We start from the raw sequence: 57671 nt of genomic DNA, 5'->3' as shown, positions 1-57671 counted from the left end.
ACCCAAGTGGATAAGCCCGCATTCAAAAAGCCGGATGTACATGGGGGACCATGCGCATCGGGCTTTTTTGATATGTAACCAGCTTTTGTCTATGTTCTACGCCTTTCTTAATATAAACTTAAAAAGAAAAAGCGCTTTTTTATGCTTTCTTAAGGTTTGAGATGCGAATTTCTGCTAAAGTTGTATAAAGACAGGCATCACCTATATTGAAGGGAGTCAATTTTACTAATGGACAAAAAAGATTTTAATGAAAATGAACACGTAGAAAACGGCGGTATCGAGGAAGAGAACACTTCCGAAACCGTTAATGAAAGCCCTCTCTCAGAGGAATCTATCCCGGTAATTGATGATTCCGTTACGGAAGACAACAGCCCGGCGACTGAAGAAACTGTTATTTCGGAAGAAACCGTTTCTGAAGAGAGTATAGAAGAAGATGTACCTGTAATGAGTAAACTCGGAGAAATCCCTGCTGCTGCAGCTGTTTCCCCGAAATCCTCCAAAGGCTGGATGATTGCTTCCATCGTTCTGGCTGCAGCCCTAATTGTCGTGCTGATCAAACCGCCTTTCCAGAATTCTGACGGCGGTACCGCAGTAGCTACCGTGAATGGAACATCCATAACCAAAGACCAACTGTATGACAAGCTCGTTGAAGCTGGCGGCAAGACTACACTTCAGTCCATGATCACTACAGAATTAGTGGATCAAGAAGCCAAAAAAGCCAACATTGCTGAAATTACAGATGCTGATATCGATAAAGAGATTGAAGAACTCAAGACTCAATTCGGTGGTGAAGAAGGTCTAAACTCTGCACTGCAACAGAGCAACATGACTATTGATGATCTTAGAAAGCAAATGCCGATCCAAGTTCAACTGCGTAAAATCCTTGAACCTCAGGTGAAGGTTACTGATGAAGATATCAAAACCTACTACGATGCTAATAAAGCTAGTTATGATACAGAAGAGCAAGTGCGTGCGTCCCACATCCTTGTAGAAACTAAAGAACAAGCTGATGCTATTGAGAAACAACTTAAGGAAGGCGCAGACTTCGCAGCATTGGCTAAAGAGAAATCCGGTGACACGGGCTCCAAGGACAAAGGCGGTGACCTTGATTTCTTCAAACGTGGTGATATGGTTGCCGAATTCTCAGATGCTGCCTTTAAACTGAAGGTTGGCGAAACAAGTGAGCCAGTTAAAACTGAATATGGTTACCATATTATTAAGGTTACTGACCATAAGGATGCCCACACGTCAACTTTAGAAGAAAAGAAAGAGGAAATTCGGAAGCTTCTTGTTACTCAAAAAGTCTCTGAAATGTCCGAAACTTGGATGAATGACACAACTGCCAAAGCTAAAATCACAAACACACTAGAACCAGTAGAAGCTACTGCAACAGAAGCTCCGGCTGCTGAATAATCACTAATCTTAAACGGACCTGGTAAGGAGTAATCCTTGCCAGGTCCGTTTTTTTTTCGTGCTTAGTGACCTTTCTTTCTGATTTGCTTATCGTAAGAATAATTAAACATATCAAAAAGGGCTGCTCCTGCAGGTTATCACCTGGGATCAGCCCTTTCACATTAACTAAGTACTTTTACGCGCTCTTCAATAGGTTTGTATTCCTTTGGACCCGGAGCCGCTTCAATTGCACCAAACGGCATCTGAGCGATCAGCTTCCACTCTGCCGCAATTCCAAAACTTTGTTTCACTTCGTCATCGATTAGAGGATTATAGTGCTGCAGTGAAGCACCCAGACCGGCATCAGCAAATGCTGTCCAAACAATAAATTGCAGGATACCGGAAGACTGATTGGACCAGATCGGGAAATTGTCTGCATACAACGCGAAATTTTCCTGGAGCTGTTTCACACCCGCTTGATCTTCGAAGAACAATACGGTTCCATATCCGCTTTTGAAGGAATCTAGCTTCTGCGCAGTGCCTTCGAACTGATCGGCAGGTACAATTTTACGAAGGGTATCCTTAGTAATTTCCCATAGCTTATCGTGATTCTCTGCAAATAGGACAACTGCCCGGGAAGTTTGTGAGTTAAAGGAAGTCGGGCTGTGAAGCACCGCCTCTTCTACAATCTCCTGAATTTGGCTATCAGAAATCGGGGATTGCTTGCTTATCGCATAAATGGAACGCCGGGATTTTACCGCATCAAAGAAACTTTTCGCCATGAATAATAACCTCCGTTTAATTAGTTACTTTACTTTTTATATCTTAATACTTTTTATCCTTGAATGCAACTCTAAATACAACTTTTTTACTCGGATATAATTTGCACTCCAAGGATTATTGTTGCTCAATACACATGAATTATACCCGGTATACTTAATTCACCAGATACGCTACAATTAATCAGCAAATATATTATTGAAAGCAGGAATTAAGAATGGCAAAATCAACGACTTCCCTCCTGTCCTGTACAAGAAAAGCTGCTTCAGGTCTACTTCTGTTTGTAATCATAGGCGCCTTGGCTCTCTCCGGATGTGAAGATACTAACGATTCCAGCTCAACTGTTGCCATCCAAGCTAACAAACCAGTCTCTTTCTGGGTTGCAACTGACACACACTATTTGGCCCCGAGCCTGCATGATCATGGACAAGCCTTTCAAACCTATGTGTCCAGTGGTGACGGCAAACAGCTTCCTTATATCGATGAAATCACAGAAGCATTTGTATACGATATAGAGAGACTTAAGCCCTCTTTTATCATACTTAGCGGTGATTTAACCAACAATGGTGAACGTGCTAGTCACGAAGAACTTACCAAGAAATTGAAGCGGATTGAGAAATCAGGAACCTCTGTTTATGTCATTCCAGGAAATCACGATCTCTTTAACCCATGGGCAAGAGAACTCCGGGGTGATAAGCAGATTGTCACAGATAGTATCACTGACAAGGATTTTACAGAGATGTATCATTCATTTGGCTTTGAAGAAGCTTTATCCCGTGATGACAAAAGCCTCAGCTATGCCGTTCGAGCTGCCCCCGGCTTATGGCTGCTGATGATTGACAGCAGTCAGTATCATAATAATCAGAAATACGGCTTCCCTCAGACAGACGGACAGATTGGCGCTTCTACACTACAATGGATCGACGAGTGTGTGCAATCCGCAGCTGCAGAACATGCCTCTATCATCACTGTAATGCACCATAATCTGCTTAATCATACTAGTCTGCCTATTTCTGGCTTTAAGCTTAATAATAGCAAAGAAACTCTGAGCAACTTCCGGAGCAATGGGCTGAATCTGGTTCTTAGCGGTCATATTCATATGCAGGATATCCGCGTAAATCCCGAACCTGATTCAAACGCAACGACGGATTCGCAGATGCCAGTCTATGATATCGCCACCAGCGCGTTCGCCGTCAATCCTCACCAGTATGGGGCTATGACTTACGATCCTCGTACACATCAGTTAACCTACAACACGATGCCAATAGATGTGGAAGCCTGGGCAAAATCCGAACATATCTCTGACCCCAACCTTACCGGCTTTAAAGCTTATGCAGAGGCGAGTTTTGGTGAAGGTTCTTACAACAAGGCCTATAATAGCCTGAAGGACAGCAGCTTTACGGAAGAACAGAAGCAGTTGATGTCTCAGGCGATGTCCACGCTCAATGTCCGCTACTTTGCAGGGACTGCAGGGAACCGGGCAGCCGATCTGAAAGCTACTCCCGGCTATCAGCTATGGGCACAGGTAACCGATGGCTTCATACCCGGATATATGAAGACCATGACGGATCCCAAAGAACCGGATAACACCTCACTTCGGATGGTGTTGACTCCCCGATAAACCAGCTTAAACTTATTACACATAACAAAGAAGCCAGGCTCTTGCCGCTATCAGCGGTAGGAGCCTGGCTTCTTAAATAACATCCGATTTTATGGACGGGTGATATAAATCCAGCCGTCACTGTCTTTAGTTAAAGATCCGTGCAAAGATTGCACAAGAATTCGCAACGGTACATTGGCATCTCCGTATTCATCTACGAAGACGGCTTGATCCATCTTCTTCTTGACTCCGTCGACATAGACAATGTTGGAACCAATCTGGAATTGTACCTTTGTTCCATCTATATCATCCGTTACAATGATTGCACGCGCAGACTCATTCCACTCCACGGTTGCATCCAAATCCTCGGCTACATACCGAAGCGGAACCATTGTTGTATTTCCAACCGTAATCGGGTAGTAATATTCATCATCCGGTTCAATAACCAAAGTTCGTTTCGTGATGCCCAGCTCATCCTTTAACAGTTTAAAAGCAGCGGAATCCGCATTAAAGTTTCTGAGCAGCTCTCCTGGAGTCAGTTCGCGTGCCGAAACATCAAGTGCGTCATCCGTACTGATGGCATCAGCGGTAACAACGCCGTTCACATTCCAGGTTTCAGTTTGTACTGCAAGCGAAATACTTTGCAGAGGAAGATCCTCGGTGGCAGGCAGAGCCACATGAAGATCAAGATTCTGCTTACGGACATGAAGACCGCTATCGACGAAGATATCCATCTGTAGCTTGGTATCTTTACTTAACACTGTTTTAAGTTCCGGAGTGGATTCATACATGTCAGCAAGCTGTTTATCATACATGAGCAGTACAGCGTCTACAGCCAGCTTAGCCGCATCATGCATGACTGTAACAACGCCTTCTTTATCATCGAGCGGAAGTTCTCCAAGTCCCAGGCCAAGACTATCCGTATCGTTGATTCCCGAAGCCTCAATAATCGGCATTAAGTAATCGTATAATCCTTCGATCAGCTTCTTGAATCCCTCGGTGTCTTTAGATACCGATTGCAGGAATGATTTCAGCAGTGCCGGAAGCTCATCTCCGGTCACTTCCGTATGAAGCTTCGTCAGATTAAGTTGCTCCCCATACACGGATTCGGTAACGGAAGTAACATTAATATTCGCTGGATTCGGCAGGTTATTGACTACAAACCGGGTTATGATTCTAGTCAATTCTTGAGCCTTAGCCGTATTAAGTGTTTCTTCCCCAAGAATATCACTATACGCTGCAATCGGATAATAGAATGGCTGCTTCGCCCCTTCAACTGCAAATACCAGTTCTTCTTTATCCATGAACAGATTAAAAGGCACATTTAATTCTTTAAAGACGACTGCTCCCTGAGCGGAGATGTCACCATTCTCCTGAAGTTTCACACGATCAAGCTTTAATGAAAATGAATTAATAAGGTCGATTTTCTCCTGATCATCGGTACTGATATCAGCTGCCGGAACAGCTTTAATGGATACGGAAGTGCTGGATTCAGACGATTTCACGTCCAGATCGCCAAGCAGTGCCTTGTTCACATCCAAACCGCCAATGGATTGACAGCCCGCAAGTACCAGAAGTAAAGCAAGGATTGGAACGAACCATGTTGTCTTTGCTCTGAATTTTCTCATTGCTTATCTCCTTTTCGTGTGATTTATCACCTGACCATTATCTCAGCAGCGGAAAGATTTGTAAAAGGCCTGTAAACGGATTTAGATCAAAATAGTACATTTTTACTAATGCAAGTACCAAAAGATGCATAGGGTAAAAGAGCCTCCATACCCAGCGCGGGACACGAATATACTCCAGCTTATTCCATAACACCGGACTAAATGCAATGAACATCGTCGGCAGCAGACTAAACATTTGCACCACCCAATGGCTGTAAAACATATAAAACAGATTAAGTGCGAAATGTGCGATCACAAGCCAGTATGTTTTGGCATAACGGAAGATCAACACCAGAAACAGACCATACGCTCCGTAATCCACCGGAAAATAATCCATTAGTACTGCAAACAAAACGACAATCGGTATACCAAACCACATCTTAGGCAGTTTGTCTAAAATCACAAGCAGCAGAGCTGAAAGGAGCAACGTAAACACCACATTAAGCCCTTCGGCATCGATCGCCAGATTATAGGGAATCTGTGACAATAAAGCGATCAGAAGTAATCTAAGTAAATATTTGGGTTTTGAAGACGTATGGAGATGTCCCTGTAACACTCCGTAACAATAGATGGGAAAAGCGATTCTGCCAATATACCTCCAAACCATATCCTGCGGGAAAAAGATAAGCCCGATATGGTCGATCAGCATGGTTAGCATAGCGATAAGCTGCATATGGTCCTCCTTTATTGTGATAATTACCCTGATTATTGAATATTAACACATTCCGGAAGCACAACAATACCGCTCCCCGGTTATTATCCGAAGAGCGGCTGAATTGGAGTATAGTAATCTCTGATTAAGAAGTTTTGGATTTGTTGTAAATATCGAATCCAACTGCAAGCAGTAGAACCAGACCTTTAATCCCTTGTTGCCAGTCAACACCAAGTCCAACCAGCGACATCCCGTTATTCATAACTCCCATAACAAGACCACCGATAATGGCCCCGATTACCGTCCCGATTCCTCCGGATGCGGAAGCTCCACCGATAAAGCAAGCGGCAATGGCATCGAGTTCAAAGTTGGTTCCCGCTTTCGGAGTTGCTGAGTTCAAACGCGCCGCAAACACAAGTCCGGACAAAGCTGCAAGTACGCCCATGTTCACAAATACCCAGAAGGTTACACGTTTAGTTTTAACACCGGAGAGGCTGGCCGCCTTCTCATTGCCACCAAGTGCGTAGATATGCCGGCCCATAGTCATCCGGTTCATTACGAAGGAGTAAATGGCAATCAGTACGAGCAGGATCACAAGGATATTTGGAATCCCGTTGTACTGCGCGAGTACAAAAGTAAATGCATTTATGACAATAACCAGCGCCGCTGCTTTTGCTGCAGAGAACCACACGGAAACTTGCTCAAATCCATATTTACTCTGGATTTTGCGGGTTCTGAATTCCTGGTACACAATCAGAGCAGAAAGCACGACACCAATCACAATCGTTAACAGATGCAGTGAACTTCCGCTAAACCAATCCGGGATAAAGCCGGAACTGATCCTTTGAAAAGATTTCGGAAACGGTGCGATGGATTGTCCATTCAGTACAATCATCGTCAACCCGCGGAAGAGCAGCATACCGGCGAGTGTTACGATAAAGGCCGGGATTTTGATATATGCGACCCAGAAGCCCTGCCATGCACCAACCAATGCTCCCATCAGGAGGGAGATAATCACAGCCGCCACCGGGTTCATCTGCATATCAACCATCATGATTGCTGACAAAGCACCTATAAAGGCTGCGACCGAGCCTACAGAAAGATCGATGTGTCCGGTGATGATGACCAGCACCATCCCGATAGCGAGCACTAGGATATAGCTGTTCTGAAGAATCAAGTTGGTCACGTTAAGCGGCTTAAGCAAGATGCCGTCGGTAAGAATCTGAAAGAATATCGAAATAAAAATCAGTGCGATAATCATGCCATATTGGCGGATATTTTTCTTAAAAAGCTCAGAAATGGCTCCCATTGTGTATTTACCCCCTGCTCCGTGTCATGTATTTCATCAAGGTCTCCTGCGTTGCATCCTGCCGTTCGACTTCTCCACTGATCCGGCCTTCGTTCATGATGTAGATCCGGTCACACATCCCGATAATTTCCGGCAGCTCTGAGGAGATAACCAGTACGCCTTTTCCTTCTGAGGCTAGCTGATTGATGATCGAGTAAATCTCGTATTTAGCACCCACATCTATCCCCCGGGTCGGTTCATCCAGGATGAGAATATCCGGCTCGGTGTAGATCCACTTGCTGAGGACAACCTTTTGCTGGTTACCTCCGCTGAGATTGACCGTTTTCTGCAGAATGGACGGCGATTTGATATTCAGCTTCCGTCGATATTCCTCGGCTGCCAGCACCTCTTCATTCTCGTTGATTACTCCGTATTTAGATAATTTCTTCAGGCTGCTGAGCGTGATATTGCGTTTAATATCGTCTATCAGAATCAGCCCGTAGTGCTTCCGGTCCTCGGTTACATAAGCCAATCCGTGCTCCATGGCCTTATTGATGTCGGTTAAATGTACTTCCTTGCCATGCATGAACACTTGTCCGCTGATACGCTTGCCGTAAGACTTGCCAAAAATACTCATAGCCAGCTCTGTGCGACCCGCTCCCATGAGACCGGCGATCCCCACGACTTCACCCTTGCGGATATTCATGTTGATTTCATCCAGCATTTTACGGTCCTGCTGCGTCGGATGGTAGACATTCCAATTGCGGACTTCAAAGATCGTCTCACCAATTTGTGGGGTACGTTCCGGGTAACGGTTAGTCAAATCACGTCCGACCATGCCTTTGATAATAATATCCTCAGTGACTTGATCTTCCTTCATGTTCAATGTTTGGATCGTCTGTCCGTCACGCAGTATCGTCACCGAATCCGCTATCTTCTCGATTTCGTTCAATTTATGCGAAATGATAATGGAGGAGATCCCTTGCTTCTTCAGCTCCAGAATAAGCTCAAGCAGATTCTCACTATCATCCTCGTTGAGCGCCGCGGTCGGTTCGTCTAGGATAAGCAGCTTCACTTCCTTCGAGAGTGCTTTAGCGATCTCGACCAGCTGCTGTTTGCCAACACCAATGGTGGATACCTGCGTTAACGGCGATTCCTTAAGGCCGACGGTTTCCAGCAAACCTTTTGTCTTCACCGTCGTTTCGTTCCAGTTGATTACCCCGCGCGTTGCCTGCTCATTGCCGAGGAATATATTTTCCGAAATCGACAAATACGGAATCAGTGCCAGCTCCTGATGAATGATGACAATCCCCAGGCTTTCGCTATCCTTGATGTCCTTGAACTGACATACCTGCCCTTTAAACAAGATATCTCCTTCATAAGTACCGTGAGGATAAACCCCGCTAAGCACCTTCATCAAGGTGGATTTCCCGGCACCATTCTCACCACAAAGGGCGTGAATTTCGCCTTCTTTGACTTTCAGATTCACGTTGCTCAGTGCCTTGACCCCTGGGAACGTCTTGGTTATTGCCTTCATCTCCAAAATGTAATCCGTCAATGCCTCTCACCCAGCTTTCCTTGTGACTGTAATAACGGAAGACGGCTGGCAGCCTGTGCAGGCTGCCGCCGTATTCAACAACATCCGGTATTCATGAGCCGGAATTATTCTCCGAGCTGATCTTTCGTATAGTAGCCGCCATCTACCAGAACTTTGTCCACATTGGTTGCATCTACGGACACTGGCTCAAGCAGGTAGGAAGGAACGATTTTTACACCATTGTCATAGGTTTTAGTATCATTGACTTCAGCTTCTACGCCTTTCAGCACGCTTTCTGTCATTTCCACCGCTTTTTTAGCCAGTTCACGAGTATCTTTGAATACCGTTTGTGTCTGTTCGCCAGCTAGAATCGATTTCACCGAAGCAAGCTCAGCATCTTGACCGGTAACGACTGGCAGTTTCTTGTCTCCTGAGCCGTAACCAATACCTTTAAGGGAAGAAAGTATACCGATACTGATGCCATCGTAAGGAGATAATACAGCATCCAAATTCTCAGTAGCATAGTTAGCGCTAAGCAGGTTATCCATACGGGCTTGAGCAGTTGCACCATCCCAGCGAAGTGTAGCTACTTGATCCATAGTGGTCTGATTGCTGCGCACCACCAGCTTGCCGGAATCAATGTAAGGCTTCAGAATGGACATTGCGCCATCAAAGAAGAAGTAAGCATTGTTGTCATCCGGGGAGCCGCCGAACAATTCGATATTGAAAGGTCCTTTGCCGTCTTTCAGTCCAAGCTTCTCTTCAATGTATGAGCCCTGAAGGACGCCGACTTTGAAGTTATCGAAGGTTGCATAATAGTCTACATATTCACTCTTTTTGATCAGACGGTCGTAAGCGATGATTTTAACGTTAGCATCATGTGCTTTTTGTAGTACATCGGTTAGTGCCTCACCGTCAATTGAAGCGATTACAATTGCTTTTACGCCTTTAGTGATCATATTCTCGATCTGGGAAACTTGGTTCTCAACCACGTCCTCCGCATATTGCAAATCTGTGTCATAGCCGAGCTTCTCGAATTCCTTGACCATATTGTCGCCGTCATTTACCCAACGTTCCGAGGATTTCGTCGGCATCGCAATACCAACCTTGCCTTTACCGCCATCCGAACCGCTGTTACCCCCGTTTCCACCGTTATTGCCACATGCGGATAAAATAAGTACCAGCGCCAACAGTAACGTGATCCATGAATATTTTTTCATTCCGGCACTACCCCCTGTACTATTCTGTGTCTTAGCGAAGCCTTGCTCCGTTTGACAAGTTGAGTATAGCAAGGGGGACGGTCTATCGTATTTACAATGAATCTACTGTTTTTATAAAAATCGAACCTTTGTTAGCGTTTTCAAAAAAAGAGAGCAGTGATTTCGTCATCGCTTTAATGACGTATCCCTGCTCCGAGTTTGTGAATATACACGTATATGTGCTACATGCTAACTGCCGCCATCCTCTGGCGTTACACCTTTTCGGAACTGTAATGGAGAAACCCCGGTCTGTTTTTTAAAGGCGGTACTAAAATAGTGCTGGGTCTCGTATCCACTCTGCTCGGCCACCTCGTTCACACTCAGATCGGTAGAGTTCAACAGCTGCGCTGCTTTACGAATCCGGATCTGCGTCAGGTACGCACCAAAAGAAGTTCCCAGCTCCTGCTTGAACACCCTGCTGAGATAGACCGGTGAAGCCTGCAGATGACCTGCCATGAATTCCAGTGTTAAGCCATATTCGCTGAAATGTTCCAGCATATACTGTTTGGCACGACGGACCAGCGGTGAAAGCGGCACTTCTCTTGATAAGGTTACCCTGCATTTGCGATACGAAGTGGACAGCTCCGTGATCTCACCTTCAACAGGCTGGATACCCACCTCTACTGCAATCTTCAGGTTATTGCGCACCTCCTGCTCGACCCGGGCAAGAATGGCTTCCGCGGAATGATCCCATAACAGGACAATAATAAGACCGGTGATATCACGGAAAATAACCTTCGGATATTCACTCAACAGTTCCATCGTAATATTCTCGATGGCAAACATAAAAAGCTGGCGTTCGTTCTCCTTCATCGCTGCGTTCTGGACCTCCCAACGCCAGCGTACAATGCCAAGAAGATCGGGAGGAGCCTGGGGCAGTTGGAGAAACTGAAGCTGTTCCTGAATCTCGTGTCTGCTGAGATTGCCGTCCAGCCATTCCTGACAGAAGCGTTCACGCAACAGGGGGAAGTTCTTTAATATCTGCCTGGACGCCTGTTCCAGATGCAGACTCTTCTGTCTCTCCTTCTCAAGTTCATCCCGGACTCCCCGCAGCACCTGCATGAGCTGCTCCGGATCGGCAGGCTTCAGGATATAATCGTTGACCTGCAGGCGGATGGATTCCTGGGCATAGGTGAACTCATCGTGTCCGGTAATGACAATAATTTTACAGAAAGGAAGTTGTTCGCGAAGTTTCTTCATCAGTTCAATCCCATGCATGATAGGCATATTCAGATCCACAAGAGCAATATGAATTTCGTGATGGAGAGCATTCTCCAGTGCTTCTTCCCCATCCTCCGCTTCAGTAACCACTTCAAGTCCAAGACTGTCCCAATCGACGGATTGCTTAATGCCTTCGCGAATAATGAATTCATCATCCGCGATCATTACCTTCCAGCGTTCCATATTCATGTACCTCCATGTACATTACTCAAATGTCTTGTAATTCGTGTTATAGCTATCACGGATGAGCGGATGGCGAGCCGTCACCGTTGTACCAACTCCTGGCTCACTCTCAATGTGGAGTCCATAGTCCATTCCATAGGTTAGACGAATACGTGCCTGTACATTCAATATTCCATAGCCGCTACCCGTCCCCTCTACAGGGATAGGTTCGTGTTCATCGGAATCATGACTCTGTCCCACCATAGCCAGCTTACGCGTTAATACAGCCAGCCTTTCAGGCGACATACCAGCCCCGTTATCTTGAACGATTAGATATAAGTCACCTTGTTTCTCGGTAACATCGATAGAAATGTGCCCTGGTCCCCTGCGCTCTTTGATCCCGTGATAGATCGCATTTTCAACAATCGGCTGCAGCAAAAGCTTAAGGACATACGATTCCTGCAGCTCAGCATCCGCGCTGATAGAGTAAGCCAGCTTGCTGCTGTAACGGATCTGCTGGATTCTCAAATAACTCTTAATATGCTCAAGTTCATCTGCCAGAGGTACAATATCACTGCCTTTACTCAGGCCAAGCCGGAACAGCTTGGAAAGAGACTGCACAACTTCCGCAATATCCTCCGCGCCCTTACTCCGGGCCATCCAATGTATTGTATCCAGTGTATTGTAGAGGAAGTGTGGCTTGATATGTGCCTGCAAGCTGCGTAGTTCCGCCTCCCGCTTCTGCCTTTCCTGAAGCTCTGTTAAAGACAGGAGCCGTGAAATTTGCGCCAGCATGGTGTTAAAGCTGCGTCCGAGCATCCCGATTTCATCGGAGCGATCCCCCCAATATCGAATCGCCAGGTCACCGGACTCTGCCTTGCTCATGAACGACATCAGTTGGCCAATCGGCCGTGAGATGGAATAAGCTAAATAAAAAGATGCCGTCATACCCAGCATGCAGACTACAAACACGAATGTAACCACATTGAATGTGATTTCCCTGACTCCATAGGCAGATTCCTCCATCGGGAATACACCCAGCGTGGTCCACCCGGTAAAAGGGGATGTGCGATAAATCAGCTGCAGATCCCGTCCGTTCACCCTATCGGAGGTGATTCCTGAAGTCTCCGTCAACAGTTTCATAGGGATGGTGTCCATAAAAGGATGCTGCGGTGAATAAATCGTATCCCCTCCGCTATCGACTACCGTCAGGTAGCCTGTTTTTCCCAGCGTTACGTCCCTAGCCGTCTCTGCGATAACCCGCAGCTTCAAGTCCACGAGGACTACGCCTTGGACTACCTGAGTCTCCGGGTCAATGATCGCCCTAACCGCCGATACGACTTCGCTCTCTTTATAATCTGCATGCGACATTACGGAGCGTCCGTAAGGGTGACCGATGACTTTGAATATCCCCTTATTCTCCACGGCATCTTTGTACCACGCCTCCTCTGTTACTCTGGTACCGGAACGCGTATACATCTCATTACTGATATAATCTCCTTGGCTGTTCACAAGCATTATGCCGGCTATCTCTGAACTGAGTGTAGTGAAACCTTGCATAAATTTGAGAATGTTATATTCTTCTGATTCTCCGGTAGAACCATCGCCTTGGACTGAAGGTTTCTCACTCAACTGTCCTTTTAGAAATCGCTGAACTCCGGGATCAAAGGATAATAAATAGGTGATTTTTTGCAGGTTCTCAACGTCATTCTCTAGTGTCGTATTGACTTTACCAATAAGCTGCATCGTGTTCTCATTACTCTGTTCCTCGACGATGCGGTCGACCGTCCACCCAATAAGGAGCCCCAGCCCGATAGAAGGCAATATGCTGATAAGCAGAAAATGAATGATAAGCTTGTAGCGAATCGGCAGATTATTTAGTCTCAGCTTGTCCATGGTCATTCTATCCTTCCGCTTCATCGTTCTTCTCCCCACACCCAGTAATTACTTAGCATAGTAGTTGTCCACATTGTCCTGGGTCACCACATCTATGCCGGTATCCACAGTATCAGGAACAGGTACGGGTTCATTATGCTTGTAGGCCTCTGGATCGTCTGCGAGGTCGCGGTGCAGTTGGAACAGCTCCATCAGCGACCAGTACCCCATATTTCTGGTCCCTTGTGCCATCGTGGCAGCAATGGTTCCATCCTTTACGAGGTCCAGTGTACCCTTGTCCGTATCAAAGCTGATGATTTGCGGAGTTGTTCCGTTGTCAGCATGTGCTTTCACAGCATCGGCAACACCAATTCCCCCTCGTGATTCTGTGGCGAAAATTCCTGCAAGCTGCGGGTACTGGGACAATATCTCTTCAGCGGCCTGTCTGGAAAATACCTGATCGCCTCTTCCGTCTGCTATGTCGACGATTTTCATGTCCGGATATTGACTTTCTATCGTTCTGCGAAAGCCTTCGGTGCGCTCTTGGTGATTGTGCTGGTCAAGCGTCGTTACAATGGCAATTTGTCCTCTTCCACCTGTCAGATCAGCCATTGTACGGGCAGCTTCAACTCCGGCATTATAATTGTCAGTTCCGAGAAAGGAATAAGCTTTGCTGTCTGGAGCTCCAGAGTCGAACAGGACCACCGGGATGCCGTTCTCAACCGCCTTGTTTATTGTTGCCGTAAGGAGCTTGGAATTGACGGCTGAAATAGCAATGCCTGCAGGCTTCTTAGCAATGACTTGTTCCAGCACCGTCATCTGCTCATTCGCATCATGCTGAGTGGAGCCATGGTATTCTACGGATACATTGAGTTCTTCTGCAGCGTCTTCAAATCCCTTGAGTACGCTTTTCCAGTAATCTATACCGATTTGAAATGTGACCATCACATAGGTATCTTCTATATTGCCCCGGAGTCCAACGGTTTCCCACGGATCGGCAGTTTTAGCCTGTAGCTTGTAATTCATGACATACACAATAAATATTCCGATTAGCAACACATAGACAAGCCACAACTTTTTCATTGTGAAACCCCTTTCAGGAATAGAGCGAAGTATGTCTTTCTTTGACTAATGCCCATCATACTCTTTTTGATTTATAAAATAAACCTCTTATCAGCACAATAAAAAGTCCTGCGGATTTCTCCGCAAGACCATTTTTTACACCAGTATTAACGTTTACACGTACTGGTTTAGGGGGTTATTTTACTTTTTTACGTAAAAACGTGCACGCTCTTCCCAGTACTCGCCCGGCTGCAGACTGAATAATCCGATCTCTTCCGCGGGAAGGTCAACATTAGGCGCATTCACGAGATTAATCTGCGGCTCTGGGCAGAAGAACCCTTCAGTCGCGAAATTGTTCCAGATCATCCACTGTTTATAGGAAGTGCCTACATCGTAGACGAGTGTAACACCTGCTTTGTTGTCTGTCAGTTCCATGCGGTTACGCCCGTTTTGCGCAACAGCCGTATAATGGTTATCCATTGCCGCATAGAAAGGATAAACTCCCTCATCGCGAAGCTGTAATTCTTCCGGTTGCAGTTCTTGGAAGGCTCCGGTAGGCAGCATGCGTTCACTCAGCTCCCAGCGATTGCCGATGGTCAGTTTAACCCGGTAATCCTTGGCGGAGCTATCAGGTGCGAACGGTGCATTCACCGCCGTATGGAATGCCAGCAGACAAGGCATGGATTCACTGCCGTCATTACGGACCAGCAGCTGCTGGGACAACCCGTCATTACTCAAAGCATAACGCAGCTTGATTGTATATTTGTGGGGAAGATATTGATAAGATGAGTGATTCTCATCTACTGTGATCTTCACAGTGACATAGCTTTCAATATCATTGCTGCCGAAATCCTCAACTTCCCAGGCTGCAGTATGTAAGAAGCCGTGCAAGTGGTTCCCTGTAGCCACTTCATTCACCGGGAACTGATAAGTTTGTCCATTCCAAGGAAATTTACCGTCTTCATAACGGTTCGGGGGGAACAATACCGGAATTCCGTGAATCCCTGGATTGGCCCTGAACGCTTCCATCTCTTCCGCACCCGGTTCGTGTAGGAAACGGTAACCGCTTTCGGTATCACGGAAGCAAATCAGGTTGCCGCCGATTCCCGGCAGCATGGCTGCCTCATAGGGTCCTGCTTTAAGCCAGATTGCCGCTTCCCCTTCATATTGTCCTTCAAAGGCTGAATTTGACATAATAACTGTAACTCTCCCTTCCAGAATCTGATGATAGCTCTGCACTAGTTAGATTACCACAACTACGTGCAGGAGCAACAATCATTTTATAATTGCTCCACTTCGCAGCTCATAACATGGTCGATCTTCTTACAATCATAATAGATTTCAGTGGCATAATCACTATCCGGCGCAGAGATCACCATGTCGATCATTTGCCTTCCATCCTCCAGATCCTTGATCTTCATCCGGCGGATGACTCTGACTCCTCGGTCCTTCTTCTTCGTGCTGGGTTGGGGATGTTTCTCGATTTTCTGAATGACCTCGGTCAGAACGTAATTGGCCTCCATAATAATTTTGACTGAGACCTCATGCTTATTCAGCACCTGGGGACCAATGGCCTTGATCAGGTGGGGAACAACATTCACCGCGAACATCAGCAGCACCACAGCATAAATCGCCTCTACATAGAAGCCCGCACCCACGGCTATCCCAATGCCAGACGCCGTCCAGATCAAAGCTGCCGAGGTTAGCCCTGAAATCGCGTCACCGCCTCTGCGCAGGATTACCCCCGCACCCAAAAATCCGATCCCGCTGACAATTTGTGCCGCCAGACGCATCGGGTCCATATTAGGGTGCTCTGTTCCTCCGAACTTATCATAGGCGTGTATCGAGACCAGCGTCACGAGACAGCTTGCGATACTGATGACCATACTGGTCCGAATCCCCAGCGGTTTTTGCTTTAATTGCCGGTCGATCCCGATGAAAAGTCCGAACAGCATGGCCAAGAGCAACTTTACAATGGATTCCGTATGAATATCCACATTTAATCCTATAATACGACATCCACTCCTTTCGACACAGATATACTCAGTATACCTGATTATCATCTAAATCTTTAGCTCTATTTTGGAAGAAACGGCATCACCCTCTCTAAAAAGAAAGAATGATCCCGTTTCTGCTTCTGCAACTATTCGTTTTCATTTTATGACCGGCCTTCCCAGTTTAGAAGAATCAGCCGTGCAATAGCGACTCTGCTCCGTCACAATACACCTCTGTGCCTGTAATATGATCGGAATCGGCAGAGGCCAGAAACAGCGCCAGCTTGGCCACCTGATCCGGACGTCCGGGACCATTCTCAAGCGGTTGACCCCCATCCGGAAACTCCACCTTGATTTGAACTTCCTTCAGATCATCGGAGGGGTACGTATTCTCATCAATATGGGTCTTAATGGCTCCCGGACAAATCGCATTCACCCGGATTTTATATTGAGCAAGCTCAAGGGCAGCCATCTTCATAAAAGCGACCTGTCCGGCTTTAGTGGTACTGTATGCAGAGAAGCCGATATTCGAAAACACGCGGTTACCATTTATGGAGCTGTTGATCAGTATACTGCCCCCTTTGTCCTTAAGGAATGGAATAGCATATTTGACGGTGGCAAAGGTTCCACGAAGATTAATATGGATCGTCTGGTTCCAGGCATCAATATCCATGGTTTCGATCGGAGCCATCGTTCCGTTTATACCAGCGTTGGCAAACACGATGTCCAGATGTCCCCAGTGTTCAACCACTTTTTTTACGGCATCTTCTACTTGCTGCGGTTCGATAATATCACATTCAACGACAATTGCTTCCCCGCCCTCCTGCTGAATCTGCCGGACAACCTTCTCTGCATTCTCAACCGTCCGGTCCAGCAAAGCTACCTTGGCTCCATTACGCGCAAATTCCAGCACGGTAGCTCTTCCGATGCCGGACCCGCCTCCTGTTACGATAGCTACTTGCCCCTCCAGCCTTCTGTCTGCCATATGTGCGCCTCCTCATTATGTGTGAATGCTTAAGAGTTAGTTCTTTCCTTAACTTTCACCACCCATACGAGTGATGAATCGACGGCTTTACGATTGGCGGAGGCTAAAATATCAGAATGCTGGCAGGAGCTACATAATGGTGGCGGAGGCTCCGATAACGGAATGTTGCTTCGATCGCTGTGGTCTTCAGATGTATTGGATTATTTTCAAAGGTGTACATCTGATGACCAAGGCGAACGCTTCGCTTCTACGCAATCATTCCGTTCTCTCCGCAGGTACTGTGGCGGGGCTAATACGTAAACATTTCAATTACGTCCAAAAGGGGACTTCTGGATCGTCCACACTAAAGCGCTGATGTCCATTCCACATAAAGAACAAAGGCTGCCCCAAGTTGCCATTTCATGGCGTTTAGGACAACCTTTGTAATAGTGATTATATACATTGAGCATTACTAAACTAAATTTCCCTTAACCCAGCATCATCCGGTCGTCGGCCAGCTTATGGCCGCTGATTAACTCGAACTCGCCGAGAAGGCGTTCGACGGTAAGATCTTTTTTGCGGGTCTCGTCGATATCCAGAATGATGCTTCCTTTATCCATCATGATCAGGCGGTTCCCAAGCCGGATAGCCTGTTCCATGTTGTGTGTAACCATAAGTGTGGTGAGCTTCTGTTCGCGGACAATCGTTTCTGTCAGCTTCGTGATCAGTTCTGCACGGGAAGGGTCCAGAGCAGCCGTGTGCTCGTCAAGCAGCAGAATTTGCGGCTGGGTAAAGGTAGCCATCAGCAGACTGAGTGCCTGTCTTTCCCCGCCGGACAACAGTCCTACTTTGGCCCGAAGACGGTTCTCCAGCCCGATGCCCAGATGAGCCAGCTGCTCGCGGAAAAAATTCCTTTTAGCTGCGCTTACTCCGAAGGATAATCCACGGCTTTTGCCGCGTTTATACGCCATAGCGAGATTTTCCTCAATCGTCATACGCGGAGTAGTACCCGCCATCGGATCCTGAAAAACCCTTCCGATCCAGCGGCTGCGTTGAAATTCCGCCAGATGACTAATGGAGCGCCCCTCGATTAGCACCTCACCCAAATCAGGCTTCATCACTCCGGAGATAATATTCATGAGCGTAGATTTACCCGCACCGTTACTCCCAATGATGGTTACGAAATCTCCGGGATTCAGCTCCAAGTCGATACCGAGCAGCGCTATTTTTTCATCCGGAGTTCCGGGATTGAACAGCTTAGAGACATTATCTAGCTTTAGCATCGACAGCGCCCCCTTTCTTGCGAATCAGGGCTTGTTCAGCCAGTTCAGCCGTCCGCTTCCTTGCAGTATTCTTCTGCTTCAAGAACCGCTGAATGGACGGGAATACCAGAGCCACAAAAACAATCAGCGCGGTAATCAGCTTAAGATCTGACGCCTCCAGCCATTCCACCTGCAGTGCCAGTGCAACAACGATCCGATAGACGATAGAACCCAGCACAACAGCCAATGTTGCACGGAATACACTACCCGTACCAAAGATCGCCTCACCGATAATTACTGAAGCTAATCCGATCACGATCATTCCAATACCCATAGAAGAATCGGCAAAAGTGGAGTATTGGGCGATAAGAGCACCCGAAAGTGCTACCATCCCATTCGCCAGGCTTATACCGAGAATTGTCGTATTATCAGTGTTCACACCAAAGCTGCGAATCATCCGTGCATTATCCCCTGTTGCCCGCAATGCCAGACCAAGGTCTGTCCGTAAGAACAGGTCCATCAGAATTTTTACGGCAATCACTACAAATGGCATGACCAGCAGAGGATTTACCGAAGTAAAAAGAGAATCCTCTCCCATCAGCGATACGTTCGGTTTGCCCATGATGCGCAAATTAATGGAATAAAGTGCAATCATCATGAGGATCCCGGATAAAAGCCCGTTAATCTTTCCTTTGGTATGCAGCAGACCCGTGCATAAACCGGCTGCCATACCACCGCCAAATGCAGCCAGTGTGGCCAAAAATGGAGAATGCCCGCTTGTAATCATTACAGCTGCAATCGCCCCGCCAGTAGTGTAACTCCCATCCACAGTCAAATCGGGAAAATCAAGAATACGAAAAGTAATATAAACTCCTAATGCCATAAACGAATAAATCAGGCCAAGCTCGATAGCCCCGGGTAATTGATCAATCATAGGTGACTTCCTCCCTCAAACAGCAGAAGGGCGCTCGTGAAGAAACGCCCTTTTTGTCTAGTGTCTTGCTAAATCGAAAATTAGTTATTGGATGATATCGCTGGCTTGATCTGTTACTTCTGCCTTCATCGCATCTGTAACTTCAATGCCTTGTGCTGCTGCGGCTTTCATATTAAGAATGAGTCCCAGCTTCTCCTGCATCGTAACTTTCAAATCTCCGGCTTTTTTGCCATTCTTTAATACCTCTACAGCCATCTGTCCAACCTGGTAGCCGTGGTCATAGTATTTGAAACCAACTGTTGCAAAAGCTCCTGCTTCAACAGTATCACGGTCGCTTGCAAAGAATGGAAGCTTATTATCATTGGCAGTTTGGATAATTGTATCTACACTCGTCACTACAGTGTTGTCGAGTGTTATATACAGTGCATCAGCACGGCCAACAAGTGATTCTGCAGCCTGTTTCACTTCAGAGGTATTCGTAATTGCGGCTTTCAACAGCTTAATTCCATGTTTCTCTAGAGCTGCTTCGGCAAGGTCGGCCATAACAACCGCATTGGCTTCACCTTCATTAATGACAAGTCCCAGGGTCTTAACTTCCGGGAAATTAGCAGCTATAAAGTCCATCAGTCGGGTAATTGCTTCAGGATTTGTGTCGGAAGCGCCAGATACATTACCTCCCGGATGCTCAAGATCCGTGACGAGTTTAGCGTCCAGCGGATCGGTTACCGCAGCGAATAGAATCGGTGTATCATCCTTAATGGATTGCACTACTGCCTGTGCCGAAGGAGTGGCAATAGCTAGAACCAAATCATTATCTTCTGCGGCAATCTTCTGTGCAATGGATAAATTATTAGTTGCGTCAGCCTGGGCATTTTCGAAATCAACAGTCAGATTCTCGCCTTCTACCAGGCCTGCATCCTTCAATGCATCCAGTATACCTTGACGGGTAGCATCAAGCGCCGGGTGCTCCACGAACTGCGAAATTGCGATTTTGTAGGTTTTGGCTTCAGCATTAGCTGCCGGAGCAGAAGTCTCCGCCGCACCTGAATTTGTTGCATTTTCTGAATTTACCGCTGCATTATTGTTGTTCCCACAGCCTGCGGCAACGAGCATCAAGCACAAGCTGAGTCCGAGCCATATTTTCTTCTTTGTCTTCATCAGAATACCCCTTTTCGTTTACGGTATCAGCGCGTGCATAGATATTAGCGTTACAGCATCAATGCTTTTATAGATAAAAGCATTAAAGCGCAAGTTCGCACCTGCTTCCTAAAAAAGCAGTTCCTATCTATTAAACTTAATATTATATGGAGGTTGAATATCCGTCAATCACTTATGACTGCTCCATATTTTACAATATACGCACAATCCGTACTTCGATTATACAGAGATACTCGTTTCCCTTGACATTCATTGCCTGAGATCACTCTACATAAAAAACCACACTCTGCACAAACTTTACCTACTACGCGAACATGGAGTGTGACCAATGAACATTTATCAACGTAAAATACTGCCTGCTACAATGGCTCTACTCACTGTAGTATCCTGTTCTGCATGCGGCACCACTTCTACTCCAAAGGCCAGTAATTATTCAGTAAACTCAGTCAAGCCTAACAAAACGAATGTTTCAAGCTACCTTGAGAAATCCTCTTATAAGGACAATGCAGGTACGACCTGGATTCCGATTAAACCCGCCTTGACCTCACTGGGATACCGTATGAAGGATGAAACCTCCAATGGCGGATATGCCAAAATAGGATACAGTGACGTCATGTATATGCTCCGTCCTTACTCCAAACAAGTGTTTTCCTTGGGAAAAAACTTCACATTGCCAGAGGCGCCTGAGATCAGGAACAAACAGATTTATATGACTACACGCTCATTATCGAAATTCCTCCAAACGGAAGTAGGCTGGAACCCGGATAGTGGCGAAATTGAAATTGCAACCCCTTCAGAGGCCGCAAATCAGGTTGATTCACTACAGGGGGATTTGAAGACAGGCATTTCACAGCCCATGCAGAACGGTAAAATTAAGACGCTTAGTACATCAGTCAATACGGATAGTCTGGTTGCCTATGCCAAAAAATATCTTGGCGTCCCCTACGAATTCGGTGCTGGACCTTACGAAGAGAAGAAGACGTTCGACTGCTCTTCCTTTACCCGGCATGTATTTAAGAAATTCGGGGTTAACCTTCCCCGCCTTGCCAAGGACCAGGATAATGTGGGTAGACGGGTTAGTCGAAGTCAGCTTAAGGCTGGTGATCTGATCTTCTTCACCGTTCCGGGGAGATTTAAAAGCAATGCGATTCCAGGGCATGTCGGTATTTATATCGGCTATGGCAAGTTTATACACACATGGGGTGACCCGGGTGTACAGATCAGTCCCTTGGACACCGGCTACTGGAGTAATGTAACGCTCCATATGCAGCGCATTCTATAATAAACAAAAGGGCTGAGGGATATAATCCCTCGCCCTTATGTATTATCTGGCCATTAACGGAACATCCCCCATAACCGGATTAGGTGAAAAGTATTTTTAGGGTCAATTTTCTGCGCAATAACGAATTTAACGATTTGATCTTCCTGTGCAGATGAAAGCTTCTCATTCATGACACCCGCAGCATTGCGGACTAATCGGCGGACAATCGCAGGATCCTGCAGATCCTGTCTGGTAACCCCGTTGATCATGTTCTTGACCCGTTCTTTTATCGCCGGATTCTTCATCTTCAGCTTGATCCGTTCTACAAGCTGCGGACTGATTCCATATTGAAGATAGTTCATGTTTGGCACCTCCCGTCATATCCAGTCTTACTCAGTATATGAAGGGCAGCCCACACATGTGCCTAATCAGTCAATCAAGTCCCCTTGAAATATCTGCTCACCTTGCAGAAACCCGCGAAGCGGAGCGTAATCAGAGGAGGTCCAGAATGAAGTTTCCCGCAGAAGCTCTGCAGCATCATCTCGCGCCTGCTCCAGAACCTCGAAGTCTGCGGTCATATCAGCAAGCCGGAACTCCGGCAGGCCGCTTTGCTTGGTTCCGAAGAAATCTCCGGGCCCGCGGAGCTCCAAATCCCTCCGGGACACTTCGAACCCGTCATCGGTATCCGTCATGGCATTCATCCGTTCACGGCCGACCTCAGACTTCGGATCGGCGACCAGCACACAGAAGGAAGCATGCGCCCCTCTTCCGACCCTGCCGCGCAACTGATGCAGTTGAGACAGACCAAAGCGGTCCGCATCCATAATCACCATCAGGGTAGCATTCGGAACGTCAACACCTACTTCAACAACCGTCGTTGAGACCAGTAGCTGCAATTCATTCGCATAGAAGGCACGCATCACCTCGTCCTTCTCCCCAGGCGTCATTCTCCCGTGCAGCAACCCAACCTTATAAGCGGGAAAGTTCTGACTCATCTGAATATGCAGGTCGATTACATTCTGCACATCCAGCTTATCCGATTCTTCGATTAGCGGACAGATCAGATATGCCTGTCTTCCCTGGTCCACTTCCCTGCTGATCAGCTTCAAGACTCTGTCCATCAGATCATGTTTAACCCAGTACGTCGTAATAGGAACACGGCCCTTTGGGCGTTCAGACAGCGTGGACACGTCCATATCGCCGAACACAGTAATCGCAAGTGTTCGTGGGATAGGTGTTGCTGTCATCGTTAAGACGTCAGGATTATATCCCTTGCGTCTAAGAACACTTCGCTGGTTGACGCCAAAGCGGTGCTGCTCATCCGTAACCACAAGGCCCAGACTGCGGAAGAAAACATCCTCTTGGATCAGCGCATGGGTACCCACAACAATATCGGTTAAGCCTAATTGTAGAGATGCCAGAAGGTCTTTGCGTTTACGGCCATTTACGCTTCCCGTCAGCAAGCCGACCGTAATACCGAAAGGTTCAAACATTCTCGTCAATGATTTCATGTGCTGTTCAGCGAGTATCTCTGTCGGCACCATCAGTGCACCCTGATAACCGGATCTAACCGTAGCGTACAGCGCGATAGCAGCAAGTACCGTTTTACCAGAGCCCACATCACCCTGCAACAGCCGGTTCATACAATATTGCGACCTCATGTCGTGCAGTATTTCCAGCTCCACATGCTTTTGGGCATCTGTCAGCTCAAAAGGCAAGCTACGCACGAACTGGCGTACGGTGGCGTTATCTACGGTATGCACGACACCATCCATCCTTCCCCGGTTAAGCACACGGAAGGCTTGAACCTTCAACTGAAACAAGAACAATTCCTCATACACCATACGGCGCCTTCCTTGCTGGCCTTCCCGTGTATCCTCTGGCTGATGAATCGTTGCAATCGCGCGTTTGCGGGACATGAAATCATACTTACGCATAATGGAAGCCGGCAGAATCTCCGGAATGAGCTCGCCATACTGCTGCAATGCCGTATGGATAATTTTACGGATCCAGGTTTGAGTAATCTTCCCTCCCACCGAGTAGACCGGCTGAAGAGTTCCCGTCTTGCCTTCACCTTTATCAGGAAATTCATAGTCCGTCACCGTGATCTGGTTACGCTTCTGATCCCATTTTCCGGTGAGGACGATCTCTCTTCCCACAGTCAATTGCTCTCGCACATATTGCCGGTTAAACCAGGTTGCAGTGAACATCCATGGCTCCGCGAGAAATTTGCAGCTTAGTCGTGATTTCCCGCCATACCTTTGGAGTACAGGGACTCCGATGACCTTCGCCTCCACCGTCACCTTGTCGCCATGTTTGACTTCACTGAGTGATTTGGGGCGGTAATCCTCGTAACGAAAAGGATAATATTCCAGCAAATCCTTTACCGTAAAGACGCCAAAGGCGTGAAGCTCGCCTTGCTTTTGAGCGCTCACGCCTGTTATTTTCTTAACTTCAATTTTATCCAGTGACACAGTCATATTCATACTCATACCTCATTGTGCAGGCCAGATAAATACAGCTAACGTTCCGTTACCGACATGGCTGCCCACTACGGGGCCGATGTTCGTCAGAACCTGCTCTTCAAGGGTAAAATGCCCCGCAAGCTCTTGCATAAACTCCTTGCCTGATTCGGGTTCAGCCGTATGGCCCACCGCTACGTTGATATTATTGACACCCTTCAGATCTTCCTTGAACAGCTCGATCATACGGGCAACGGCCTTTTTGCGTCCTCTGACCTTCTCCACGGCATAAATAATACCTTCAGCATCAATGGAGAGAATAGGTTTGATGTTAAGCAGTGTACCCAGAAAGGCAGAAGCTTTCCCGATACGGCCACCTTTTTGTAAATACTCAAGCGTATCCACCAGGAAATACAACTTACGGGATTGGCGCATTTGCTCCACAGACTTCAGGATATCCTCAGGACTTTTGTCTTCTGCAGCCAACCTTGCTGCGTGAGTCACCATAAAACCAAAGCCGTAAGAAGCAGAAAGAGAATCCACTACCGTTATCAATTCCCCTTCGTCTTCAAGCATAGACTTGGCCAGCACTGCAGACTGGTATGTACCGCTCAGCCCAGATGAAATATGAAAGGAAAGGATAGGGCTGTGCGGATAACGCTCAAGAATATTACGGTATACATTCATGTACTCAACCGGGGAAGGTTGAGAAGTAGTCGGCAATTGGGAGGAGCGGGGAAGTCGCTCATAGAACTGCTCCGGCGTCATGTCCAAATTGTCCCGGAAGGCTTCATCACCGAACATCAAGGTCAAAGGCACAACCTCGATGTTGAGTGCTTCCGCCATTGCCGGCGGTATATCGGACGTACTGTCGGTAACGATTATGGTACGATTCATGCTTATCCTCCCCAAAATATATTCAAACTAACTCAATAAATAACGTGAAATCAAATTAGGGCTCCACGGAGAACAAGTAATAGTACAACGGTTGTCCGCCTTCATGGATCTCAATTTCAACTTCCGGATACGTCTCTTTGATCCAATCTCCCAGCGAATCCGTAATCTCCGCATTGGTCTCGTCACCGATCAGAACGGTAACAATCTCATCACCATTCTCAATCATGTTAGACAGCAGCGATTGACTGGCGGACAGCAGATCATCCGCAGCAGCAACGATTTTAGAATTAGAGATTCCGATAAATTGACCTGATTTAATCTCAAGCTCATCAAAGCTGGTATCACGCACCGCATTGGTAACCTGACCTGATTTAACGAGTGTAATCGCTTCAAGCATATTATCAGAATTAGTCTCCACGGAATCGTCTTCCTGGAACGCAAACGCAGCAGCGATACCTTGCGGAATGCTCTTGCTTGGAATCACTGTAATTTCACGTTCGCCTTCAAGCAGCTCTTTAGCTTGCTGGGCAGCCAAAATGATATTGGAATTATTAGGAAGAATATAAATGTGCTTAGCAGAGATTGACGAGATCGCATTAACGAAATCTTCTGTGCTAGGGTTCATAGTCTGACCACCAGCAAGCACAGCATCCACACCTAAACTTTTGAAAATATCAGCAATCCCATCTCCAGATGATACGGCGATGAAGCCATAAGGAGCCATGTCATCAGCAGGTGGTACAGCCGGGGACTGAATACTGCTCTTCTCTTTTGGAATGTCCGCGAACACATCTGGCATTGGAGCAATGTCCATACCAGCTGTAAGTAAGTCACGATGCTGCTCACGCATATTCAAAATGTGAATTTGTGTAATCTCGCCATAACGAAGAGCCAAATTCAGCACTTCTCCAGGAGCTTTAGAGTGTACATGCACTTTAATGGTTTCATCATCAGAAATAACGATAATGGAATCGCCATTCACTGATAGCGCTTTCCTAAATACTTCCTCATCGAAATCCGCGGGAGCGGTTCCACCGAGCTGACGGTTGATGAAGAACTCCATATCATATAAAAATTCAATATCTTCCGTGGACAGCTGGGATTGGGCGGAAGACTGCACATTCGAGATGGCAGGCTCAAGCTTCGTCAGAACAGGTGTAGGTGTTGCTGGTGCAACGGCCTGTCCTTGTACAGGTACCGAATGAGCGGTAACGCCACTAGTCAGATACTGATGAAATCCTTCATAGATGTAGACCAGTCCTTGACCACCAGAATCCACAACTCCCACTTGCTTAAGCACAGGCAATAGTTCAGGAGTATTGGCCAATGCTTCCTTAGCCTTAGCAAGGACTTCCGTCATCAGTTCGGTAACATCGCTTGTCCGACGTGAATAATAAACAGCGTGTCTTGCAGCCTCTTTGGCAACTGTGAGTATGGTTCCTTCTACTGGTTTCACAACTGCTTTATAGGCGGTATCCACACCTAATTGCAATGCTGCCGCAAATTGGCTTGTATTCAGCTCTTCATGCTGAGCGGCATACCGGCTGAAGCCTCTGAATAACTGGGACAAGATAACACCTGAGTTACCCCGTGCGCCCATCAGAAGGCCTTTGGAGAGTACGCCGGCGCATTGGCCGACTGAGGATGTATTATTCTTTTTCAATTCATTAGCGCCTGCGGTCATCGTTAAATTCATATTTGTTCCTGTATCACCATCAGGTACCGGAAAAACGTTTAAAGAATTAACGTGCTCTGCGTGCTGCTGCAGCTTCTCCGCACCGTTTAGCACCATGGCGGTAAAGTCTGCTCCGTTTATAGTACGCTTGCTCAATGAGAATTCCCCTTCCTAACTTCATGCCTAATCAACGCATTCATTAACTGGACATAATACACTAATATATATTGTACTATAAGAGTCAAAAGAAATAAATGTTTTTGAATTGGTTGACGTAGCATTTTTTGCTGTGATATTATATTTAAGTATTGTTTTATGCAGGTGTAAGTAACAAGGAGGTGTAATCTGTGTCCCGCAAATGTACTGTTACAGGCAAGAAGCCTAGCAGCGGAAACCACGTGTCTCACGCGAATAACCGCAATCGCCGCTCTTGGGGAGTTAACGTTCAGAAGGTTCGTATCTTGGTGAACGGCAAACCAAAGCGTGTATACGTCAGCACCCGTGCTTTGAAAGCCGGCAAAGTTGAACGCGTCTAGTCTCTGATATTTTACTGACTGACCAATATTTCTTATCAAGCAAAAAGCACCCTTTACATTTGTAAGGTGCTTTTTTTCACGTTTTCTTCTGTTCTTCGTACTTAGCTCTTCTGAAAGGTGTTCAAGATCGCTTTAACAAATCCTCCCAAAAATTTCGGTAGCTTGAATGTGTAAAATTTCATATTTCACCCTCCCATCATTTCATGCCTTACGGTAGGAGACTAGCTCGATTCACACACGATACGGCACTGCAGACCTCTCAGTTCCACAAGAAGAAACGGCTGTCCCGCCATGTCATGTACGGAACCCGTTTCATACGACAAAAAAGGCTACATGAGATTTCTGCTCATGTAACCATATTTATGCGTAAGGGACTTGACCTATTCCCCATACTCTTCATGACCCGCACTTTATCCCCGGCTGGCTGCTTCGCGAATCGATGATATCGCTGCGGCACGGTCCTTCATTCCAAAGACTGCATTCCCGGCCACAAGCACGTCTGCGCCTGCTTCAACAACCAACGGGGCAGTAGCCTCCCCAATCCCTCCATCGACCTGTATACGAAGCCCAGGGTTAACTTCCTGCGCCCACTGGCGTATTTGGCGGATTTTGTTCAGGGTATTCGGAATAAACGCTTGGCCTCCAAAGCCAGGATTCACCGTCATCACCAGTACCATATCCACATCGGGCAACACTTCGCTTAGAACGGAGGCTGGTGTGCCGGGGTTAATAGCTACCCCCGCCAGAAGTCCAAGCTCTTTAATCTGATGCACGGTCCGGTGCAGATGAATGCAGGCTTCCGCATGTACGGTAATGACAGCCGCACCAGCTGCCGCGAAGTCTGCAATATAACGTTCGGGAGACTCAATCATTAAATGAACATCAAGCGGCAGGGATGTATGATTGGACACCGCTTTAACGATAGGCGGACCCAGTGTAATATTTGGGACAAAATGACCATCCATAACATCCACATGTATCCAATCCGCACCGCCGGCTTCAGCTTCCGCTACCTCGGCTCCGAGTGCAGCAAAATCCGCTGACAATATGGATGGAGCAATCATAATCATAGATTCAGTACCTCCGCTTCTTATCCTTCATTTCATTATAAAACAGCTTATAATGCTCGTACCGGCTTTCTATAATATCCCCGGACTGTAATGCTTCAATTACCCGGCAGCCCGGCTCATGCAGATGGCTGCATCCACGGAACTTGCAATTCTCCGCATAAGACGTGAATTCCCGGAAGCAGGAAGACAGCTCTTCTACACCCAGCTCCAAAAAGTCCAGCTGGCTGAAGCCCGGAGTATCCGCTACAAAGCCGTTCTCACCAATATCCATCAGTTCCACATGACGGGTCGTGTGACGCCCTCTGCCAAGGCGCAGGCTAATCTCACCAGTCTCCAGAAGCAGACCGGGTACGATCCGGTTCAGCAATGTAGACTTACCTACACCTGACTGACCTGAGAATACGCTGATTTTGCCGGAAAGGCGCTTCCGCAATTCCTCACTCCCGGCTCCCGTCATAGAACTCGTTACAATGACTTCATAACCGATTTTCTCGTACATTTCCTTCACTCGGTTGGTATTGTCCTGATCAGCTTCGGCAAGATCCTGCTTGGTCAGAACAATTAAAGTGTCAATACCGGAGTGTTCAATGTGGACCAGAAATTTATCCAGCAGATTCAGGTTCATGTCGGGCTCACGGATGGAAAAAAGTAAAACGGCCAGACTTACGTTCGCAACCTGCGGACGGATCAGTTCGGAAAATCTGGGCATGATTTCGTCAACCATGCCCTCACCGTTCTCAGTCAGAACATAAACCACCTTGTCGCCAACGAGTGGAGATTCGCCTCTTTTTTTAAATATTCCCCGCGCCCTGCACTGCACAGCTCCCTCAGCGGAAGCAATAGACCCGTCACGCAAGGGAGTTACATAATAATATCCGCTTAAAGCCTTAGTAATTACACCTTCAGGCATACACAGTGAGCCTTCTTTCCCTAAGTTTGCTGATATTTCGGCACACATTATTGCCGTTTTGATGCTTGTAATTAGCTTTTGTCCTTTCCTTTGCCGTTCCCGTTACCGTTCCCGTTATTCAGCAGCCCAGTCTGACCTGCATCACCGTTACCACCGTTAACTGCCGGGTCTTCCGTCATGGAAGGATCCGTAGTCGGTTCCTCTGTTGCAGGCGGATCGGTAGGCTGAACGGTGGGCTCAGCCGTTGGTTCGCTGGTCACTTCTGGTATCGGCACAGTATTATTCTTGGCATCCATATAGGTAACTACATATGAGTCGAAGAAGGCGCCATCTCGGAACACGGTGACTACACCGTCTGTATTAGGCGCAAGCACCATATTCACGGATAATACTTGGGACTTCCCGATGGTGCGAGTTCCCCAATCCTGCTTCTCCCCGTTATTACGCGCATCCGCATATTCAATCCGGATCTTCGTCTTCTTGCCTTCCTTCACAGGCGCAACCGGCAGATTGAACGTATACTCCAAAGCTTCCGGCGGATAGCCGGTGCTCAAGTAAATCGTAATTTTTGAACCTGGAGCGACTGGCGTTCCTTTGTCGTAAGGCCATTGTTTGGTTACCTTGCCTTCTTCAACGGCGAAGCTGGAGTCTTCCTTGACATCTCCCAGCTCCAGTTTGTTCTCGGCCAGCTTCGCGATGGCTTCATCCTGAGTGAGACCTGTAAGGTCCGGCATATCCACACTCTCTTCGCCTTCGCTGACGAACAAAGTCACGGTAACCGTTTCAGGATCAAAGTCGCTATTCGGCAGCGGATCTTGAGTAATTATTTTACCGGCAGGAACTTCATCGCTGCTGCGGTTATCGGCAGTGATCCGGTTCTGCGGGATACCCAGAGCTATCAGTTTTTTAGTAGCCTCGTCCAGCGTCAATCCGGCGAAATCTTCCATTTTGGCCAACTGCTTAGCCATGCTCACGGAAAGAGTAATGCTTGACCCCTTCTTCGCAAGCGTACCCTCTGGTTTGCTTTGGTCAAACACAACGCCTTCAGGCACATTAGGTTTATATTCCTCGATCAGCGGATCTTCAATCGTAAGACCTACTTCATCCAGTTTAAGTTTGGCATCCTCAAGCGTCATATTGATCACCGAAGGTACCGTTACTTCCGGAACATCAAGCATAGATTTTACATATAAAACAACACTGAACATTGCAACCAGCAACAGCAGAGTAAGGCCAATCCACAAAGCCGGACGTCCCCATTTCTTCTTTCCCTTGACTACGGGCACATCCTCGTCGTTGCGCTGCATTTTGTCTATAGTCCCATTACGCGGACCGATACCCATTGGAACAGGTTTAATCGCAGGGATTACCCGCGTTTTATCTTCATCAAATTCATCATTGAAGTTGACTTTAGATTCCCTGCGCCGTTCCGGAAGCAGACATGTCTCCAGATCCTGCAGCATTTCTTTAGCCGAGTGATAGCGTTCCTCGGGGTTTTTACGCATAGAACGAAGAATCACATTTTCAACGCTTTGCGGGATTAAAGAATTGAGCTTTCTAGGTTCTTCGAAATCCTCCTGAAGATGTTTGAGCGCTACACTAATCGGACTTTCGCCCAGAAACGGCAGGCTACCAGTAAGCATCTGGTACAGAACAATCCCTAAGGAATAAAGATCGGATTTCTCTCCAGTGGATACGCCTTTAGCATGCTCCGGCGAGAAATAATGTACCGAACCAACGACTGATCCAGTTTGGGTGATCGTTGTCGAAGTAACTGCCCGGGCAATACCGAAGTCAGTTACCTTCACACGCCCGTTACGACCTATAAGTATGTTATGAGGCTTAATATCCCGGTGTATGATTTGGTTTTGATGTGCATGGTCGAGTGCGTCACAGATTTGGGAAGCGATGCGTACAGACTCGTCCACTTGAAGCGGAGCCCGCTCCTTGATGATCTCATTAAGATTCTTGCCTTCAATATATTCCATAACAATGTAGTGGATTTCATCTTCCTGTCCAACGTCATAGATACTAACAACGTTCGGGTGAGAAAGAGATGCTGCGGATTGCGCCTCGCGCCGGAATCTGCGAATGAATTCCTCATCATGCACAAACTGGCTGCGCAACACCTTGATCGCAACATTACGATTCAATAATATATCATGGGCCCGGTACACAAGTGCCATACCGCCCCCACCTATTCGTTCGATGACTTGGTAACGGCCGCCCAGTTCATGACCGATCATAAGTCCCACCCCTTTGCTTCAGGCTCAGAGGCCTCTTCTTGATGTTCTAACATAGCGACGCTGATATTGTCGCCGCCGCCGGCAAGCAAAGCCAGCTGAAGTAATCGGTCTGCTCTTTCCCCAAGCGTTATTTCATGAATCCCAGCAACTTTCCCCAAATGTTCTGTACTGACAAAGTTACTGAGCCCGTCGCTGCACAAAAGCAGTACTTCCCCATGATTCAGCGTAACGGGAATCAAATCCACTGAAATGCTGGAATCTGTTCCCAGAGCTCTGGTTAGCACATTGCGACGCGGGTGATTCTCAAGCTCCTCTTGGCTGATCTGGCCACTCTTGAACAGCTCATTGACCAGCGTATGGTCCTCGGTTAATTGGATAGCAACATCATTTTTCACGCGATATGCCCTACTGTCGCCAATATGACCTATGTATCCAGTCGAACCCTTCAGCAGCACAGCTACGACGGTAGTACCCATATTAAAGTACTTCTCGTCGCTGGCTGCCTCTTTATAGACAGTATCATTCGCTTCCAGAATTGCAGTGGACAGGATTTCTCCTAGCGCTTCATCTGAGATATCAGGTTGCAGGTTCTCAAGCTTGCGCTTGATGTAATTCAATGCGAGTTTGCTTGCAACATCACCTGCCTGATGTCCGCCCATCCCATCAGCGATAATGCCAAGTGTGTAACCATGGCGCGTCGCGCCGATCCAGACCGAATCTTCATTGACCGAGCGAACCCGGCCAATGTCGCTGGCATGAACTGTCCTGATCAATTACCCTCACCCCAACTCCATGTGTTTAGCGCGCAGTTGTCCGCACGCGGCTGCGATATCATGGCCTTGTTCACGGCGTATCGTAACATTTATGCCCTGATCAGCCAATATCCGTTGAAATTCAAAGATGTCTTTGCGGGAAGTTCTTACATACTTACGTTCCGGTACATGGTTGACAGGTATCAGATTTACATGGCACAGCATGGTCTTGAGCACACTAGCCAGCTCTGCTGCATGCTCTGGCTGGTCATTGACCCCACCGATCAAAGCATATTCAAAGCTAATACGGCGGCCGGTCTTAGCCTGATAATAACGCAGTGATTCAATAACGTCATCAAAAGGAAATCTGCGGTTAACAGGCATCAGCTTGGAACGTAGTGCGTCATTGGGTGCGTGAATTGAAATTGCCAGATTAATCTGTGTGTCTTCTTCAGCGAATTGATAAATGCTTGGTACGATGCCGCTTGTTGATACCGTAATATGGCGCTGCCCGATATTCAATCCCTTTTCGTGAATCATCAGACGAAGGAATCTCATCGTGGCATCATAGTTCTCAAACGGCTCACCTGTGCCCATAATGACTATGCTGCTGACACGTTCGCCGCGGGTATCCAGAATCTGCTGAGATTTAACAACTTGGGCTACAATCTCGCCAGCCGTCAAATCCCGTTTCAATCCTCCAAGTGTAGAGGCACAGAACGTGCAGCCAATCCGGCAGCCCACCTGTGTAGTAACACATACACTGTTACCATAGTTATGCTTCATGATGACCGTTTCGATAGCATGATCGTCATGCAGACCGAACAGAAACTTCACGGTACCATCCTTGGATTCGAATTTGGTTATTTCCTTCAAAGCAGAAATGGAGAATTGCTCTTTCAGCTTCTCGCGCAGAGATTTGGACAAGTTGCTCATCGCATCAAACTCGTCGACCCGCTTCACGTACAGCCAATCAAAAATCTGGCCACCCCGGAAAGCCGGTTCTCCGTTGTCTTTCGCCCACTGCTGCAGCTCTTCCAGTGAAAAATCATATATTAAAGGTTTCATAGTTATTTGCACCTGTTCTTTCTTAAGGATATGCTCATTATTTGTCATTCTTCCTATTTTAACATAAAAATCAGAGACGGTAAAAGAAACGCCCGCCGGAATCGCCCGGCGGGCGGAAAACATGATGTACATCTTGAGGTCTTTTGGCCTTATTGACGCCGCTGCAGACAGGCTATGAAGAATCCATCACTACCAAAGTGCTGAGGCAGAATTTGAATGCCTTCACCTTTTGCCAGAGCGACATCCTTTATTCGATCCCATAACGGCGTAGTGAATGTTACTGCTTCAAAATGGGGATTGTTTCTCAAGAAAGATGAAACTACCTCACTGTTTTCTGCCTGCTCTGTTGTACATGTACTGTATACCAGAATCCCGCCCGGCTTAAGCAACTCTGATATGGACTCAAGCAGTTGTTCCTGCAGGGCAGCAATCCCCGTAACATCTGCCGGAACCTTACGCCATTTCAAATCTGGCTTTCGGCGGATTACACCGAGACCCGTACATGGAGCATCCAGCAGAATACGGTCAAACGATGCTTTCTCTAAGGCATGACTAAGCTCGAGAGCATCACCGCTGCGGGTTACAATGCTATCCAATCCAAGCCGCTCCGCCTGATCAGAAATAAGCTTCGCTTTATGCTCATGCAAGTCATTGGCATAAATAACGCCTTCGTCCTTCATGATCTCGGCCATATGAGCGGTCTTGCCACCCGGAGCCGCACAGCAATCCAGAACACGCATACCGGATTCCGGTGCTACAGCCTCAGCAACCAGCATGGAACTTTCATCCTGAATGGACAGATAACCGTCTTTATACCATGAGGTGAGGGCCAGGTTACCGCCGCCCTTGATGATAATTCCAAACGGGCTGACATCTGAAGCTGACGCGTTTAACCCCTGTTCCAGCATCTCTTCAAGCAGTTTTTCCCGGCTAGTCATGGTTGTATTTACCCTTACACTCACTGCCGGAGGTTCATTATTGGCCGCACAAATCGCTTCCGCCACATTAGTTCCATATTCCGCGATCCAGCGCTCTACCATCCACCTCGGATGGGAATGCCTGAAGGCGATTCTGCTTACTTCTCCCATTTTCTCCGGAAACACCGGTTGTTCACCGGAACGCAGGACGCTGCGAAGGACACCGTTAACCATGCCGGATATCCCTTGGTGACCACGTTGTTTGGAGATATTCACCGCTTCGTGAACAGCTGCATGGGAAGGAATACGATCCAGATACATAATTTGATAGAGACTTAGCCGTAGCAGACTAAGCACCCAAGGTTGCAGCTTGGTCAATCCCTTACTTACGAACTGCTCCAGTACATAGTCCAGTGTATTTCTTCTGGAGATCGTTCCATAGACGAGTTCAGTAACAAGACCCGAATCCTCACGGCTAAGCCCGGATTTCTGGAGAGTGCTGTTAAGCAGCAGATTACTGTATGCGCCCTGGTCATCTACTCTCACTAGGATGTCGAGTGCGGCTTCCCTGGCAGTCAATGGTACAGACGGTTTGGCATTTGCTTTACCGCCTGTATTGTGTCCTGCACCTCTATGGCGACCTGCGCCGCTCATAATAGCACCGTTCCCGGTTTCATCGCTCCGCCACGGGCAAAATCACCGGCGCTCATGGCTTTTTTGCCCGCAGGCTGAACCGTAGTCAGAAGTATAACCCCGTCTCCGGTCTTCACTTCAATTCCGCGTTCACTTAGAGAAAGTACGGTTCCGGGTGTTGCTCCGTCATTCGTTGTTAAAGCATCTGTAGAAGATGGATTCTCAGCGGCCCAGATTTTGAAGGTTTCGTCATTCCAAAGGGTGAATACACCCGAGAAAGGTACCAATCCGCGTATCTGGTTGTAAATATTACGTGAGCCCTTAGACCAGTCGACCCGTTCGTCTTCACGCTTAAGGTTGGGTGCATACGTAGCTTCGTCCTCATTTTGCTTCGTGGCTGTAACTGGTCCTTCCATAAGCCTTGGCATTTCGGACTTTAGAAGATCTCTGCCTGCAAGGCTAAGCTTCTCAAAAATCGTACCCGCCGTGTCATCTTCAGCAATCGGAACCTCCACACGCGAAATCATATCACCCGTATCCAGACCTTCTGCCATATACATCAAGGTAACTCCTGTTACGGTCTCACCATTGATTACAGAACGCTGAATTGGCGCTCCTCCACGGTATTTCGGCAGCAAAGAGCCATGGACGTTAATACAGCCTCGTACCGGAAGATCCAGAACTGATTTCGGCAAAATTTGTCCGTATGCGGCAGTAACGATCATTTCTGGCTCATACGCTGCAAGTTCAGCTACCGCCTCCGGACGACGCAGCCGTTCGGGCTGCATCACCGGCAGACCCAGAGCTAAAGCTGCCTCCTTAACCGGGGTAGGTGTCAATGTCTTTTTTCTGCCCTGCGGCCGGTCAGGCTGGGTAACAACCGCAACGACATTATAACCTTCCTCGACGAGCATGTTCAAACTGGGTACCGCAAATTCGGGTGTTCCCATGAATACAATCTTCATCCTGTTCACCCCTCTGTTGCACCGTGATCCGGCTTCATCTCATATACTTTTTCGGCAATGTCCGTAAACAATACTCCATTAAGATGATCAATCTCATGCTGGAATGCTCTTGCCAGCAGGCCGCTGCCAGTGACTGTAATTTCATTTCCTTCCCGGTCAAGACCGCGAACGGTCACTGTCTCCGCCCGGCGAACGTCGCCGTTAATTCCGGGAATACTCAGGCAACCCTCAGGTCCGAATTGCTCACCTTCGGAACTAACAATTTCAGGATTGATCATTTTGATCAGGCCATGCTCTTCATCCGCATCCACTACGATCAGACGTTTTAGAATGCCGACCTGCGGCGCTGCCAGGCCCACTCCTTCGGCGTCATACATGGTATCCGCCATATCATCCAGCAGCTTCTGGACATTTGGAGTTACTTTCGTTACTTCCTTCGCTCTTTTGTGAAGAACCTCATCAGGCTCCAAAACTATCATTCTAATCGACATTCCGCCAACACCTTTCTTATCTAAGCATCGTTCTTTGTATTTTACATCATCATCTGCGGGTCTACATCAATACTGATCTGTAAGCCCGTATCCTTTGCGGAATCTTCCAACTCCTCAGCCACCTCGCGTACAAGACCTATCACATCAATGCCACCGCGCCATTTAATAATGCATTGAAATCTATATCTACCTTTTAACCGGGGCATAGGTGAAGCTACCGGCCCCAGAAGCTCCAGCACATCCGGAGCTGGCTGGTCCAAATCTCCGTACCATCCCCGTTGCCTGGACTTGCCTTGCAGGTTCAATGCATAGTTCTCCGAGAGCTTCAGCAGAACAGGCAACTGCTCATGGGAGAGTGTAACCAGAATGAACCGGCAATATGGCGGATAACTGAGCACCCTCCGGTGCTTCAGTTCTTCCCGCATAAATGAAATATAATCATGACTGCTCGCATGCACAATCGAATAATGCTCCGGCGTGTACGACTGAACGACGACTTCGCCGGGAAGTTGATGCCTCCCTGCACGTCCGGCAACTTGCGTAAGCAGCTGGAAGGTTTTCTCAGCGGCCCGGAAATCAGGTAAATTCAGCGCAGAATCCGCTGTAATTACCCCAACCAGGGTAACGTCAGGGAAATCCAGACCTTTGGCAACCATTTGAGTTCCAAGCAGTACATCCGCCTTCTTATCCCTAAACTCCCCCAGCAGTTTCTCATGCGAGCCTTTCTCCGTGGTCGTGTCTACATCCATCCGGATGACGCGAATTCCGGGGAATAGCTTCCCCAGTTCCTCTTCCACCCGCTGTGTCCCTGTACCAAAGAATCGGATGTGCTCGCTTCCACACTCCGGGCATTCCTTGGGTGCAGGCTCTGCATGACCACAATAATGACAACGCAGATTATCGCTCCGGCTGTGATAGGTTAAAGAAATATCACATTCCGGACATCCTGCAACATAACCGCAGCTACGGCACATGACAAATGTCGAGAAGCCCCGCCGGTTCAGCAGCAGCACCGTCTGCTCACCCTTTGCCAACCGTTCAGACAATGCCGAATGCAGATCACGGCTGAACATGGACCGGTTGCCCGCTTTCAATTCCTCACGCATATCTACTACCTTCACTTTGGGCAACTCGTTTCCAAGCGCACGGCTTGGCATTTCCAGAAGCACCGGAGCGAAATTCATGTCTTTCCGGGCCCCTGCAGCATAATAGCTTTCCAGTGACGGAGTCGCAGAACCCAATATCACGACGGCATCCCCTTGCTGAGCGCGACGGACCGCAACATCACGGGCATGATACTTAGGATTCTCTTCCTGTTTATATGAAGATTCATGCTCCTCATCCATAATAATGAGACCGAGGTTTGCGAAGGGGGCAAAGATTGCTGAACGTGCACCTACAGCAACCGAGGCTTTACCTTCCCTGATTTTACGCCATTCATCATATCTTTCACCTGCTGACAACCGGCTGTGCATCACTGCTACTCCGCTGCCAAACCGCCCTTTGAAGCGCTCCACCATTTGCGGTGTAAGTGATATTTCCGGCACCAAAACAACCGCCTGGCGTCCCAGATTCAGACATCGCCGGATGCACTGTAGATAGATTTCCGTCTTCCCGCTGCCGGTTACACCATGGAGCAGAAATACCTCGTGTTTCTGCTCATCCACAGATTCTGATATCCGCTGATACACCGAGGATTGTTCTGCTGTCAGTGGAAGAGGATCACTAGGCTTGAAATTGCGTCCCTGGTAGGGGTCGCGGTACACCTCAATTTCGGTGATTTCAATAAAACCTTTTTCCTCAAGACTTTTGACCGTGCCTGCTGTTACTTGCAGAAGCGATAATACTTCTTTGAGTGGCAGCGGCAGCATCGCCTCCATTTCAATGAGGAAAGACAGCACTTCCTTCTGGCGCGCGGATCTGGCCGGAAAGCTTCTAAGCGCCTCCCGTGCCGAATCCGTACCTATAGACAAATTGACGGCTTTCATTTTCTTTTTACCCATTTTGTCCTTGATGGACTGGATTTCGATCAACACACCCCGCCGGAGCATAAATTTCACTGTCTCTGCAGCCCCCGGGAATGCACGGGTCAGTTCCTTCATCGTGACCTGTCCATTACGTGAGACGAAGTCTGAAATCGCCCGTTCTTCTCTCCCATTATCAGGGAACATGGGGAATAGCTCTTCATCCAGAAAGACCGGTTCTCCGCTATATCCAAATGCCGGTTCACGTTCAGGTTCGCCAAGTGTAATATATCGTTCAGCTTTACCTTTCAAAGCAGTCGGCAGCATAGCCTGCAATGCAGAAATCTTCCGACAGGCGTACCTGTGGCTCGTCCAATCCGCAAGCTCCACAAGCTCAGGGGATAAAGGCGGAATTAAATCCAGTACTTCCTGAATGGGTTTGAGATTGGTAGCAGCGAAGACATCCCCAGACTCCAGCGAGATGACGAATCCCTGTACAGTCCGGTGGCCAAAGGGAACCGCTACCCGGCTGCCGACTTCAATCCATACACGAAGTGATTCAGGAATCAAGTAATCAAAGGGCCGGTCTGTACTGCGTACAGGAACATCTACGATCACCTTGGCAATTTCCATTAGACGCCTACTCCTGCAAGCCGTCCGGCAGCCAATGTCAGAATTTGCTCCGCCACTTCATCCTTGGACAGCTGCGGTAAGCTGAGCACCAATCCGTCACGGTCATAGATGGAGACGATATTCGTGTCCACTCCAAACCCTGCACCCGGCATACTTACGTCATTGGCTACTATTAAATCACAGTTCTTACGAACCAGCTTATCACGTGCGAAGGCTTCTGCATTGTCAGTCTCCGCTGCAAAGCCGATCAGAAACTGCGAGGTTTTGCTTTTTCCAAGTGTTTCCAGAATATCTGTCGTTTTCACTAACTCAAGCGACATCTGTTCTCCGCTTTTTTTGATTTTGGATTGCATACGTTCCTTAGGCCGGTAATCGGATACGGCAGCCGCCTTGACCAGAATGTCACAATCCTCCCAAAGCGAGGTTACTGCTTCAAGCATATCCTGTGCGGATTCTACACGAATCAGTGGAATATTCTGTGGTGGCTTCTCTTCCGTTCTTGCGGCCACCAATGTCACTTCTGCCCCCAAATCCCGGGCAGCACGTGCCAGTGCGAATCCCATTTTACCGGAGGAATCATTGGAAATATAGCGAACCGGATCAATCCGCTCTACCGTACCTCCTGCTGTAATGACTACTTTTTTACCCGTTAAAGGTCCAGCACTCATGCTTTCGCGAAGCTTAAAAAATTTCTCGATGCAGCTCACTATAGCTTCCGGTTCCTCAAGGCGTCCCTTTCCGATATAACCGCAGGCCAATAGCCCTTCACCCGGTTCAATGAAGTGCACCCCGCGATCAGCCAGAATATTCATATTATGAATAACTGCAGGATGCTGATACATATGCACATTCATCGCTGGCGCTACCATCACCGGGGCCGTTGCAGCTAGCAATGTCGTCGAAAGCATGTCATCCGCGATTCCATGTGCCATTTTGGCAATGATATTCGCAGTAGCCGGAGCGACAAGTACCAGATCGGCAGAATCAGCCAAATCAATATGTGAGATGGAGGACGGATCACGTTCCTGGAACGTATCGCTGTATACCCGCTGCTTTGATAAGGATTGAAGCGTAAGTTCTGTGATGAACTCTTTTGCCGAAGCGGTCATAATCACATGTACCTTCGCACCTTTTTGCACAAGTTTACTGGTCAGGGCCGCCGCCTTGTAAGCAGCGATACCTCCAGTAATACCCAGTACAATTGTTTTATCCTTCAACATGGTTATCCCCCCTAATCAAGAAGAAACTTTTTCAAGATAAAAATACAAGAATACAGTAAAGTGTGAACCCTATACTTTCTTGTATTTTAAAAAAATAACAACCTTCCGGTTGTCAGGAACAGCCCGGTCCGGGCTATCAAATTCATTTAGTGTCTTAAAACCTCAAGAAGAAACGGCATCACCGTCAAAGGGAAATTGACGATGAGCGTTCCCGGTTGTTTCTAGGTATATAGATGGCTTGTTATTCCAGTAAAAGCAGCTCTCGGAAGACTACTCTTCGCCCTTGGTAACCAACAATCTATCTTCATAAATTTCTTCAAGGGCAACCCCAACCTGTTTGTGGGATCTTGGATTCTTAATATCCGTCTTTCCGCCTTCGCGCAGTTCTCTTGCCCGGCGGGATGCAGCTACTACCAGGGAATACTTGCTGTCTACCTTAGTCATCATTTCATCGATTGATGGATATAACATGGGACACCTCTTCATAGTTTATTGTGACTGATTCAGCAAAAGTACCTGGGGTCACCTGATCTTACAATGTTCGGCCATAATAATGCTCTCTATCCGCTTACACGCCAGATCAATTTCATCATTAACCACAGCATAATCGTAATGTCTCATCAGATTAATCTCATCTTCAGCCACAGACATGCGATGATCTATAATATCCGGATGCTCTGTTCCACGACCCCTAATACGGTCCTTAAGCTCATCCATAGATGGAGGAAGCAGGAACACAAAAATGCCCTCAGGAAATTTCTCCTTCACCTTGAGCGCACCTTGTACCTCGATTTCAAGAATGATGTCTTTTCCGCTATTCAGCGTCTGCTCAACAAAATCCCGGGGAGTGCCATAAAAATTGCCTACGTACTCCGCGTATTCAAGAAGCTGGTCACTTTCGATCATTTCAGCGAATTGCTCCCGGCTTTTGAAGAAGTAATTAACTCCATCTTGTTCCCCTGCCCGGGGACTGCGGGTAGTCGCTGAAACCGAATATACAAGTTTAGGCATTTTCGGCCGCAATGCTGTGCAGACCGTGCCTTTGCCGACACCGGAAGGGCCGGATAACACAATTAGTAATCCTTTTGACATAATACACTCCAATGTAGTTGTTATTCGTCGTTATCGTCGTCTTTGCTGGACAAGCGGTGTGCCACAGTTTCCGGCTGTACAGCCGATAAAATGACATGATCACTGTCCGTGATGATAACTGCACGGGTCCGGCGTCCATAAGTTGCATCAATCAGCATGTGCCGGTCTCTTGCTTCCTGAATAATACGCTTAATCGGCGCAGATTCCGGGCTGACGATGGAAATAATACGGTTAGCCGAGACAATATTTCCAAAGCCGATATTGATAAGTTTAATTGCCATGTTCCGGTGTTCCCCCTAAAAGTTACAGCTTGTCTTTATTATAGGTCCCCATTATTCTAAATTCGCCGCTTGCTCACGAATCTTCTCGAGCTCGGCTTTTATTTCAAGAGCATGGTTGACCAAAGTCAAATGGTTGCACTTGGAGCCTATGGTGTTCGTCTCCCTGTTCATCTCCTGAATGAGAAAATCCAGCTTGCGCCCCACAGAATCTTCCCCGTTCAGCAGTTCTCTGCACTGCCCGATGTGACTATCCAGACGGATCAATTCTTCATCGATGTTGCAGCGGTCAGCGAACAAGGCAATTTCCATTCCGAATTTATGCTCGTCAAAAGGAAATATACCGTCACTCAATTCATTTAGGCGCTGGCGGAGCTTATCACGGTAATCATTCACGACATTACCCGACAATTCCGTCATCTTGTGGTGAAGCTCCTGCAGCTTATCCAGCCGCTGAACCAAGTCATCGCTAAGGAAACGTCCTTCCCTTGCTCTCATCTCCAATAGAGACATCAAGGATTGTTCCAGGCCCTGCTGCAGTGCATCCGGCAAAAGCTGGATATTAACAGGCTCCGGAACGGAATCCGTATCTTCCTCCATTACACCAGGTAAGCACAGAATTTCACTGAGGCTTAGCTCTCCGGCAACACCGAATTCTCTCTTCAGTACATCTGCAGCATTAAGGTATGCTTTGACCACAGGGATATTCAGAGTGCGGCCCGAAGCCGTCTCTTCAACGGGCTCCTTGCTCACAGTGACATCCACTCGGCCGCGTTTAATGTAATGCTGAACCCTTCTACGCAGCAAATCTTCGTAGGAAGCCCATTCCCTTGGCACACGCAGCACGACTTCACTGTACCGGTGATTGACCGATTTAACTTCAAACATTACTTTGTAACCGTCAAAATTAAGGGACGATTGACCGTATCCGGTCATGCTAAATGACATCGGCATCACATCCATTATACTATTGTAATTGATAACTCCTAGCGAAACAAGGGGGACAATTTGCGCCCGGACTTCTCCCAGACATATTCAAGAAGCTGTGCACTCATATCATAGAACATAAAAGGAGTCATTAAATAGATCCCGTTAAAGTGCTCAAGAGCCGCATCCAGCAGTTCTTTTGCAATCGCTACACCCTCTGCACGCCCGGCTTCACCTTCCAGACCTTTCATCCGCAGAAGCACTTCCTCAGAGAGCTGAATACCTGGAACTTCATTATGCAGATACTCGGCATTACGCCCGCTTGCCAGCGGCATGACACCGATAAACACCGGAACATCCAGATGCTTGGTAGCTGCAGCAATTTTTGCGATCAACTCCCGGTCATATACAGGCTGGGTCATAATATAATCCGCACCGGAAGCGATCTTCTTCTCCAGTCGCTGGACAGCCTTGTCCAGATGTTTAACATTGGGATTAAAAGCAGCTCCAATGACAAAGTTCGCTTTCTGCTTCAGTGGTTTACCTGAAAAGGCTACACCGTCATTGAGCTGCTTGATCATCCGTATGATCTCAAATGAGGTCAGATCATAAACCGAGCTGGAGCCAGGCAAATCACCAAACCGGGCAGGGTCCCCAGTAACCGCCAGCACATGATCGATGCCCAGTGCATCGAAGCCCATCAAATGCGATTGTGTTCCGATCAGATTGCGGTCACGGCAGGCGATATGCACGAGAGGACGAAGTCCGGTCTTCGCCTGAACCAGATGTCCCAGGGCCATGTTGCTCATCCGGGTGACAGCCAACGAGTTGTCCGCAAGTGTTAAAGCATCTGCACCGGCCCGGCGAAGCGCCTCGGCACCTCTCATAAACTTCTCAATATCCAAGTCACGGGGAGGGTCAAGCTCCACGATTACCGTATGGCGTTCCTTGACCAGATCAACCAGTGTCGGCTCTTTGTTATCATCGCCCTGGTCAGCACCCAAATGCTCCTGTACCTGGAAACGCTCCGTGCTGCGTGTTGCAGGAACTGGAAGAGGCTGTGGAATATAGCCTTCAAGCGCCGCTGAAATCTCAGCAATATGCTGCGGCGTTGTTCCACAGCATCCGCCAATAATCCGGCTGCCCATATCCGCAAACGTCAGCGCCATCTGCCCAAAGTACTCAGGCGTAGCACCGTACCGGTATTGGCCGTCCACGTAATCAGCTACACCTGCATTTGGATAGACCGATACCGGAAGTACCAGGTTGCCCTGCAAATGCTTCAAGGCCCGTTTAATCCCGATAGGACCTGTCCGGCAGTTGAAGCCGATAATATCAGCACCGTCATCCTCCAGAATGCGGAAGGCTTCAGGTAGGGTCAGACCATCTAGCGTCATTGCCGATTCATCAACCGCGAACTGGCAGATCACCGGAAGCTGACTGTGCATCCGGACGGTCCGCAAAGCCAGATGCAGCTCTTCCACATCATAGAAAGTTTCCAGCATAATGCCGTCCACTTCTTCTTCAAGAAGTGATGTTATTTGCTGGTTGAAATATTTTTTTAGCTCCGAGGATGAAAGATTGGCTCTCTTTCCTGCGCGGATGGCTCCGACAGCCCCAACCACATAACCCTCCGTACCGGCGGCTTTGCGTGCAATCCGGACCCCCGCCCGGTTAATTTCGTCCACTTTGCCTTCCAATCCGTATTTGGACAGCCTGTCATAATTCGCCGAGAATGTATTACTTTCAAGCAATACAGCTCCGGCTTTAATATAGCTGCGATGGACATCTTCAATGACCTCAGGAGAAGTCAGATTCAATTCTTCATAAGAGATACCGACCGGAAACCCTTTTTGATACAAGTAAGTTCCCATTGCCCCATCTCCGACAAGCACAGTATTTCCCCAAGCAGTCCGCAAATCGGGCTTCATCGGAAACCCTCCCCTGTCATTAGTTTCATACTAATGTAACATAAATCGGGAGGATTGATAAGCTTTAGCCTACCGCCACAAATCTATTCTATGAAATAAAAAAACAGCAAGCCCCCTCATCGGGACTTGCTGCTCAAATTTAATCGCTAAAAATATATTTACGCTATGAAGTTAAATCTGTACCGTTCCTGTATATACAATCTCAGCCGGACCTGTCATGTATACATGATTATCCTCTTCACTCCATTCAATGAACAGATCTCCGCCTTTCAGGCTAATCCAAGCCGAACGGTCGGTAAGTCCGTTAAGTACAGAAGACACCAGTGTAGCACATGCTCCGGTTCCGCAAGCGAGCGTCGGTCCGGCTCCACGTTCCCATACTCGCATATCCACATGTCCACGGTCGAGCACGGTAGCAAACTCCACATTCACTTTTCTCGGGAAAAGTGGATGCACTTCGAGCTTGGGACCCCAGGCTGCAAGATCGAAGGATACGGCATCCTCTACATAAATAACGCAGTGCGGATTCCCCATCGACACGGCTGTGAATTTGAATTCTTGCCCGTCCGCTTCAATCGGCTGATCCAGTACCGGCTCAGCATCGATGGCTACCGGAATTTGAGCACCTGATAAGATCGGTTCGCCCATATCAACGGTCACAGTCTCCACTATGCCGTCTTTTACTTTCAGGGTAACCTTCTGTTCACCTGCACCGATTGTCTCTATGACAATTTGCTCCGAACTTACCAGACCCCGGTCATATACATATTTCGATACACAGCGGATGGCGTTGCCGCATTGCTCCGCTTCGGAGCCATCCGAGTTCATAATGCGCATCATATAGTCGCCACGCTCTGAGGGCAAGATATATACTAGACCGTCCGCGCCGATTCCGAAGAACCGGTTGCACAAGGAGATAGCCAGTTCAGAAGCGTTGCTTGGAAGCTGCTGCTCACCGTAGACGATGATGAAATCATTGCCCAGGCCATGCATTTTTGTAAATTCCATTGGAATGTCACTCCTTAAGTTTCTTTGCTGCGTAACCTGTTTCGCTAGGATACAGGCTGTAACTGCAATCAGCATACCTCAAGGAGTGCACCAAAGCTATTGATTTTATGCTGAAAATTTTGTACTTTTTATCATCGGCCGGTTCCCGCTGCGGCTGCGGTTCCGTCTTCCGCTCCAGACACTACCTGCCCCCATGACAAAAGTAGGTATACCTGCCGTCACGAACACAAGGCACCACTCCCGGAAGCTAAGCGGCACAGTCTTAAATACCGGCTGCAGCACAGGCAGGTACATTACCACTAACATCAAGAGCACAGAAGACAATACGGCGAGAACAAGATATTTGTTCTGGAACGGATTGCGGTGAAACACGGAACGGGAACTGCGGCAGTCAAATACATGAATCAGCTGTGCCATAACCAAAGTGGCAAAAGCGACGGATTGAGCCCGAATCAGCTGTTCCGGTTGATCCGGTGCTACACGAAGTGTCAGCCAGAAGGCTGTCAGGGTACATAAGCCGATCAGCAGGCCGCGGCTGATGATTTTCCAGCCCAGCCGGCGGGCAAAGATATTCTCTTTGGCACCGCGTGGCTTATGCTCCATCAGGTCCTTCTCCGGCTGGTCTACCCCGAGCGCCATGGCCGGGAGACCGTCAGTCACGAGATTGACCCACAGGATTTGAATCGGTACGAGCGGAAGCGGAAGGCCAAGCATCATCGCAAAGAACATCGTCAGTATTTCGCCGACATTTGAGGCCAGTAGGTACCGGATGAATTTGCGGATATTCTCGTAAATGTTTCTACCTTCTTCAATCGCAGCTACAATAGTAGAGAAATTATCATCTCCAAGAACCAGCGCCGATGCTTCCTTGGTTACATCCGTGCCGGTAATACCCATGGATATCCCGATATCCGCCGCTTTAATGGCCGGAGCATCATTTACACCATCACCTGTCATTGCCACCACATGGCCGTGACGTTGCAGAGATTTCACAATACGCAGCTTATGTTCCGGTGATACCCGTGCATATACATATACATTGTCAGACACTTTGTCCAGCTCCGTATCAGACATGCGCGTGATCTGGCTTCCTGTTAATACTGTTCCTCCGCGCTGCAGAATACCGAGCTGATGGGCTATTGCTTCTGCGGTTGTACCGTGGTCCCCGGTAATCATCACAGTCTTGATGCCTGCGCGCCGGGTAACACTGATCGCATCCCGGACTTCACGGCGCGGAGGATCAATCATACCGGCCAACCCGACGAAGATTAATTGATGTTCCGCCTCTTTCTCACTGGAAGCAGATTCGTTGGGCCGGAGTTCGCGGTAAGCCATGCCAAGCACACGCAGCGCTCCGGAAGCCATGGCTTCATTCGCTTCAAGCACCTTTTGACGGAGTGTAGGCGTACATGGAACAACTCCACCTTCCCAAAGCATATACGAACAGCGTCCTAAGAGCTCGTCGGGAGCACCTTTGGTGCATACCATCCGTCCTCCGGGATGACTGACCAGAACAGACATGAGCTTACGCTCTGAGTCAAATGGGAACTCCTGCTCTCTGGAAAAGGTCACAGCGAGCGTCTGAGCAGTCAGACCCATTTTGGCAGACAGTGCAATGAGTGCTCCTTCTGTTGGATCTCCTTTCAGTTCCCAGACTGCATCATTCTTATCCTGATCCTTGAGTGTGCCACTACCTTTCCCCTTAACCTTCCGTTTTCCGCCAGACTCCGCAGGGAGCGTCTCCTGGATTTCTGCATTGTTGCATAAAGCCCCGATCTGCAAGAGACGCCGCAAGCTCTGGTCATGTTTCAGCTCCACTGGCTTGCCTTTGTCCAGAACATGACCTACAGGAGCATACCCCTGCCCAGTAACTTCAAGAGCGCGGCCACCGGTCCAGACACGGGTCACCGTCATTTTATTCTGTGTTAATGTGCCTGTCTTGTCGGAGCAAATGACCGAAGCACAGCCTAGTGTCTCCACGGAGGGGAGCTTGCGGACAATTGCCTTACGTTTAATCATCCGCTGGACACCAAGTGCAAGGGCAATCGTTACAATGGCCGGCAGACCTTCAGGAATCGCAGCTACCGCAAGGCTGACACCCGCCAGGAACATCGCTGGCGCAGGTTGACCATGCAAAATCCCGGCTAATACAACTACAATAGTTAATCCCAGTGAAACATAGATCAAAATTTTACCCAACTGCTCCAGGCGGTGCTGCAACGGAGTTTCCTGCGCATCGGTGTTCTGGATCAGATCGGCGATCTTGCCCATCTCTGTGTCCATTCCAGTACGGACGACCATAGCTTTACCCGTACCTCTCGTAACCATCGTACCCATAAAGCCTATGTTCTTCATATCCCCAAGGGCAACCTCACTAGCCTGAATCGGGTTAGCATGCTTGGCGACCGGCAATGACTCACCAGTTAATGCTGATTCCTCTGCATATAGCGAGCTGCACTCCAGCCACCGTATATCTGCCGGAATTCGGTCACCGCTCTCGAGCAATATAATATCTCCCGGCAGCAGCATTTTGGCTGGTATAATCATGCTTTTGCCATGACGAAGGACCTTTGCAGTAGGAGCAGACAGCTGCTTCAAAGCCCGTAGAGAACGTTCCGCACGGAATTCCTGCACAAATCCGAGCACTCCGTTGAGTACAATAATTACGATTATCGTGACAGCATCCAGATATTCGCCCAGCAGCCCTGAGACAAGCGTTGCTCCCATCAGCACCAGCACCATAAAATCCTTAAACTGGTTGAGCAGCAGTGTAAGCGGGGACACCTTCTTTCCTTCCGACAGCTCATTCAGCCCGAATTTGACGCGTCTTTCCACAGCTTCCTCTTCGCTCAGGCCCGCCATCGGATCAACAGCTAATATCCTTTGCAGCTCATCTGCACCGAGCTGGTGCCAACTGTTTTGTTCCATATCCTTTCGATCCCCTCCCGGTCATATCTTGCCTTCCTGCGGCGCACAGCTTTTCCACCTGTTTAAGACAAAGTGTATTCGGGGTCGTCCTGAAATATCACCCTGTCCGCCTCGGTCCTTTTGGACGAAAGAAGGAAAGTATGGCATCATAGGGAAAGAACGAAATTTATATTATCGCGACAGGAGAACTTTAATATGGCACTCGACGGAATCGTAACCCGCTCCATCGTGCATGAGCTTCAGTCATGCGTAGGGGCGCGGATCGGAAAAATATATCAACCCAGCGAACATGATCTCATCTTCATTCTGCGGGGCGGCAGTGCAGGTAAGCTGGTACTCTCCGCGAATCCAACATACCCGCGTATACACTTCACTGATCGAAATACGATCAATCCTCCAGAAGCTCCAATGTTCTGCATGCTGATGCGCAAGCATTGTGAAGGCGGGGTTATCGAGAGCATTTCACAAGTAGGTATGGAGCGGATCATACATATTAACATCAAATCCCGGGACGAGCTCGGGGATGTATCCGCCAAAAAGATCATCATTGAGCTGATGGGCCGTCACAGTAATATTATTCTGTCTGAACTGGACTCCGGCACCATCGTTGATGGTATCCATCATGTCACACCATCCATTAGCAGCTATCGGATCGTGATGCCCGGCTTCTCCTACACAGAACCGCCGCAGCAACACAAGCATAATCCGCTCGAAATTAGCAGAGATCATTTTATAAGTCTTGTTGCCTCAGCCGAAGAAGCTGCTTCTGCAGCAACTACTCCAGAAACAGAAGCTGAGGAGGATGGGATTGAAGAAAAAACACCTGTACCTTCGCCTTCCGGTGATCCGGTGCAATGGCTGGTGTACTCCTTTAGCGGCCTAAGTCCTCTCGTAGCGGGAGAAATGGCGAGTCGAGTTACTAACAGCACCAGCGAAAATGATACAGCGAATTCAGAGACAGCATACGCGGCAGCACTATGGAATGCTTTCAATTCCGTTATGGAACCCGTTCGCCGGAATGAGTTCTCGCCGGTATCTGGGGCAAATGCCAAAGGCAAGCTGATATTCTCAGCAGTTCCTCTGACACTGCTTAAAGACAATGTGAAGCATTATGATTCCATCAGTCTGTGTATGGAGGATTATTACGGAGATAAAGCCGAGCGGGATACCGTGAAGCAGCGGGTCAGTGACCTGATCCGGTTCATCAGCAATGAGCGAAGCAAGAACATTAAGAAGCTCACCAAGCTGCAGGAGGATCTGGAAGAAGCCGGTGAAGCAGATCGTTACCGGATCTGGGGAGAGCTGCTGTTCGCTTCACTGCATGCCGTTTCCAAAGGGGATAAGGAGGCCGTTCTCGTCAACTATTATGATGAGAATCAAGGGGACATTACAATTCCGCTTGATCCGCTGTTGCAGCCCTCAGACAACGCTCAGCGATATTTCAAGAAGTACAACAAATACAAGAATAGTCTCCTAGTCATTGATGAGCAGCTGATCAAGACACATGAAGAAATTGCCTATATGGATGGACTGCTCCAGCAACTTGCCCATGCTTCCCTGAATGATATCGAGGAGATTCGCGACGAGCTGGTGGGTCAGGGATACCTTCGTGACCGGAACAAAAAAGGCAAGAAGAAAAAGAAGGCGACACGACCTACCTTGCAGGTCTTCACCTCCACTGAAGGCATCGATATCTATGTAGGTAAAAACAATCTTCAGAACGAGTATGTCACCAACAAGCTGGCTTCCCCAAATGATACATGGCTGCACACCAAAGACATCCCCGGCTCGCATGTCGTTATCCGCAGCGATCAGTTTGGAGACACCACGTTGGAGGAGGCTGCCCAGCTTGCCGCTTATTTCAGCCAGGCTAAGCAATCGAGCAGCGTCCCCGTAGATACTACCCTGATCCGCCACGTCCGCAAACCTAGCGGATCAAAACCGGGTTTTGTCATCTATGATCACCAGAAGACTTTGTTTGTCACCCCGGATGAAGAGATGATTAAACGTCTGCCGAGCGTACTCAAAAGTTAAATGACGTAAATAGATGAAACACAACGAAAGCCTCCGCATCAGACGATATAACGTCTGGCCGGAGGCTTTTATTAATCCGTATCGTCAAATAATTCCCGCAAGACAACCGCCCGGTTCTCTAGAAAACGTCTGGTTATGATATAGTGCAATGTATCTTCATACTTGATCTCAGCTACAGGTTGGACATCAAAGTTTAATATCTTGGCATCGGGATAACCTAAGAGGATAGGCGAATGTGTCGCTATAATAAACTGCGCCTCACGCTCCAAATCCTTAATGATCCGCAGCAAAGCCAGCTGTCTCGCCGGAGAAAGCGCTGCTTCGGGCTCGTCCAGAAGATAGATCGCTTTTTTCCCGAACCGGTTACTAAAAAGTGAAAGAAATGCTTCCCCGTGCGACTGCGCATGCAGAGAACGGCCGCCGTAATACTGCAGGCTTTCGGGCAGCGTATCCAGATGCGAAGCGAAATGATAGAAGGTTTCTGCCCGGAGAAAGAATCCGTTCGTTATTTTGGGCAGCCACGAGAGACGGATACATTCACCCAGAACAGACTCTGAAGCATCCACGTCGTAATAGTTATTCCTTCCCCCGCCAGCCGAATTGAACCCGCATTGGTAAGCAATCGCCTCTAGGAGCGTTGATTTGCCGGAGCCGTTCTCCCCGACTAGAAAAGTAATATTACTGTCAAACGAAAGCGAATGAAGCCCCTTTATTGCCGGTATTGAAAAAGGATATTGGTCAGTGTCATGCTCCTCACGTCTAAGCATCTCCAGCCCCCGTAAAAACATGGCCTCAACTCCATCCTATCTTCGATTTAATAATTGCTCCAGTACTTCAACGCCGACATTGACACTACCAATGTCCCCATGGAAGACAACGCCCTGCCTTGCACCGTGAAAATCCGAGCCGCCAGTAACGATAAGGCCGAATTCCTCAGCCATGGCAAGATACCTTGTCTCCTCAGCAGGCCCATGATCGGAATGATAAACTTCGATTCCTGTAAAATCACTGCGCTCCAGGATGCCACGTACCAACTCATCATCCCCGTACAAACCGGGGTGGGCAAGCACGGGAGCTCCGCCCGCTTCAATGATCCAACGGCAGGCTTCATCCGGAGAGATGCGCGGCGGAGAAATATAAGCTGCAGCACCTTCCGCCAGATATTTATCGAATGCATCCCTCATATCTACAGCCACGCCCAGACGGACCAATTCATCGGCGATATGAGGCCGGCCTACGCTTTCGTCCGGTTTCAATTCCCGGCCCATGCCTGTAATCACACGATCCAGTGTGATATCTATCCCAAGACCTTGCAGCTTAAGGATAATGGCTTTATTCCGCCGCTCCCTGGTATCTCTCAGCTCTTTAAGCCGAGAGAGGAGCATTTCATCTTCTGTGTCTAAGAAGTAACCAAGCACATGGATGTCCTTTCCTCCGGCTCTTGTACTGATCTCTACACCAGGCACAACTGTTATGCCATATGTAATACCGGCTTCCATAGCCTCGGCGATACCCGCAACGGTGTCGTGATCTGTAATTGCCACAGCAGCAAGCCCCTTATCATGGGCAAGCCGCACATTCTCCGCCGGGGGCTGCATTCCGTCAGACGCTTGAGTATGCGTGTGCAGATCGCATCTGCCCTTCTTCATGTTCATATCACCGCTCAAATTGAATCACTCCTATCCCTCTGTTTAAAGTAGTGCTTTTTATTTATCATTGGCATGCTGACGCAAGAAAGTCAAAAAGGTGACAGCCGAGATCGGCAAAAGTGCCGACTTCAGATGAATGGCATAGAACTGTCTTTTAAAGCATGCATCGCTTATATCAACGATCTTGAGCAGTCCGAGTGTTACTTCATGCTTCACCGAGGACGCCGAGATGATGGTTATGCCAAGACCCGCTTCAACCGCTGATTTCACCGCTCCCGTACTGCCCAGCTCCATGACAACCTGCAAGGAACCCGGATCGAGCCCTTTGGCAATGAACTGCTCTTCCATCACTTTCCGTGTTCCGGAACCCTGCTCCCGCAAGACAAATGGATGCCTCATCGCCTCTTCAAGCGTGATACTACTATGCTCAGCAAGCGGATGTTCGCTAGGAACGATCAGCTTGAGCTCGTCCCCCATAACAGGTTCAATCACCATATCAGGATGGGTAACCGGAGCTTCAACGAGTCCGAAATTCAGCTGATGCCGGGCAATGTCCTCCATAATCTGCGAGGTATTCATCACTTTCATCATGATGGAGATGTGCGGGTAGGTTTGGCCAAAAGGGCCAAGCAGCCTCGGCAGTATGTATTCGCCAATCGTTAGGCTCGCCCCAAGCTGCAGCCGTCCTTCGAGCATATGGGTAAATGAAGACATCGCTACTCCGGCCTCCCGGATAAGTTCAAGGCTGCGCAGGGCAAAAGGCAGCAGTGTCTGCCCTGCCTCCGAAAGCTCGATTTTTTTGGTGGAGCGGTTAAACAGCTTGGTCCCGAAATAATCCTCCAGGGCCTGAACCTGCATAGTTACTGCCGGTTGTGTCATATGCAGCGCTTGCGCAGCCGCCGAGAAAGTGCCGCGCTCTGCCACGGTGTAAAAAATATGCAGCTGGTGAAAATTCATTATTGTGCACGCTCCCGCAATATATTCCAAGGTATCAAGCTTATGCAAAAAGGACATGCAGCTTGGCCGCATGTCTCATCGTCTCATCCTTCATTACTTCCGGAATTGCTGTTCCATACTGTTGATATCTTACCTCAAAGACTCTGGTTTCTCAAGCGTTTTCACACCTTCTACCCCTTCGAGATAACAGCTTCCTTTCACCTTTTTACAACTTTTCTTAATTCGCGCTGCTTCCCCTGATATCTCTTCAATTGAACTGAATTTCCGCCTTCTGCTGGTTACAACGGCAACTGATACCGATACAAGCGGTACTTCCTCTATTTTACCGGAGCGGTTCTCGGCAATGACATATTGTTGCTCCAAATGCTGTTCAAGGTAAAAATGCTGAAGCATTGAATCGAATTCCTTAATAATGTCTTCACAGCATGTTATGTAATTGTAATCCTTCAAAATAATGATGAAATCATCCCCGCCAATGTGCCCTAGCAGTCCGCCAGCCCGTATCGCGCAATGTCTTAACATCTCGGCAGTGGATTGGATCATCCGGTCGCCTTCCTTAAAGCCATATGTATCGTTGTAGCTTTTGAAGTGATCCAGATCAATGTACAGAACGCTGAACTGCTCCTGAAGCATTGATTTAACCAGCCATTCATTAATACTCAAATTACCGGGCAATCCTGTCAAGGGATTCAAGAAGCTTGCCGCCGTAGTCTGAATCTCCGCGAAATTAAGCAGCAAGTCACGAACACTGACTGTACCAAAGTACCGCCCCTCATGAGTGACGATCACATAATCATAGAGATTCTCCTCTTTTCGGCTCATGGCAAGCTTACTGACTTCAATAATTGGCGACTGATAGGATACGATAAGCGGAAATGTGTCCATCAGCAATTCAATGGATCTTCCCATAAACAAAGTATACCCGTACAAGGTTCCAATCTGCTGGTAAAATCTAATCCGCATAATAAGCGCAACCGGGTATCCATTGTCCGTAACGACGACTCCCTGTAGCCGGGGGTTGCTTTTAAACAACTGATCTACCAATAGGCATTTGCTGTTACGGGAGATCTGCGGGATTTGCTCCGCGATTTCCCCAATCTGGAGAAGCATATCCTTCGCTCCTTCCTCTGGGATTGAATGCTGTTCACTCAATCCAAATATTCCTACATCATTCCCTCAACCGGCACTGGGGCTGGTCGCCCCAGCGCATACCCCTGACCGTAATCAATTCCGCCTTTACGCAAAAAAGCCAGCTCCTCAGCTGTTTCAATCCCCTCGGCAATCACCCGGGTAGAGGACCGTTCGGCATATTCCCTGACCAGCTCCAGCAATACCTGCTGCTCCCTGCCCCTATCAATCCCCCGGATCAAGGACTTGTCCAGCTTAATAAATTCCGGCTTGAGATAAACCAAGGTCTTTAAGCTGTTGTAACCGGAGCCAGCGTCATCAACTGCGATACGAAAGCCCTGCTCGCGATAATAGGATAAAGCTTTCTCGAAGCTGACATAATCCTGTACCGCTTGCCGTTCGGTCAGCTCAAAGACAACACGGTTCGGTGAGAGGCCCAGCTCTTTGAGAAGTTCGAGTGTTTCGCCGCTTTTATGGCGCGTATCATTCAGTATTCCCGGATGAACATTGATAAACAGCAGCTTATCCGCCTCGCCTCTGGCATCCGGCATCCTCTCCATATACCTTGTGAGCGAGGCCCGGCGGCAGCTTTTTTCCAGTCTTAACATTAGCTCGGTTTCTCCCGCGAACTCGTAAAAGTGCTCGGCGGTAGGAAACAACGGCGATATCGGTGGTCGATTCAGCACTTCATGTCCGATTGTCCTCCCACTCGCCATTTCAAGAATTGGTTGAAAGTATGTATCAAGCAGCTCCATATCCAGTATGTCGTATAAATGGCCGAGTTTCTTCAGCTCTTGTCTCTCACTCCTGATCCTCCCGGTTAAATGTCGAAGGTAACCCGGAAATGTCGAAATCATATGATATCTCAGTAATTGATTGTTCATAATCTCTCCTGTACACTTTTCTGCATGCAGAATTCCACCGCTTGCACACACAGTATATTGGAGAAGTATTAAGCAGCGATAAAGTTGGATACTTTCTTTTTACATAAAATAAATTGAACTTTAGATTTGGCCATTGGGTTACACTCTCAAGTTCAACATACATTTTCTCAAAAAAAGACATTCAGCTAAGAGCTGAATGTCTTTCTTCTTGTTTATACGCTACTTGCGCTTGCGCCGCCGCTTTTTCTGCAGCTTCATCCGCCGTGAATGACGCAGCCACGAATAATAGGTGGTCAAATCACGCAGCTGATGGGTCACCGATATTTTCCCGAGGAAAGAGACCACAATCATTGTGTACAGCGGATGGCCCGAGAGACTCTTCTCACCTTCCAGCAGCTTAAACTCTGCAATCAGCACCACATCATCATCAATTAGGTAAGCATTCGGCTGTCCCGGCGAATACGGTTTGATCCGCTTCTGTTTCAGGCACTCCCAAATCCAGGGTACAACTTCATCGATCCCGCCGGTGCTGATCCGGTCCAGATAACGGCTTACCGCGTGCTTCGTAATCAGTACATCCGCTATCCTGCAGTCATTTAGCATGAGATGAAAAGGCTCATATGTGCCCATTCCTGCACTCTCCGTGTCGCGCATCATCATCACACTCCAACCTCCGGCATTGCCTTAATGTTGACATCTTACCGCATTGCCGGAGGTTGTACAAGCCTTGAGAAGCGGAGGAGATTAAACCAAAACATAAAACAGCGATTCCCCCGATATGGGAGAACCGCTGTTCCATTAATACCAATATTCAAGATTTCTTACAGTCCGTAATACCGGGTCTTGTCCTGTCCGTTACTTGTATATTCTGTCTTTAATTCATTGCGGTAGGATCTTTCGATCTTTCTTACATAAGACAGTCTGCGTACATTCTTCATGACTTCTTCTGCACGGTCAGCATTTACATACATTACTGCGTAGTTCATCTTTCTTGAAACATAATGCAAAGTTCCGTATTTCTCCAGGTTGCGTGCCGCTTTCACGTCACTTACCCAAACAATATATCCTGTACGTTCCGGAAACATCAGTTCATCCGCCTTCCTGTCTCTTTATCCGGGTAACCTTAACCGCAAGAACAGCTGCCGCCGCTGCCGCAACCACCTTTAGGCAAAGGATTGTTACTTGGAACCTTAATGCTGCTGGAGACCGAATAGGCAATGGTTTCAGACATGGATAACAGGATATCATCCAGTTGTTTCTCGGCTTCCTTAAAGCGGATTACCTCTTCGAATTGTTCAAGCTCGGCTTCTACTGCTGCAACGGCCTCCATCGCAGTATGGTAATTCGGATGAAAATGTCCGAATCTCTGCGTCTCCTCGAATAATTCTTTTTTGCTCTGGAGCTTCTTAACGATCGCCTGAACTTCGGGACTCCCGTCCACCCGTCCCTTCCAGTATAAGTAATCTGACACTTCGGCAGATTGATTTATCATATCGCCTAATTCATAGGCGTAAGTCAGCACTTCAGCCATATCGACCGTATTCAATTCCGCTACGCTCATGAACGTCATCTCAATTCTATATTAAATTTCCACCTGACTGGTAGACTTTCTAATCATAACATAACCTGATGTCTCAGATGAAGAGGGAATTCTCCCTGTCAGACGGAATGATCAATTGCATCTCCCTCCAGCCGCCAGCCGGAAGTACAATTTCCTGATTTATGCTTTCATCGATGTGGGTCAAGTATCCCGCCACTCGCCAGGGATGACCCATAATCCGGGAAGGAATGAATTCGCAGGATTTGCCGTCCAGAGATATTCGTACCTTAACACCCATTTCTAACGCCTGCTCCATCATTGCCTGAGCCGTACTTCCATGATATGCGCGCCAATCCCTTATCCAGCTAGAAGGAACTTTGTTCACAGCGATAAGCAGGCAATCCAACGTTTCAACTGGCATTCGCTGTATTGAACCATGAGATTTGCCAGTCTGAATCAAGCCTGCTTGCTGTTCAGATTCAGGCCGTACATAAACCTTCGGCAAGTTTTCTTGCGCTCGTTGAATTATTGTAACAGGCTGTGTGAATTCCGGATTCCGTCCTAGCACTTCCTTCGGTGGTGCCAGAGCCGCTTCCGCCAACTCCTTACGGACAATGCCCTCTTTATCCTTATTGATTTTGAAGTACAAGGGACCAACACGGTTCAATAATCCCTGTAGCTTCGGATGCGCCTCAATCAGATCAGCGTCCTCCTCATGCTTACACTCAAGTAACAGGCTTTCGGATAACTGAGTGCGACCCAAGCCCATTCCCCATTGTCGTAGAGCGGACTCCACTTCCACTGGCAA

The 57671-nt window shown here is 48.0% G+C and carries 51 protein-coding genes (1 of these 51 only partly in view); 5 read left to right on the top strand and 46 right to left on the bottom strand.

Features of this window, described 5'->3' with window-relative positions:
• Nucleotides 1-228: 228 nt before the first annotated feature.
• Nucleotides 229-1413, top strand: a complete 1185-nt coding sequence (locus tag ACAN55_RS13815; protein ID WP_379133563.1) for a foldase protein PrsA — start codon at nucleotides 229-231, stop codon at nucleotides 1411-1413.
• Nucleotides 1414-1574: 161 nt separating this feature from the next.
• Here ACAN55_RS13815 and ACAN55_RS13810 read toward each other — a convergent pair whose 3' ends face one another.
• A complete protein-coding gene (locus tag ACAN55_RS13810) occupies nucleotides 1575-2174 on the bottom strand; it encodes a nitroreductase family protein (RefSeq protein WP_379133561.1) in 600 nt (199 codons plus the stop codon).
• Nucleotides 2175-2389: 215 nt separating this feature from the next.
• Here ACAN55_RS13810 and ACAN55_RS13805 point away from each other — a divergent pair, with 215 nt between their 5' ends.
• The gene (locus ACAN55_RS13805; protein ID WP_379133558.1) at nucleotides 2390-3793 is read left to right on the top strand and encodes a metallophosphoesterase; all 1404 of its coding nucleotides are present in this window, start codon (nucleotides 2390-2392) and stop codon (nucleotides 3791-3793) included.
• Between the two features lie 89 nt (nucleotides 3794-3882).
• Here ACAN55_RS13805 and ACAN55_RS13800 read toward each other — a convergent pair whose 3' ends face one another.
• The 14 genes from ACAN55_RS13800 to ACAN55_RS13735 form a co-directional block, all read right to left on the bottom strand.
• Nucleotides 3883-5400, bottom strand: a complete 1518-nt coding sequence (locus ACAN55_RS13800; RefSeq protein ID WP_379133555.1) for a copper amine oxidase N-terminal domain-containing protein — start codon at nucleotides 5398-5400, stop codon at nucleotides 3883-3885.
• Between the two features lie 37 nt (nucleotides 5401-5437).
• Nucleotides 5438-6112 carry a TraX family protein gene (locus ACAN55_RS13795; RefSeq protein ID WP_379133553.1) on the bottom strand — a complete coding sequence of 225 codons (675 nt, stop codon included), beginning with the start codon at nucleotides 6110-6112 and terminating at the stop codon, nucleotides 5438-5440.
• Nucleotides 6113-6236: 124 nt separating this feature from the next.
• The gene (gene mmsB, locus ACAN55_RS13790; RefSeq protein ID WP_379133550.1) at nucleotides 6237-7400 is read right to left on the bottom strand and encodes a multiple monosaccharide ABC transporter permease; all 1164 of its coding nucleotides are present in this window, start codon (nucleotides 7398-7400) and stop codon (nucleotides 6237-6239) included.
• A 7-nt stretch (nucleotides 7401-7407) separates the two neighbouring features.
• Nucleotides 7408-8937 carry a multiple monosaccharide ABC transporter ATP-binding protein gene (gene mmsA / locus ACAN55_RS13785; protein WP_379133547.1) on the bottom strand — a complete coding sequence of 510 codons (1530 nt, stop codon included), beginning with the start codon at nucleotides 8935-8937 and terminating at the stop codon, nucleotides 7408-7410.
• A 104-nt stretch (nucleotides 8938-9041) separates the two neighbouring features.
• Entirely contained in the window at nucleotides 9042-10136 is a 1095-nt protein-coding gene (chvE, locus tag ACAN55_RS13780) for a multiple monosaccharide ABC transporter substrate-binding protein (protein WP_379133544.1), read from the bottom strand.
• A gap of 228 nt (nucleotides 10137-10364) precedes the next feature.
• Nucleotides 10365-11579: a response regulator gene (locus ACAN55_RS13775; protein WP_379133541.1), complete on the bottom strand. Its 1215-nt coding sequence runs from the start codon at nucleotides 11577-11579 to the stop codon at nucleotides 10365-10367.
• Between the two features lie 21 nt (nucleotides 11580-11600).
• Nucleotides 11601-13478 carry a cache domain-containing sensor histidine kinase gene (locus ACAN55_RS13770; RefSeq protein WP_379133538.1) on the bottom strand — a complete coding sequence of 626 codons (1878 nt, stop codon included), beginning with the start codon at nucleotides 13476-13478 and terminating at the stop codon, nucleotides 11601-11603.
• A gap of 24 nt (nucleotides 13479-13502) precedes the next feature.
• Nucleotides 13503-14516, bottom strand: coding sequence for a substrate-binding domain-containing protein (locus ACAN55_RS13765; protein WP_379133535.1), 1014 nt, complete (start codon nucleotides 14514-14516; stop codon nucleotides 13503-13505).
• A gap of 180 nt (nucleotides 14517-14696) precedes the next feature.
• Nucleotides 14697-15689 (bottom strand): aldose 1-epimerase, encoded by a 993-nt coding sequence (locus tag ACAN55_RS13760; RefSeq protein ID WP_379133532.1) that lies wholly within the window; start codon nucleotides 15687-15689, stop codon nucleotides 14697-14699.
• Nucleotides 15690-15775: 86 nt separating this feature from the next.
• On the bottom strand, nucleotides 15776-16450 hold the full coding sequence (locus tag ACAN55_RS13755; protein ID WP_379133698.1) for an MgtC/SapB family protein: 675 nt from the start codon (nucleotides 16448-16450) through the stop codon (nucleotides 15776-15778).
• Nucleotides 16451-16682: 232 nt separating this feature from the next.
• Entirely contained in the window at nucleotides 16683-17474 is a 792-nt protein-coding gene (locus ACAN55_RS13750) for an SDR family oxidoreductase (protein ID WP_379133529.1), read from the bottom strand.
• A gap of 467 nt (nucleotides 17475-17941) precedes the next feature.
• Entirely contained in the window at nucleotides 17942-18736 is a 795-nt protein-coding gene (locus ACAN55_RS13745) for an ABC transporter ATP-binding protein (protein WP_379133527.1), read from the bottom strand.
• Complete coding sequence (locus tag ACAN55_RS13740) at nucleotides 18720-19649, bottom strand: ABC transporter permease (RefSeq protein ID WP_379133525.1); 930 nt, start codon at nucleotides 19647-19649, stop codon at nucleotides 18720-18722. The genes ACAN55_RS13745 and ACAN55_RS13740 overlap by 17 nt, the downstream gene beginning before the upstream one ends.
• An 84-nt stretch (nucleotides 19650-19733) precedes the next feature.
• Nucleotides 19734-20807 (bottom strand): ABC transporter substrate-binding protein, encoded by a 1074-nt coding sequence (locus ACAN55_RS13735; protein WP_379133522.1) that lies wholly within the window; start codon nucleotides 20805-20807, stop codon nucleotides 19734-19736.
• Nucleotides 20808-21135: 328 nt separating this feature from the next.
• Between ACAN55_RS13735 and ACAN55_RS13730 the strand changes: the two genes are divergently transcribed.
• Nucleotides 21136-22089, top strand: coding sequence for a C40 family peptidase (locus tag ACAN55_RS13730; protein WP_379133520.1), 954 nt, complete (start codon nucleotides 21136-21138; stop codon nucleotides 22087-22089).
• A gap of 53 nt (nucleotides 22090-22142) precedes the next feature.
• On the opposite strand, the gene ACAN55_RS13725 is transcribed toward ACAN55_RS13730, so the two are convergent.
• The 4 genes from ACAN55_RS13725 to ACAN55_RS13710 form a co-directional block, all read right to left on the bottom strand.
• Nucleotides 22143-22430: a stage VI sporulation protein F gene (locus ACAN55_RS13725; RefSeq protein ID WP_379133517.1), complete on the bottom strand. Its 288-nt coding sequence runs from the start codon at nucleotides 22428-22430 to the stop codon at nucleotides 22143-22145.
• Between the two features lie 66 nt (nucleotides 22431-22496).
• On the bottom strand, nucleotides 22497-24548 hold the full coding sequence (gene recG, locus ACAN55_RS13720) for an ATP-dependent DNA helicase RecG (protein ID WP_379133696.1): 2052 nt from the start codon (nucleotides 24546-24548) through the stop codon (nucleotides 22497-22499).
• 15 nt (nucleotides 24549-24563) lie between these two features.
• Nucleotides 24564-25427, bottom strand: coding sequence for a DegV family protein (locus ACAN55_RS13715; RefSeq protein ID WP_379133513.1), 864 nt, complete (start codon nucleotides 25425-25427; stop codon nucleotides 24564-24566).
• 55 nt (nucleotides 25428-25482) lie between these two features.
• Nucleotides 25483-27258, bottom strand: a complete 1776-nt coding sequence (locus tag ACAN55_RS13710; RefSeq protein WP_379133511.1) for a DAK2 domain-containing protein — start codon at nucleotides 27256-27258, stop codon at nucleotides 25483-25485.
• 191 nt (nucleotides 27259-27449) lie between these two features.
• Between ACAN55_RS13710 and rpmB the strand changes: the two genes are divergently transcribed.
• Nucleotides 27450-27638, top strand: a complete 189-nt coding sequence (gene rpmB, locus ACAN55_RS13705; RefSeq protein WP_249898277.1) for a 50S ribosomal protein L28 — start codon at nucleotides 27450-27452, stop codon at nucleotides 27636-27638.
• A 101-nt stretch (nucleotides 27639-27739) separates the two neighbouring features.
• Here the strand turns inward: rpmB and spoVM are convergent, their stop codons facing one another.
• The 18 genes from spoVM to ACAN55_RS13615 form a co-directional block, all read right to left on the bottom strand.
• Nucleotides 27740-27820, bottom strand: coding sequence for a stage V sporulation protein SpoVM (gene spoVM, locus ACAN55_RS13700; protein WP_006675261.1), 81 nt, complete (start codon nucleotides 27818-27820; stop codon nucleotides 27740-27742).
• Nucleotides 27821-28048: 228 nt separating this feature from the next.
• On the bottom strand, nucleotides 28049-28708 hold the full coding sequence (gene rpe, locus ACAN55_RS13695) for a ribulose-phosphate 3-epimerase (RefSeq protein WP_379133507.1): 660 nt from the start codon (nucleotides 28706-28708) through the stop codon (nucleotides 28049-28051).
• 4 nt (nucleotides 28709-28712) lie between these two features.
• Nucleotides 28713-29618 carry a ribosome small subunit-dependent GTPase A gene (gene rsgA, locus ACAN55_RS13690; protein ID WP_379133505.1) on the bottom strand — a complete coding sequence of 302 codons (906 nt, stop codon included), beginning with the start codon at nucleotides 29616-29618 and terminating at the stop codon, nucleotides 28713-28715.
• A gap of 71 nt (nucleotides 29619-29689) precedes the next feature.
• Nucleotides 29690-31864, bottom strand: a complete 2175-nt coding sequence (gene pknB / locus ACAN55_RS13685; RefSeq protein WP_379133503.1) for a Stk1 family PASTA domain-containing Ser/Thr kinase — start codon at nucleotides 31862-31864, stop codon at nucleotides 29690-29692.
• Complete coding sequence (locus ACAN55_RS13680; RefSeq protein WP_379133501.1) at nucleotides 31861-32637, bottom strand: Stp1/IreP family PP2C-type Ser/Thr phosphatase; 777 nt, start codon at nucleotides 32635-32637, stop codon at nucleotides 31861-31863. Before ACAN55_RS13680 ends, pknB begins: the two co-directional genes overlap by 4 nt.
• 6 nt (nucleotides 32638-32643) lie before the next feature.
• Nucleotides 32644-33684 carry a dual-specificity RNA methyltransferase RlmN gene (rlmN, locus tag ACAN55_RS13675; RefSeq protein WP_379133499.1) on the bottom strand — a complete coding sequence of 347 codons (1041 nt, stop codon included), beginning with the start codon at nucleotides 33682-33684 and terminating at the stop codon, nucleotides 32644-32646.
• Between the two features lie 149 nt (nucleotides 33685-33833).
• Entirely contained in the window at nucleotides 33834-35255 is a 1422-nt protein-coding gene (rsmB, locus tag ACAN55_RS13670) for a 16S rRNA (cytosine(967)-C(5))-methyltransferase RsmB (protein WP_379133497.1), read from the bottom strand.
• Nucleotides 35252-36199 (bottom strand): methionyl-tRNA formyltransferase, encoded by a 948-nt coding sequence (gene fmt / locus ACAN55_RS13665; RefSeq protein ID WP_379133494.1) that lies wholly within the window; start codon nucleotides 36197-36199, stop codon nucleotides 35252-35254. The genes rsmB and fmt overlap by 4 nt, the downstream gene beginning before the upstream one ends.
• Nucleotides 36200-36204: 5 nt before the next feature.
• The gene (gene def / locus ACAN55_RS13660) at nucleotides 36205-36690 is read right to left on the bottom strand and encodes a peptide deformylase (protein WP_379133492.1); all 486 of its coding nucleotides are present in this window, start codon (nucleotides 36688-36690) and stop codon (nucleotides 36205-36207) included.
• Between the two features lie 41 nt (nucleotides 36691-36731).
• Nucleotides 36732-39287, bottom strand: coding sequence for a primosomal protein N' (gene priA, locus ACAN55_RS13655; protein ID WP_379133489.1), 2556 nt, complete (start codon nucleotides 39285-39287; stop codon nucleotides 36732-36734).
• Complete coding sequence (gene coaBC, locus ACAN55_RS13650; protein ID WP_379133487.1) at nucleotides 39287-40507, bottom strand: bifunctional phosphopantothenoylcysteine decarboxylase/phosphopantothenate--cysteine ligase CoaBC; 1221 nt, start codon at nucleotides 40505-40507, stop codon at nucleotides 39287-39289. The genes priA and coaBC overlap by 1 nt, the downstream gene beginning before the upstream one ends.
• A gap of 270 nt (nucleotides 40508-40777) precedes the next feature.
• Entirely contained in the window at nucleotides 40778-40978 is a 201-nt protein-coding gene (gene rpoZ / locus ACAN55_RS13645) for a DNA-directed RNA polymerase subunit omega (RefSeq protein WP_379133484.1), read from the bottom strand.
• Between the two features lie 51 nt (nucleotides 40979-41029).
• Nucleotides 41030-41599, bottom strand: coding sequence for a guanylate kinase (gene gmk, locus ACAN55_RS13640; protein ID WP_379133481.1), 570 nt, complete (start codon nucleotides 41597-41599; stop codon nucleotides 41030-41032).
• 20 nt (nucleotides 41600-41619) lie between these two features.
• On the bottom strand, nucleotides 41620-41880 hold the full coding sequence (gene remA / locus ACAN55_RS13635; RefSeq protein WP_006209218.1) for an extracellular matrix/biofilm regulator RemA: 261 nt from the start codon (nucleotides 41878-41880) through the stop codon (nucleotides 41620-41622).
• Nucleotides 41881-41931: 51 nt separating this feature from the next.
• Nucleotides 41932-42825: a YicC/YloC family endoribonuclease gene (locus tag ACAN55_RS13630; protein WP_379133692.1), complete on the bottom strand. Its 894-nt coding sequence runs from the start codon at nucleotides 42823-42825 to the stop codon at nucleotides 41932-41934.
• Nucleotides 42826-42863: 38 nt separating this feature from the next.
• Nucleotides 42864-44735 carry a bifunctional homocysteine S-methyltransferase/methylenetetrahydrofolate reductase gene (locus tag ACAN55_RS13625; RefSeq protein WP_379133477.1) on the bottom strand — a complete coding sequence of 624 codons (1872 nt, stop codon included), beginning with the start codon at nucleotides 44733-44735 and terminating at the stop codon, nucleotides 42864-42866.
• A gap of 171 nt (nucleotides 44736-44906) precedes the next feature.
• On the bottom strand, nucleotides 44907-45743 hold the full coding sequence (dapF, locus tag ACAN55_RS13620; RefSeq protein ID WP_379133474.1) for a diaminopimelate epimerase: 837 nt from the start codon (nucleotides 45741-45743) through the stop codon (nucleotides 44907-44909).
• Nucleotides 45744-45848: 105 nt separating this feature from the next.
• Nucleotides 45849-48671 (bottom strand): calcium-translocating P-type ATPase, SERCA-type, encoded by a 2823-nt coding sequence (locus ACAN55_RS13615; RefSeq protein WP_379133471.1) that lies wholly within the window; start codon nucleotides 48669-48671, stop codon nucleotides 45849-45851.
• A 195-nt stretch (nucleotides 48672-48866) separates the two neighbouring features.
• Between ACAN55_RS13615 and ACAN55_RS13610 the strand changes: the two genes are divergently transcribed.
• The gene (locus ACAN55_RS13610; RefSeq protein ID WP_379133469.1) at nucleotides 48867-50705 is read left to right on the top strand and encodes an Rqc2 family fibronectin-binding protein; all 1839 of its coding nucleotides are present in this window, start codon (nucleotides 48867-48869) and stop codon (nucleotides 50703-50705) included.
• Nucleotides 50706-50776: 71 nt separating this feature from the next.
• Here ACAN55_RS13610 and ACAN55_RS13605 read toward each other — a convergent pair whose 3' ends face one another.
• The 9 genes from ACAN55_RS13605 to ACAN55_RS13565 form a co-directional block, all read right to left on the bottom strand.
• Nucleotides 50777-51493, bottom strand: coding sequence for an AAA family ATPase (locus tag ACAN55_RS13605; RefSeq protein WP_379133467.1), 717 nt, complete (start codon nucleotides 51491-51493; stop codon nucleotides 50777-50779).
• Between the two features lie 15 nt (nucleotides 51494-51508).
• Complete coding sequence (locus tag ACAN55_RS13600; RefSeq protein ID WP_379133689.1) at nucleotides 51509-52360, bottom strand: PHP domain-containing protein; 852 nt, start codon at nucleotides 52358-52360, stop codon at nucleotides 51509-51511.
• A gap of 51 nt (nucleotides 52361-52411) precedes the next feature.
• The gene (locus tag ACAN55_RS13595) at nucleotides 52412-53311 is read right to left on the bottom strand and encodes a selenium metabolism-associated LysR family transcriptional regulator (RefSeq protein ID WP_379133464.1); all 900 of its coding nucleotides are present in this window, start codon (nucleotides 53309-53311) and stop codon (nucleotides 52412-52414) included.
• Nucleotides 53312-53440: 129 nt separating this feature from the next.
• Nucleotides 53441-54463, bottom strand: a complete 1023-nt coding sequence (locus tag ACAN55_RS13590) for a GGDEF domain-containing protein (RefSeq protein ID WP_379133460.1) — start codon at nucleotides 54461-54463, stop codon at nucleotides 53441-53443.
• Nucleotides 54464-54474: 11 nt separating this feature from the next.
• A complete protein-coding gene (locus tag ACAN55_RS13585) occupies nucleotides 54475-55323 on the bottom strand; it encodes an EAL domain-containing protein (RefSeq protein ID WP_379133458.1) in 849 nt (282 codons plus the stop codon).
• Nucleotides 55324-55542: 219 nt separating this feature from the next.
• Entirely contained in the window at nucleotides 55543-55983 is a 441-nt protein-coding gene (locus ACAN55_RS13580) for a hypothetical protein (protein ID WP_379133686.1), read from the bottom strand.
• 161 nt (nucleotides 55984-56144) lie between these two features.
• Nucleotides 56145-56408, bottom strand: coding sequence for a YlbG family protein (locus ACAN55_RS13575; RefSeq protein ID WP_379133455.1), 264 nt, complete (start codon nucleotides 56406-56408; stop codon nucleotides 56145-56147).
• 38 nt (nucleotides 56409-56446) lie between these two features.
• Nucleotides 56447-56884, bottom strand: coding sequence for a YlbF/YmcA family competence regulator (locus ACAN55_RS13570; RefSeq protein ID WP_379133452.1), 438 nt, complete (start codon nucleotides 56882-56884; stop codon nucleotides 56447-56449).
• Between the two features lie 73 nt (nucleotides 56885-56957).
• Nucleotides 56958-57671 carry the 3' portion of a helicase-associated domain-containing protein gene (locus ACAN55_RS13565; RefSeq protein WP_379133449.1) on the bottom strand. Its footprint extends 1182 nt past the window's final position, so 714 of the gene's 1896 nt are visible here — the last part of the coding sequence; its start codon lies off the right edge, out of view; its stop codon occupies nucleotides 56958-56960.

This window comes from Paenibacillus oryziterrae, assembly GCF_042610485.1.
GTDB lineage: Bacteria > Bacillota > Bacilli > Paenibacillales > Paenibacillaceae > Paenibacillus_AQ.
The sequence above is the reverse complement of the archived record's forward strand: the minus strand, read 5'-3'. Positions and strand labels throughout refer to the sequence as shown.

Coding starts and splice junctions, on each gene's coding strand:
- spoVM (WP_006675261.1), bottom strand. CDS start 27,820: ATGAAATTTTACACATTCAAGCTACCGAAATTTTTGGGAGGATTTGTT.
- recG (WP_379133696.1), bottom strand. CDS start 24,548: ATGACTGTGTCACTGGATAAAATTGAAGTTAAGAAAATAACAGGCGTG.
- rsmB (WP_379133497.1), bottom strand. CDS start 35,255: ATGAGCGGCGCAGGTCGCCATAGAGGTGCAGGACACAATACAGGCGGT.
- dapF (WP_379133474.1), bottom strand. CDS start 45,743: ATGGAATTTACAAAAATGCATGGCCTGGGCAATGATTTCATCATCGTC.
- ACAN55_RS13810 (WP_379133561.1), bottom strand. CDS start 2,174: ATGGCGAAAAGTTTCTTTGATGCGGTAAAATCCCGGCGTTCCATTTAT.
- ACAN55_RS13815 (WP_379133563.1), top strand. CDS start 229: ATGGACAAAAAAGATTTTAATGAAAATGAACACGTAGAAAACGGCGGT.
- ACAN55_RS13715 (WP_379133513.1), bottom strand. CDS start 25,427: ATGAATCGTACCATAATCGTTACCGACAGTACGTCCGATATACCGCCG.
- ACAN55_RS13760 (WP_379133532.1), bottom strand. CDS start 15,689: ATGTCAAATTCAGCCTTTGAAGGACAATATGAAGGGGAAGCGGCAATC.
- ACAN55_RS13795 (WP_379133553.1), bottom strand. CDS start 6,112: ATGCAGCTTATCGCTATGCTAACCATGCTGATCGACCATATCGGGCTT.
- ACAN55_RS13755 (WP_379133698.1), bottom strand. CDS start 16,450: ATGCTGTTCGGACTTTTCATCGGGATCGACCGGCAATTAAAGCAAAAA.
- ACAN55_RS13615 (WP_379133471.1), bottom strand. CDS start 48,671: ATGGAACAAAACAGTTGGCACCAGCTCGGTGCAGATGAGCTGCAAAGG.
- gmk (WP_379133481.1), bottom strand. CDS start 41,599: ATGTCAAAAGGATTACTAATTGTGTTATCCGGCCCTTCCGGTGTCGGC.
- ACAN55_RS13600 (WP_379133689.1), bottom strand. CDS start 52,360: ATGAACATGAAGAAGGGCAGATGCGATCTGCACACGCATACTCAAGCG.
- ACAN55_RS13765 (WP_379133535.1), bottom strand. CDS start 14,516: ATGAAAAAGTTGTGGCTTGTCTATGTGTTGCTAATCGGAATATTTATT.
- coaBC (WP_379133487.1), bottom strand. CDS start 40,507: ATGTTGAAGGATAAAACAATTGTACTGGGTATTACTGGAGGTATCGCT.
- ACAN55_RS13775 (WP_379133541.1), bottom strand. CDS start 11,579: ATGGAACGCTGGAAGGTAATGATCGCGGATGATGAATTCATTATTCGC.
- fmt (WP_379133494.1), bottom strand. CDS start 36,199: ATGAAGATTGTATTCATGGGAACACCCGAATTTGCGGTACCCAGTTTG.
- ACAN55_RS13750 (WP_379133529.1), bottom strand. CDS start 17,474: ATGGCAGACAGAAGGCTGGAGGGGCAAGTAGCTATCGTAACAGGAGGC.
- ACAN55_RS13630 (WP_379133692.1), bottom strand. CDS start 42,825: ATGTCATTTAGCATGACCGGATACGGTCAATCGTCCCTTAATTTTGAC.
- priA (WP_379133489.1), bottom strand. CDS start 39,287: ATGGAAATTGCCAAGGTGATCGTAGATGTTCCTGTACGCAGTACAGAC.
- ACAN55_RS13595 (WP_379133464.1), bottom strand. CDS start 53,311: ATGAATTTTCACCAGCTGCATATTTTTTACACCGTGGCAGAGCGCGGC.
- mmsB (WP_379133550.1), bottom strand. CDS start 7,400: ATGGGAGCCATTTCTGAGCTTTTTAAGAAAAATATCCGCCAATATGGC.
- ACAN55_RS13800 (WP_379133555.1), bottom strand. CDS start 5,400: ATGAGAAAATTCAGAGCAAAGACAACATGGTTCGTTCCAATCCTTGCT.
- def (WP_379133492.1), bottom strand. CDS start 36,690: ATGTCGATTAGAATGATAGTTTTGGAGCCTGATGAGGTTCTTCACAAA.
- ACAN55_RS13745 (WP_379133527.1), bottom strand. CDS start 18,736: ATGCTAAAGCTAGATAATGTCTCTAAGCTGTTCAATCCCGGAACTCCG.
- ACAN55_RS13580 (WP_379133686.1), bottom strand. CDS start 55,983: ATGATGATGCGCGACACGGAGAGTGCAGGAATGGGCACATATGAGCCT.
- ACAN55_RS13610 (WP_379133469.1), top strand. CDS start 48,867: ATGGCACTCGACGGAATCGTAACCCGCTCCATCGTGCATGAGCTTCAG.
- ACAN55_RS13585 (WP_379133458.1), bottom strand. CDS start 55,323: ATGAACAATCAATTACTGAGATATCATATGATTTCGACATTTCCGGGT.
- rlmN (WP_379133499.1), bottom strand. CDS start 33,684: ATGAAACCTTTAATATATGATTTTTCACTGGAAGAGCTGCAGCAGTGG.
- ACAN55_RS13605 (WP_379133467.1), bottom strand. CDS start 51,493: ATGTTTTTACGGGGGCTGGAGATGCTTAGACGTGAGGAGCATGACACT.
- ACAN55_RS13735 (WP_379133522.1), bottom strand. CDS start 20,807: ATGAAGACAAAGAAGAAAATATGGCTCGGACTCAGCTTGTGCTTGATG.
- ACAN55_RS13730 (WP_379133520.1), top strand. CDS start 21,136: ATGAACATTTATCAACGTAAAATACTGCCTGCTACAATGGCTCTACTC.
- rpoZ (WP_379133484.1), bottom strand. CDS start 40,978: ATGTTATATCCATCAATCGATGAAATGATGACTAAGGTAGACAGCAAG.
- ACAN55_RS13725 (WP_379133517.1), bottom strand. CDS start 22,430: ATGAACTATCTTCAATATGGAATCAGTCCGCAGCTTGTAGAACGGATC.
- ACAN55_RS13740 (WP_379133525.1), bottom strand. CDS start 19,649: ATGATTGATCAATTACCCGGGGCTATCGAGCTTGGCCTGATTTATTCG.
- remA (WP_006209218.1), bottom strand. CDS start 41,880: ATGGCAATTAAACTTATCAATATCGGCTTTGGAAATATTGTCTCGGCT.
- pknB (WP_379133503.1), bottom strand. CDS start 31,864: ATGATCGGTCATGAACTGGGCGGCCGTTACCAAGTCATCGAACGAATA.
- ACAN55_RS13570 (WP_379133452.1), bottom strand. CDS start 56,884: ATGAGCGTAGCGGAATTGAATACGGTCGATATGGCTGAAGTGCTGACT.
- ACAN55_RS13770 (WP_379133538.1), bottom strand. CDS start 13,478: ATGAAGCGGAAGGATAGAATGACCATGGACAAGCTGAGACTAAATAAT.
- rpe (WP_379133507.1), bottom strand. CDS start 28,708: ATGATTATGATTGCTCCATCCATATTGTCAGCGGATTTTGCTGCACTC.
- rsgA (WP_379133505.1), bottom strand. CDS start 29,618: ATGCCTGAAGGTGTAATTACTAAGGCTTTAAGCGGATATTATTATGTA.
- ACAN55_RS13575 (WP_379133455.1), bottom strand. CDS start 56,408: ATGTTTCCGGAACGTACAGGATATATTGTTTGGGTAAGTGACGTGAAA.
- chvE (WP_379133544.1), bottom strand. CDS start 10,136: ATGAAAAAATATTCATGGATCACGTTACTGTTGGCGCTGGTACTTATT.
- ACAN55_RS13625 (WP_379133477.1), bottom strand. CDS start 44,735: ATGAAGCCCGATTTGCGGACTGCTTGGGGAAATACTGTGCTTGTCGGA.
- ACAN55_RS13805 (WP_379133558.1), top strand. CDS start 2,390: ATGGCAAAATCAACGACTTCCCTCCTGTCCTGTACAAGAAAAGCTGCT.